Origin of the sequence: Gordonia sp. Swx-4 (genome assembly GCF_030316175.1) — a bacterium.
In the GTDB taxonomy this organism is placed as follows: domain Bacteria; phylum Actinomycetota; class Actinomycetes; order Mycobacteriales; family Mycobacteriaceae; genus Gordonia; species Gordonia alkanivorans.
Genome location: NZ_CP128197.1, coordinates 4,654,467 through 4,711,034, shown reverse-complemented (window position 1 = coordinate 4,711,034; position 56,568 = coordinate 4,654,467). Strand labels below are relative to the sequence as shown.

53 protein-coding genes and 2 pseudogenes (1 of these 55 cut by a window edge) are annotated in these 56,568 nt (G+C 67.6%); 37 read left to right on the top strand and 18 right to left on the bottom strand.

The features are described from left to right. Positions 1 to 142: 142 nt before the first annotated feature. A complete protein-coding gene (locus PWF70_RS21370; RefSeq protein WP_006359899.1) occupies positions 143 to 1,516 on the bottom strand; it encodes a WS/DGAT/MGAT family O-acyltransferase in 1,374 nt (457 codons plus the stop codon). 167 nt (positions 1,517 to 1,683) lie between these two features. Between PWF70_RS21370 and PWF70_RS21365 the strand changes: the two genes are divergently transcribed. The 4 genes from PWF70_RS21365 to PWF70_RS21350 all read left to right on the top strand — a co-directional run bounded on the left by PWF70_RS21365 (position 1,684) and on the right by PWF70_RS21350 (position 6,050). Then, the gene (locus PWF70_RS21365) at positions 1,684 to 2,253 is read left to right on the top strand and encodes a SanA/YdcF family protein (RefSeq protein WP_279939646.1); all 570 of its coding nucleotides are present in this window, start codon (positions 1,684 to 1,686) and stop codon (positions 2,251 to 2,253) included. A 131-nt stretch (positions 2,254 to 2,384) separates the two neighbouring features. Continuing rightward, a complete protein-coding gene (locus PWF70_RS21360) occupies positions 2,385 to 3,410 on the top strand; it encodes an extracellular solute-binding protein (protein ID WP_286352772.1) in 1,026 nt (341 codons plus the stop codon). 16 nt (positions 3,411 to 3,426) lie between these two features. Next, positions 3,427 to 4,965 (top strand): ABC transporter permease, encoded by a 1,539-nt coding sequence (locus PWF70_RS21355; RefSeq protein ID WP_279958113.1) that lies wholly within the window; start codon positions 3,427 to 3,429, stop codon positions 4,963 to 4,965. Continuing rightward, on the top strand, positions 4,962 to 6,050 hold the full coding sequence (locus PWF70_RS21350) for an ABC transporter ATP-binding protein (protein WP_286352771.1): 1,089 nt from the start codon (positions 4,962 to 4,964) through the stop codon (positions 6,048 to 6,050). Before PWF70_RS21355 ends, PWF70_RS21350 begins: the two co-directional genes overlap by 4 nt. Before the next feature lie 21 nt (positions 6,051 to 6,071). On the opposite strand, the gene PWF70_RS21345 is transcribed toward PWF70_RS21350, so the two are convergent. Beyond that, on the bottom strand, positions 6,072 to 8,300 hold the full coding sequence (locus PWF70_RS21345) for an acyltransferase family protein (protein ID WP_006359894.1): 2,229 nt from the start codon (positions 8,298 to 8,300) through the stop codon (positions 6,072 to 6,074). Positions 8,301 to 8,456: 156 nt separating this feature from the next. Between PWF70_RS21345 and PWF70_RS21340 the strand changes: the two genes are divergently transcribed. The 3 genes from PWF70_RS21340 to PWF70_RS21330 all read left to right on the top strand — a co-directional run bounded on the left by PWF70_RS21340 (position 8,457) and on the right by PWF70_RS21330 (position 11,578). Next, positions 8,457 to 9,008, top strand: a complete 552-nt coding sequence (locus PWF70_RS21340) for a dihydrofolate reductase family protein (protein WP_279939610.1) — start codon at positions 8,457 to 8,459, stop codon at positions 9,006 to 9,008. A 122-nt stretch (positions 9,009 to 9,130) separates the two neighbouring features. Beyond that, the gene (locus tag PWF70_RS21335; protein ID WP_279939612.1) at positions 9,131 to 10,489 is read left to right on the top strand and encodes a styrene monooxygenase/indole monooxygenase family protein; all 1,359 of its coding nucleotides are present in this window, start codon (positions 9,131 to 9,133) and stop codon (positions 10,487 to 10,489) included. Positions 10,490 to 10,645: 156 nt separating this feature from the next. Then, positions 10,646 to 11,578 (top strand): oxidoreductase, encoded by a 933-nt coding sequence (locus PWF70_RS21330; RefSeq protein ID WP_035752931.1) that lies wholly within the window; start codon positions 10,646 to 10,648, stop codon positions 11,576 to 11,578. Positions 11,579 to 11,657: 79 nt separating this feature from the next. Here the strand turns inward: PWF70_RS21330 and PWF70_RS21325 are convergent, their stop codons facing one another. Further along, positions 11,658 to 12,743, bottom strand: coding sequence for an NAD(P)H-dependent amine dehydrogenase family protein (locus PWF70_RS21325; protein ID WP_006359890.1), 1,086 nt, complete (start codon positions 12,741 to 12,743; stop codon positions 11,658 to 11,660). Positions 12,744 to 12,773: 30 nt separating this feature from the next. Next, positions 12,774 to 13,838, bottom strand: coding sequence for a Rieske 2Fe-2S domain-containing protein (locus tag PWF70_RS21320; RefSeq protein WP_035752929.1), 1,065 nt, complete (start codon positions 13,836 to 13,838; stop codon positions 12,774 to 12,776). Between the two features lie 211 nt (positions 13,839 to 14,049). On the opposite strand from PWF70_RS21320, the gene PWF70_RS21315 reads away from it, so the two are divergent. Both PWF70_RS21315 and PWF70_RS21310 read left to right on the top strand, forming a co-directional pair. Beyond that, a complete protein-coding gene (locus PWF70_RS21315) occupies positions 14,050 to 15,078 on the top strand; it encodes an alpha/beta fold hydrolase (protein ID WP_006359888.1) in 1,029 nt (342 codons plus the stop codon). A 64-nt stretch (positions 15,079 to 15,142) separates the two neighbouring features. Further along, positions 15,143 to 15,799 (top strand): TetR/AcrR family transcriptional regulator, encoded by a 657-nt coding sequence (locus PWF70_RS21310; RefSeq protein WP_006359887.1) that lies wholly within the window; start codon positions 15,143 to 15,145, stop codon positions 15,797 to 15,799. Here PWF70_RS21310 and PWF70_RS21305 read toward each other — a convergent pair. Beyond that, positions 15,796 to 15,921 (bottom strand): hypothetical protein, encoded by a 126-nt coding sequence (locus PWF70_RS21305; protein WP_262338850.1) that lies wholly within the window; start codon positions 15,919 to 15,921, stop codon positions 15,796 to 15,798. The genes PWF70_RS21310 and PWF70_RS21305 overlap by 4 nt on opposite strands. 228 nt (positions 15,922 to 16,149) lie before the next feature. On the opposite strand from PWF70_RS21305, the gene PWF70_RS21300 reads away from it, so the two are divergent. The 4 genes from PWF70_RS21300 (at position 16,150) to PWF70_RS21285 (ending at position 19,912) form a co-directional block, all read left to right on the top strand. Next, positions 16,150 to 16,794 (top strand): hydroxyethylthiazole kinase, encoded by a 645-nt coding sequence (locus PWF70_RS21300; RefSeq protein WP_286352770.1) that lies wholly within the window; start codon positions 16,150 to 16,152, stop codon positions 16,792 to 16,794. A gap of 64 nt (positions 16,795 to 16,858) precedes the next feature. Further along, the gene (locus tag PWF70_RS21295) at positions 16,859 to 18,235 is read left to right on the top strand and encodes an LLM class flavin-dependent oxidoreductase (RefSeq protein ID WP_042375182.1); all 1,377 of its coding nucleotides are present in this window, start codon (positions 16,859 to 16,861) and stop codon (positions 18,233 to 18,235) included. After that, positions 18,232 to 19,113 carry a sulfurtransferase gene (locus PWF70_RS21290; protein WP_241548593.1) on the top strand — a complete coding sequence of 294 codons (882 nt, stop codon included), beginning with the start codon at positions 18,232 to 18,234 and terminating at the stop codon, positions 19,111 to 19,113. The genes PWF70_RS21295 and PWF70_RS21290 overlap by 4 nt, the downstream gene beginning before the upstream one ends. Before the next feature lie 133 nt (positions 19,114 to 19,246). Next, positions 19,247 to 19,912, top strand: a complete 666-nt coding sequence (locus tag PWF70_RS21285) for a GntR family transcriptional regulator (protein WP_042375186.1) — start codon at positions 19,247 to 19,249, stop codon at positions 19,910 to 19,912. A gap of 7 nt (positions 19,913 to 19,919) precedes the next feature. On the opposite strand, the gene PWF70_RS21280 is transcribed toward PWF70_RS21285, so the two are convergent. Beyond that, positions 19,920 to 20,633, bottom strand: a complete 714-nt coding sequence (locus PWF70_RS21280; RefSeq protein WP_127962264.1) for a cutinase family protein — start codon at positions 20,631 to 20,633, stop codon at positions 19,920 to 19,922. A 161-nt stretch (positions 20,634 to 20,794) separates the two neighbouring features. On the opposite strand from PWF70_RS21280, the gene PWF70_RS21275 reads away from it, so the two are divergent. The 5 genes from PWF70_RS21275 to PWF70_RS21255 all read left to right on the top strand — a co-directional run bounded on the left by PWF70_RS21275 (position 20,795) and on the right by PWF70_RS21255 (position 26,288). Further along, on the top strand, positions 20,795 to 21,178 hold the full coding sequence (locus PWF70_RS21275; RefSeq protein ID WP_187346458.1) for an SRPBCC family protein: 384 nt from the start codon (positions 20,795 to 20,797) through the stop codon (positions 21,176 to 21,178). 160 nt (positions 21,179 to 21,338) lie between these two features. Next, positions 21,339 to 22,589, top strand: a complete 1,251-nt coding sequence (locus tag PWF70_RS21270; RefSeq protein WP_419773380.1) for a hypothetical protein — start codon at positions 21,339 to 21,341, stop codon at positions 22,587 to 22,589. Continuing rightward, positions 22,586 to 23,941: a lipase family protein gene (locus PWF70_RS21265; protein WP_279939620.1), complete on the top strand. Its 1,356-nt coding sequence runs from the start codon at positions 22,586 to 22,588 to the stop codon at positions 23,939 to 23,941. The genes PWF70_RS21270 and PWF70_RS21265 overlap by 4 nt, the downstream gene beginning before the upstream one ends. 196 nt (positions 23,942 to 24,137) lie before the next feature. After that, positions 24,138 to 24,650 (top strand): alpha/beta hydrolase, encoded by a 513-nt coding sequence (locus tag PWF70_RS21260; protein WP_042375198.1) that lies wholly within the window; start codon positions 24,138 to 24,140, stop codon positions 24,648 to 24,650. Between the two features lie 153 nt (positions 24,651 to 24,803). Then, positions 24,804 to 26,288, top strand: a complete 1,485-nt coding sequence (locus PWF70_RS21255; RefSeq protein WP_075862676.1) for a DHA2 family efflux MFS transporter permease subunit — start codon at positions 24,804 to 24,806, stop codon at positions 26,286 to 26,288. Between the two features lie 40 nt (positions 26,289 to 26,328). Here the strand turns inward: PWF70_RS21255 and PWF70_RS21250 are convergent, their stop codons facing one another. Then, the gene (locus PWF70_RS21250) at positions 26,329 to 26,748 is read right to left on the bottom strand and encodes a DoxX family protein (RefSeq protein ID WP_286352769.1); all 420 of its coding nucleotides are present in this window, start codon (positions 26,746 to 26,748) and stop codon (positions 26,329 to 26,331) included. 285 nt (positions 26,749 to 27,033) lie between these two features. Here PWF70_RS21250 and PWF70_RS21245 point away from each other — a divergent pair, with 285 nt between their 5' ends. The 3 genes from PWF70_RS21245 to lon all read left to right on the top strand — a co-directional run bounded on the left by PWF70_RS21245 (position 27,034) and on the right by lon (position 30,310). After that, positions 27,034 to 27,177, top strand: coding sequence for a hypothetical protein (locus tag PWF70_RS21245; protein ID WP_006359874.1), 144 nt, complete (start codon positions 27,034 to 27,036; stop codon positions 27,175 to 27,177). 68 nt (positions 27,178 to 27,245) lie between these two features. Beyond that, positions 27,246 to 27,851, top strand: a complete 606-nt coding sequence (locus PWF70_RS21240; protein WP_075862677.1) for a VOC family protein — start codon at positions 27,246 to 27,248, stop codon at positions 27,849 to 27,851. Positions 27,852 to 27,982: 131 nt separating this feature from the next. Continuing rightward, the gene (gene lon, locus PWF70_RS21235; RefSeq protein WP_006359872.1) at positions 27,983 to 30,310 is read left to right on the top strand and encodes an endopeptidase La; all 2,328 of its coding nucleotides are present in this window, start codon (positions 27,983 to 27,985) and stop codon (positions 30,308 to 30,310) included. 57 nt (positions 30,311 to 30,367) lie between these two features. Here the strand turns inward: lon and PWF70_RS21230 are convergent, their stop codons facing one another. The 3 genes and pseudogenes from PWF70_RS21230 to PWF70_RS21220 all read right to left on the bottom strand — a co-directional run bounded on the left by PWF70_RS21230 (position 30,368) and on the right by PWF70_RS21220 (position 33,650). Further along, positions 30,368 to 31,186, bottom strand: a complete 819-nt coding sequence (locus PWF70_RS21230) for a DUF1353 domain-containing protein (RefSeq protein WP_006359871.1) — start codon at positions 31,184 to 31,186, stop codon at positions 30,368 to 30,370. A 117-nt stretch (positions 31,187 to 31,303) separates the two neighbouring features. Then, positions 31,304 to 32,568, bottom strand: a pseudogene (locus tag PWF70_RS21225) (sulfotransferase). Beyond that, positions 32,568 to 33,650: a DUF1214 domain-containing protein gene (locus PWF70_RS21220; RefSeq protein ID WP_042375205.1), complete on the bottom strand. Its 1,083-nt coding sequence runs from the start codon at positions 33,648 to 33,650 to the stop codon at positions 32,568 to 32,570. The pseudogene PWF70_RS21225 and the gene PWF70_RS21220 overlap by 1 nt, the downstream one beginning before the upstream one ends. A gap of 500 nt (positions 33,651 to 34,150) precedes the next feature. Here PWF70_RS21220 and dnaK point away from each other — a divergent pair, with 500 nt between their 5' ends. The 8 genes from dnaK to PWF70_RS21180 all read left to right on the top strand — a co-directional run bounded on the left by dnaK (position 34,151) and on the right by PWF70_RS21180 (position 41,699). Next, positions 34,151 to 35,998, top strand: coding sequence for a molecular chaperone DnaK (gene dnaK, locus PWF70_RS21215; RefSeq protein WP_040004264.1), 1,848 nt, complete (start codon positions 34,151 to 34,153; stop codon positions 35,996 to 35,998). Next, complete coding sequence (gene grpE, locus PWF70_RS21210) at positions 35,995 to 36,618, top strand: nucleotide exchange factor GrpE (RefSeq protein ID WP_006359867.1); 624 nt, start codon at positions 35,995 to 35,997, stop codon at positions 36,616 to 36,618. Before dnaK ends, grpE begins: the two co-directional genes overlap by 4 nt. 249 nt (positions 36,619 to 36,867) lie before the next feature. Continuing rightward, positions 36,868 to 38,064 (top strand): molecular chaperone DnaJ, encoded by a 1,197-nt coding sequence (gene dnaJ, locus PWF70_RS21205; protein WP_241548598.1) that lies wholly within the window; start codon positions 36,868 to 36,870, stop codon positions 38,062 to 38,064. Between the two features lie 3 nt (positions 38,065 to 38,067). Then, complete coding sequence (locus PWF70_RS21200; protein ID WP_241548599.1) at positions 38,068 to 38,466, top strand: heat shock protein transcriptional repressor HspR; 399 nt, start codon at positions 38,068 to 38,070, stop codon at positions 38,464 to 38,466. Positions 38,467 to 38,558: 92 nt separating this feature from the next. Next, positions 38,559 to 39,026 carry an SRPBCC family protein gene (locus PWF70_RS21195; protein ID WP_241548600.1) on the top strand — a complete coding sequence of 156 codons (468 nt, stop codon included), beginning with the start codon at positions 38,559 to 38,561 and terminating at the stop codon, positions 39,024 to 39,026. Positions 39,027 to 39,222: 196 nt separating this feature from the next. Beyond that, positions 39,223 to 39,405, top strand: coding sequence for an antibiotic biosynthesis monooxygenase family protein (locus PWF70_RS21190; protein ID WP_241548601.1), 183 nt, complete (start codon positions 39,223 to 39,225; stop codon positions 39,403 to 39,405). 39 nt (positions 39,406 to 39,444) lie between these two features. Next, a complete protein-coding gene (locus PWF70_RS21185) occupies positions 39,445 to 40,539 on the top strand; it encodes a hypothetical protein (protein WP_241548602.1) in 1,095 nt (364 codons plus the stop codon). A gap of 83 nt (positions 40,540 to 40,622) precedes the next feature. Next, positions 40,623 to 41,699, top strand: a complete 1,077-nt coding sequence (locus tag PWF70_RS21180) for a hypothetical protein (RefSeq protein ID WP_035752998.1) — start codon at positions 40,623 to 40,625, stop codon at positions 41,697 to 41,699. A gap of 16 nt (positions 41,700 to 41,715) precedes the next feature. Here PWF70_RS21180 and PWF70_RS21175 read toward each other — a convergent pair whose 3' ends face one another. Further along, positions 41,716 to 42,867 (bottom strand): FAD-binding oxidoreductase, encoded by a 1,152-nt coding sequence (locus PWF70_RS21175; RefSeq protein ID WP_035752894.1) that lies wholly within the window; start codon positions 42,865 to 42,867, stop codon positions 41,716 to 41,718. Between the two features lie 131 nt (positions 42,868 to 42,998). Between PWF70_RS21175 and PWF70_RS21170 the strand changes: the two genes are divergently transcribed. Further along, on the top strand, positions 42,999 to 44,126 hold the full coding sequence (locus PWF70_RS21170; RefSeq protein ID WP_035752995.1) for an amidohydrolase family protein: 1,128 nt from the start codon (positions 42,999 to 43,001) through the stop codon (positions 44,124 to 44,126). A gap of 15 nt (positions 44,127 to 44,141) precedes the next feature. On the opposite strand, the gene PWF70_RS21165 is transcribed toward PWF70_RS21170, so the two are convergent. Both PWF70_RS21165 and PWF70_RS21160 read right to left on the bottom strand, forming a co-directional pair. Beyond that, the gene (locus PWF70_RS21165) at positions 44,142 to 45,086 is read right to left on the bottom strand and encodes a serine/threonine-protein kinase (RefSeq protein WP_035752892.1); all 945 of its coding nucleotides are present in this window, start codon (positions 45,084 to 45,086) and stop codon (positions 44,142 to 44,144) included. Between the two features lie 86 nt (positions 45,087 to 45,172). After that, positions 45,173 to 45,598 (bottom strand): nitroreductase/quinone reductase family protein, encoded by a 426-nt coding sequence (locus tag PWF70_RS21160; RefSeq protein ID WP_035752890.1) that lies wholly within the window; start codon positions 45,596 to 45,598, stop codon positions 45,173 to 45,175. 87 nt (positions 45,599 to 45,685) lie between these two features. Here PWF70_RS21160 and PWF70_RS21155 point away from each other — a divergent pair, with 87 nt between their 5' ends. After that, complete coding sequence (locus PWF70_RS21155) at positions 45,686 to 47,050, top strand: FAD-binding oxidoreductase (RefSeq protein ID WP_035752887.1); 1,365 nt, start codon at positions 45,686 to 45,688, stop codon at positions 47,048 to 47,050. On the opposite strand, the gene PWF70_RS21150 is transcribed toward PWF70_RS21155, so the two are convergent. Continuing rightward, positions 47,028 to 48,236: a GGDEF domain-containing protein gene (locus PWF70_RS21150; RefSeq protein ID WP_006359855.1), complete on the bottom strand. Its 1,209-nt coding sequence runs from the start codon at positions 48,234 to 48,236 to the stop codon at positions 47,028 to 47,030. The genes PWF70_RS21155 and PWF70_RS21150 overlap by 23 nt on opposite strands. A 293-nt stretch (positions 48,237 to 48,529) precedes the next feature. On the opposite strand from PWF70_RS21150, the gene PWF70_RS21145 reads away from it, so the two are divergent. Beyond that, positions 48,530 to 49,441, top strand: a complete 912-nt coding sequence (locus tag PWF70_RS21145) for a LysR family transcriptional regulator (protein ID WP_035752884.1) — start codon at positions 48,530 to 48,532, stop codon at positions 49,439 to 49,441. A 19-nt stretch (positions 49,442 to 49,460) separates the two neighbouring features. On the opposite strand, the gene PWF70_RS21140 is transcribed toward PWF70_RS21145, so the two are convergent. The 3 genes from PWF70_RS21140 to PWF70_RS21130 form a co-directional block, all read right to left on the bottom strand. Beyond that, positions 49,461 to 51,143 (bottom strand): acyl-CoA dehydrogenase family protein, encoded by a 1,683-nt coding sequence (locus tag PWF70_RS21140; RefSeq protein WP_006359853.1) that lies wholly within the window; start codon positions 51,141 to 51,143, stop codon positions 49,461 to 49,463. After that, on the bottom strand, positions 51,143 to 51,784 hold the full coding sequence (locus PWF70_RS21135; protein WP_006359852.1) for a TetR/AcrR family transcriptional regulator C-terminal domain-containing protein: 642 nt from the start codon (positions 51,782 to 51,784) through the stop codon (positions 51,143 to 51,145). Before PWF70_RS21135 ends, PWF70_RS21140 begins: the two co-directional genes overlap by 1 nt. A 77-nt stretch (positions 51,785 to 51,861) precedes the next feature. After that, on the bottom strand, positions 51,862 to 52,695 hold the full coding sequence (locus PWF70_RS21130; RefSeq protein ID WP_006359851.1) for an alpha/beta fold hydrolase: 834 nt from the start codon (positions 52,693 to 52,695) through the stop codon (positions 51,862 to 51,864). 76 nt (positions 52,696 to 52,771) lie between these two features. Here PWF70_RS21130 and PWF70_RS21125 point away from each other — a divergent pair, with 76 nt between their 5' ends. From PWF70_RS21125 to PWF70_RS21110, 4 genes are all read left to right on the top strand, one after another. After that, complete coding sequence (locus PWF70_RS21125) at positions 52,772 to 53,227, top strand: MarR family winged helix-turn-helix transcriptional regulator (RefSeq protein WP_081474357.1); 456 nt, start codon at positions 52,772 to 52,774, stop codon at positions 53,225 to 53,227. A gap of 302 nt (positions 53,228 to 53,529) precedes the next feature. Next, positions 53,530 to 54,003 (top strand): peptide-methionine (R)-S-oxide reductase MsrB, encoded by a 474-nt coding sequence (gene msrB, locus PWF70_RS21120; RefSeq protein WP_006359849.1) that lies wholly within the window; start codon positions 53,530 to 53,532, stop codon positions 54,001 to 54,003. Further along, the gene (gene msrA, locus PWF70_RS21115; RefSeq protein WP_006359848.1) at positions 54,000 to 54,548 is read left to right on the top strand and encodes a peptide-methionine (S)-S-oxide reductase MsrA; all 549 of its coding nucleotides are present in this window, start codon (positions 54,000 to 54,002) and stop codon (positions 54,546 to 54,548) included. The genes msrB and msrA overlap by 4 nt, the downstream gene beginning before the upstream one ends. Before the next feature lie 147 nt (positions 54,549 to 54,695). Continuing rightward, positions 54,696 to 55,646, top strand: a complete 951-nt coding sequence (locus tag PWF70_RS21110) for a PfkB family carbohydrate kinase (RefSeq protein ID WP_006359847.1) — start codon at positions 54,696 to 54,698, stop codon at positions 55,644 to 55,646. Here PWF70_RS21110 and PWF70_RS21105 read toward each other — a convergent pair. Then, a pseudogene (locus PWF70_RS21105) lies at positions 55,643 to 56,274 on the bottom strand (flavin reductase family protein). The gene PWF70_RS21110 and the pseudogene PWF70_RS21105 sit on opposite strands and share 4 nt — an antisense overlap. A gap of 55 nt (positions 56,275 to 56,329) precedes the next feature. Here PWF70_RS21105 and PWF70_RS21100 point away from each other — a divergent pair. Beyond that, positions 56,330 to 56,568, top strand: the start of a protein-coding gene (locus PWF70_RS21100) for a tyrosine-protein phosphatase (RefSeq protein WP_006359845.1). It continues 511 nt past the right edge of the window; 239 of the gene's 750 nt are visible here — the first part of the coding sequence; the start codon lies at positions 56,330 to 56,332; the stop codon falls past the right edge of the window.

The window sequence follows — 56,568 nt, the reverse complement described above, 5'->3', positions numbered from 1 at the left end:
GTAATTCTTCGCGCCGGTGGCGCGCTGCCAAGGTTGGCCTAATTCTTGCTGGTCTAAACTCACACCGAATGATACTCGCCAGTAACTTACTGTCGAGTCAGGGTGGGGAGGATCCCAATTCGCTTCTCGGGCTGCTCCGGGGTCAGCGGACGTGGGCCACTTTCTCGAGCTCTTCGAGAGCGGTGTCCAGGTGTGTCAGCAGTCGCTGCAGGCTCGGGACCTGCGCGCGAGCGCCGATCAGCCCGAAGTTGATGTGTTCGGCGGTGCTGGTCACGGTGATGTTCAACGCCAGGCCCTCCATCGCGATGGAGACCGGGTAGAGGCCGTCGAGTCGAGCGCCATTCCAGTACAGGTGCTCCGACGGTCCCGGCACGTTGCTGATGATGATGTTGAACTGTGGCGGCACGTACTGGACGAAGCCGGGGATGGTCGCGAAGGCGAGCGGCGCGAAATTGGCCGCGCCGAGCGCGAGCGCCTGCAAGGGTCTCAGGCCGCGGACGACGTTCTTGGCCTGGCGGGCGGATGCGACGACCGAGTTCAGCCGGCGTTCGGGGTCGGGCTGGTCGGTGGCCAGGTCGACCATGATCGCGGTGACGGCGTTTCCGTCTTTCTCCTCGTCGGTGTGCATCGACACCGGCACCGCGGCGACCAGCGGGGAGTCGGGCAGAGCGTCCTGATCGACGAGGTATGACCGAAGTGCGCCCGAACACATCCCCACGACGACGTCGTTGAGTGTGATGTCCAGGGCGTCGGCGACCGCGCGCAGCCGACCGAGTTCCCATTGCTGGGCGGCGAACCGCCGCGCACTGCCGATCGCCACGTCGAGTATGGTTCGCGGCGCGCGGGACACCGGCGGCACGAAGTCCGGTTCCCGCACGCCGGCGAGTGCCACCTTGACGGCCGCCGGGCCGAGGCCGGCGATCTGTAGCCCGGTATCTGCGAGCCCGGACAGCCGTTCGCGCAACGACGTAGCCGGTCGGGGACGCTTCTGGCCGACGAGGGCCGGATCCCACGGCGCGGATCCGGATCTGTCGTCAGGGTCAGGCGAGAGCATGCGCTGCAGGAGGCGAAGTGCTGACACGCCGTCCACGATCGAGTGATGGATTTTGGTGTAGATCGCGACCCGGCCGTCCTCGAGCCCCTCGATGATGTGCAGCTCCCACATCGGGCGGTAACGGTCGAGAAGCGCGCCGTGACTGAGTGAGACGTATCGCAACAGTTCCCGGATGCGCCCCGGCCTGGGGAGAACCGTGCGCCGGACGTGATAGTCGTAGTCGATCTCGGCGTCGTAGGCCCAGGCGAAGTTGCCCAGCATGGTGACCGGCGGGGCTGGGCGCTTGCGGAACAGCGGATGGACCTCGGCGCACGAGGAGAACGCCTCGATGACCTCTTCGACGAGTTCGGTCGCCGACTGGCCCTCGCGCGGCACGAACAGTTGAAGCCCGCCGACGTGCATCGGCTGCTCACGTGTCTCGGCGAGGAGGAACATCGACGAGGTCACCGGCATGTACTGCATGCACACTCTCTTCCACGGTTGTCGGATACGCGTCGGGGCTGAGCGCGGCAGATGGTCTCAGTATCGGCCCGGGGGTCAGGGAGCGGCAGCGAATTGTCATCTTGGGTGAGATGTATTCCTACACCTAGGTTGTACAGGTGAGGTCAGCAGCACGTCTCGTCGCGCCGGTGGTGCTTGCGGTGCTGGTGGTCGTCGAACTATGGGTCACCGTGGCGGCTACCTGGATGTACGTCGTGGCCGGTGACCGGGTCCTCGACGCAGAGCAGGTGCCGGACGGGTCGACGCTACTGGTGCTCGGTTCACTGGTGGAGGACGGCGTTCCCGGTGACTATGTCCGCGGCCGGCTGGACGTTGCGGCCGAGCTGTACCGGGATGGGCGAGTCGTACGAATCATCAATTCCGGCAACGGTTCTCCCGCAGCGGGCGACGAACCGGCGGTGATGCGGAGCTACCTCGAAGCCGCGGGGGTCCCGGCGCAGGTCATGGTCGACGACCCGCAGGGACTCGACACCGCGGCCAGCTGTCGCCGGGCGCGGGGGGTGTTCGGCGTCGACCGACTGGTCGTCGTGACCCAGGACTTCCACCTGCGGCGCGCCATCGCGCTGTGCCGTGGCGAGGGGGTCGACGCCAGCGGCGTCGAAGCCGGATGTGACTGCCCGGCATGGACATTGGTGCGTAATCACATTCGCGAGACGGTGTTCGCGGGCCCGAAGGCGGTGCTGAGTCGCGTCGGCTGAGGTCTCTGGGAGTGTGCGCCGCGTGCGGAACCGTCGAGTCCCGTCCTATGCGGGATCCGGGTTCGGTTAGGCTAGCCAAGTCCAGAGGGCGGTCGTTTCGACGGGGAGCGGCCGAAGGAAAGTGAGAGCGCATGAGGACCACCGGCCTGATCCGACGAGCGGTTGCGACGGCGGGGGCCGCGCTCATCGCCACGAGCGTCCTCGCGGCCTGCTCGGGGGGAGACTCGGCGGGAGACGACGAGACTCTCGTTCTGTACTCGGGCCGCTCGGAATCGCTGGTCGGACCCCTCGTCGAGCGCATCAACGGAACCATTCCGGTGACGGCGGCCTACGACAAGAAGGCTGCGCAGATCCTCGAGGAGGGCGAACGCTCACCCGCGAACCTCTTCTTCGCTCAGGACGCTGGTGAGCTGGGCGCACTGGCCGACGCCTCGCTGCTCGAACCGCTACCAGCGGATATCGCCGAGAGTGTCCCCGAGGCCTACCGCTCGGAAACCGGTGCCTGGGTGTCGACATCGGCGCGCTCGCGAGTCCTGATCTACGACCCGCGACAGCTGCCCCAGAACGAACTGCCCACCGGTATCGACGGCCTGCTCGCACCCGAGTTCCGTGGCAAGGTCGGATACGCGCCCACCAATGCGTCTTTCAAGTCCTTCGTGACCGCGCTGAGGTTGACCCGGGGCGAGGACGGGGCCCGTGAATGGCTCACCGCGTTCCTGGCGAACGACCCCCAGGCGTTCGAAGGCAACGGGCAGATCGTGGAGTCGGTCAACAACGGGCAGCTCGCCGCAGGTCTGACCAACCACTACTACTGGGTTCAGGAAGTACAGGAGAAGGGTATCGAGAACGTCCCCGGCCGGTTGCACTTCTTCTCGGACGGAGATCCGGGTGCGCTGGTCAACGTGGGTGCCATCGGTGTCCTGAAGACCGCCGGGGACAAGGAAGCGGCCTTCGACTTCGTCCGGCAGTTCCTCACACCCGAAACCCAGACCTACTTCGCCACCGAGGTCGGGGAGTATCCGGTGATCGGCAACGAACCGCTCCCGGTCGACGGGCTGCCGACGCTGAACCAGCTGTCGCCGCCGAAGATCACGCTCGACCAACTCGCCGATGTGGCCGGTACCGACAAACTGCTCAACGAGGTCGGCGCTGTCTGATCGTCTGAAACGCGCGGTGTTTCGTCGTCCCGGCCGGACCATCCGGTCGGGACGACTGCTGTTGGGATTCGTCAGCGTCATCATCGCCCTGTTGCTCGTCACTCCGGTGGTGTACCTGGTCGTCCGGGTGATGGAGATCGGGGCGGACGACGCCCTCGCCTACCTCTTCCGGCCGAGAACCGGCCAATTGCTCTGGCGGACAGCGCAACTCGCCGTCCTGGTGACGTCCGCCTCGATCGTGATCGGTGTGGGCGCGGCGTGGTGCGTGACCCGCGGCGTCCGTCGTGGACGCGCGGTCGTGGTCGCCCTGCTCACCGCACCACTCGCGATTCCGTCGTATGTCTCCGGCTTCGTGTGGACACGGTTGTTCCCCGGATTCGAAGGTCTGTGGGCCGCGGTGCTCGTGCTGACCCTGGCCTGTTACCCGCTGGTCATGCTGCCGGCGATGGCAGCTCTCGCGGGGACCGGGGGGAGAGAGGAAGACGCCGCTCGCACTCTTGGATGTAGCGCGCCGACCGCGTTCCTGCGGGTGACCCTGCCGAGAATTCGTACTGCGGTCCTCGCCGGCGGACTGCTTGTCGCGCTGTACTCGATCAGCGACTTCGGCGGCCCCGCGATCGTGAGGTTCGAGCCGTTCACGGTCGGTATCTACAACGCCTACAACGGGACTCTGGACCGATCGGTCGCCGCGTTGTACGGGCTCGTGCTCGCCACGATCGCCGTCTTTCTCGCGCTGGCCGAACGACGCGTACGTCGTGATGTCGATTCCGGTGCCACCCCGCCCCGGAGTCGCGACGCCCGTGACCGGCCCGTCGCCTGGACCCTCGTGACGCTGACCGTTTCGGTCGGCGTCTGCGTCCCGATCGTCGGCCTGCTGACCGAGATCCGTGAATCCCGCAGACTCGGCTTCGACGACTTCGGTGAGCTGCTCGCGTGGGTCGCCCCGTACACCCGCACCACGCTGGAACTGTCGGCACAGGCGGCCGTCGTGATCGCGATCCTGGCACTTCCGCTGGCGTTCTTCATATCCCGTCCGCGTACTCGCACCGGGGACTCCGTGGAGCTCGTGTCCTACCTCGGTTACACACTGCCGGGTGTGACGGTCGCGCTGTCGATGGTGTTCCTGGGGACGAGGGTCCTGCCGTCCTACTACCTCACCGCGGGAATGCTGATCGCGACGTACGTGGTCTTGTTCCTGCCGGTGTGCCTCGGTCCCGTCCGATCCGGTGTCGACGCCATCCCGCTGCACGTGGCCGATGTGTCGCGAACCCTGGGCGCCGGACCGCTGGCCACTGCCGTCCGCGTGCAGTTGCCGCTGCTGATGCCGGCGGTGCTGGCCGGGTCCGCGCTGGCGTTCCTGTCGGTGGCCAAGGAACTCCCGGCCACCCTCATGCTGGCACCGATCGGCACCCGGACGCTGGCCACCGACATGTGGAGTCTCAGCAACGACCTGAACCACGGGCGGGCGGCTGTCCTCGGCCTTGTCCTGATCATCGTCGCGTCGATACCGACCGCGGCTCTGTCCACGCTGTTCGGAAAGGGCGTTGACCGATGAATGACGCTGTGCGGGTCGAGAACATCTCGGTCGTCCTCGGTGATGCGACCATCCTCGACGGGGTCTCCCTGCGGGTGCCCGCCGGGTCGATCACCGCGGTCATCGGACCCTCCGGGTGCGGGAAGACGACGCTGCTGCGCACGATCGCGGGCCTGGAACCGCTTCGGTCCGGACGAATCGAGATCGGCGGCATCGAGGTCGCGTCGGTACGCGGTGACGGAAGTCGTGACGTCGACATCCCCACCGAGCGCCGGAGTTTCGGGCTGGTCCCGCAGGAGGGCGCCCTGTTCGGCAATCTGAGTGTCGCCGGGAACGTGGGGTTCGGTCTGGGCCCGTGGTGGCGTCGGACCCCCGGACGCGCGGCGCGCACCACCGAGTTGCTGGAAGTCGTGGGGCTCAGCGATTTTCGCGGTCGCCACCCCAGCGCATTGTCCGGCGGTCAGCGGCAACGGGTGGCGCTGGCCCGGGCGTTGGCCCCCCGGCCCGCGGTGATCGGCCTCGACGAGCCGTTCTCCGCACTCGACGCCCAGTTGCGCACCCGACTGCGCGACCATGTGCGCGACACGATCCTGGCCGAGGGCTCGAGTGGTCTGCTCGTGACGCACGACCGTGAGGAGGCCATGGCGATGGCCGACGAGATCGTGGTGTTGATGGCCGGACAGGTGCGTCAGGTCGGGTCGCCCGAAGAGGTGTATCTGGCGCCGGCGGACGCCGAGGTCGCGCGGATGTTCGGCGAGGTCTCGGAGCTTCCCGGCGACGCGGACGGGGATGTCGTCCGGTGTTCGGCCGGACTGTTGCGATTGCGGAGGCCGGCTCGGGGTCCGGGGACGGTCATGCTCCGTCCCGGCGACCTCGACGTCGCGACGTCCCCGGACGGGTCGGAGCTCGGTCGTGCGACAGTTCTCTCGGTCAGGCCGTGCGGGGAGCACATCGAGGTCAGGGTGTCGCTGACGGCTGCCGATCCGGCCCGACACGACGACGGCGTCGAACTGTTCGTGCGGGCGGAACCGGAGTGGGCCGGTTCGCCGGGGGATCAGATCGCGTTCCGGCAGCGCCGTCCGGCGCACTTCTGCCCGGCCTGCTGACACCGACCCTCGTCCCGGGTCTCACCACCAGCCGGTGGCCTTCTGCAGGTCCGCCTCGATTGCCGGGATGAGGCTGCGCACGAACGTGGCAGACAGATGGTGGTAGTCGTGCCACATCAGGATGTTGCCGACCACCGCCGGGCAGTAGGTGTCGTCGCACATGGCGTCGGTGTAGTCCAGGAAGGTCATGTTCGGGAACTCGTCGGCGAGCGCGGCGGCCGGGTCGGTGGGCGCCATGGCCTGTGCGCGCGAGACCCCGCACACCTCGGGCTTGCGGCCGCTGGCGAGGCACTCCGGCGGCTTCAGCTTGCCGGTCGACCACGGGTTGTCGCGGATGCCGATCACCTTCTGCCCGCGGTCGCGGAACCGGGCGAAGATCTCCTTGTAGTCCTTGGGCACGTTGTCGCCCTTCTCGGACCCCTGCGGAGGACGCGTGGATGTGGTGAACACGTAGTCCGGCTTGTCCACGGCCAGGCGTTCCATCACACGATTCGACCAGTCGTTGCACTGGTAGTACTTCTGCCCGAACCAGGTGAAGACATGCTCGGTGGTGAGCGCGCAGCCCACCTTCAGATAGGTCGTCACGCGGAAGTTGTGCCGCTTGCCGATGTCGTTCAGCGCGGTGATCCACTGCTCGGCATGCGAGCCGCCGACCAGGGCGATGGTGCGGGTGGCGTCGACGTCGCCGTAGTACCCGACCTTGATCGACGGGTCCTTCCAGCCGCTGATGATCGAGTCGTAGGAGGTGATCGGCCAGTCCATGCCGACGACGTCGGGACTCGGCTGGGCGGTCACCTTCGGGACCGGCGCACCGTTGAGGAAGGCCCGTCCGCCGGGGTAGAGGCGGGGGTCGAGGTTCTCGGTGTCGAGGGTCGCGTTGGCGGCGTCGCGCTGCCAGGTCACCGCGGCGCTGCCGGCGGCCACGCTGATGACCAGCAGGATCGCGAGAAGGGCGCCGCGGTAGCCTCGCGAGTTCTGGAAGCCGGGCTTGTCCGTCTGCGTGGGCTTGATCGTCGTGTCCGGCGCGGCGTCGCCGTCGGTCGTTCTTGCGACGGTCTTCTTACGCCTGAGCGATCCAGACCGTAGCGGGGCCTCCACGTACTTGGTGGTGAGCCACGCGATCAGGACCGAGACGCCCAGGATTCCGGTGCCCTCGAGCCAGGACACCTCGTCCTGATAGCGCCACGCCATGTAGAAGATCAGCAGCGGCCAGTGCCACAGGTAGAGCGCGTAGGCGATGGAACCGAGCCACACGAGTTGCGGATGGGCGAGACCGCGACTCACCCGGGCCTGTCCCTCGGCCGGTCGGGCGGTGGCCGGGGAGCCCGCCCAGATCAGGATGAGCGTCGCGCCGACGGGCACGAGCGCCCACGCCGCGGGGTACTCCTGGACACCGGCGATCCACCAGCCGCAGGTGATGATCAGGCCGAGGGCGACGAGGCTCAGCAGGTTGCGCAGGCGCGCGGACAGCGCGAGCTTCGGCATCCACACCGCGAGCAGGCCACCGGCGAGCGGCTCCCACAGTCGGGCGACGGTGTCGTAGTAGGTGAACGGCTGGTTGATGCCGTGGCGGTAGTTCGCCCAGGCGAAGGAGACGAGCGCGACGCCGAGGAGCGCGAACCCCACGATGCCGCGCACGACCCGCGGGCGTCGGAAGAACTCGACCTTGAGTGACAGCGCGCGCAGCAAGCCACCGAGAGCGAGCGCGCACAGCAGCGTCAGCACGAAGAACTGGCCCTGCATCGACATCGACCACAGGTGCTGCATCGGGCTGTTCGCGGAGTCGGCGGCCGCATAGTCCTGCGACTCGAACGCGAGATGCCAGTTCTGGTAGTACAGCGCGCTGGCCTGCAGCTCGGCACCGAGCGGACCCCACCGGGTCGTCGGCATCACGAGGGCGATCAGCGCGGCGGTGAACGCCAGCACCAGGAGCAGCGCGGGGAGCAGTCGTCGGACCAGGCGCCAGAACCGCGGCCACGGGTTGATCGCCCGGCCCCACGACGCGGAGGCGGGCTGGGTGGCGAGCACGTGCTTGAGTAGCGAGGCGACGAAGAAGTAGCCCGAGAGCGTCAGGAAGACGTCGACGCCACCGGAGACCCGGCCGAACCAGACGTGGAAGACGGCGACGAGCGCGATCGCGATACCGCGCAGGCCGTCGAGGTCGAGCCGATAGCCCGAGGTGTTACCGGTCGCGGCGTCCTCGTTGGGCGTCGCGACGACCGGGGTCACTTCGGGAACGGGCGTGCGCACAGAGGGCGATGGTACTTGTCCAGGACGGGGCCACGCCGCCGCCGCGGCGGGTGTCGGCGGACCCACAGGAGGTTCGAAGGTTCGCTTTGTCGGGCCTACCTCGGAAAACAGCCGTAGCCTCGGACAATCCCCTCGAAACCGACTGTGAGGAGTTGCATGCTGATCTACACGATGGGTGTCTCGGTGGACGGTTTCATCCACGATCGCGACGACGACTTCGACTGGCCGGGACACAGCGACGAACTCTTCGCGTTCCACACCGACCGCGTCGGCAGCCTCGGTGGCACGATCCTGGGCCGCCGGTTGTACGAGACGATGCGGGTCTGGGAGACCGACCCGGCCATGCGCGACACCGAAGCAGGAGCCGTCTTCGCCGACATCTGGACCGCGCTGCCCAAGGTCGTCTTCAGTCGCACCCTCGACGCGGTCGAGGGCAACGCCAGGCTCGCCCGCGCGGCTGTCGCCGACGAGGTCGCGGAGGTCGTCGCCGCGACGGACAGGGACGTCGAGATCGGGGGTGCGGACCTCGCGTTGCAGGCCTTCGAACTCGGGCTGGTCGACGAGCTGCGAATCTTCCGGTATCCGGTCGTCGTCGGTGGCGGCGCCCCGTTCCTGCCACCGGTCACCGATCGCGTCGACCTCGATCTGGTGGAGACCCGACTGTTCGGTGTCGTCGCATACGAGCGCTACCGGGTGCACCGCGACTGACGCCGCCCGGCGACCACCCATTTGTTCGTGCTGCGTCTAAACCTTCAGCGACGACGATCGCCCCGGCACCCTGTCTCCCAGTCATCACACGCAGTGCATGCAACCGATCTCAGGAGACACACATGACCACACGACGATCCGTCGCGATCATCGGGGCCGGACTCGCCGGGACCACTGCCGGTCTCGGATTTCTCGACGCCGGCTTCGACGTCACGATCTACAGCGACCGCGACCGTGACTCGCTGCGCAACAAGGTGCCGCCGACCGGCGTCGGCGTGCTCTTCGGCAAGTCCCAGGATTGGGATGCCGAGATCATCGAGGATCTCTACGAGGTCGGCAAGACCACCGGCATGAGCGTCCGCCTGTACGGCGGCGCGGGGGAGGATCGCGCCCCCGTTCTCGAATACGACCCCGACTACGGTTACATCTCCGCTGCCGTCGACCTCCGCCTGCGTGCCGACGACCGCCTCGGCCGGTTCCTGGACCGCGGCGGACGATTCGAGGTCACCACCGTCGACCTCGACAACCTCGACGAGATCGCCGGGGCGGCCGACCTCACCCTCGTCGCCACCGGCAAGGGCGGGTTGTCGACGCTGTTCCCGGTCGACGAGTCGCGCACCAAGTACCGCGAGCCGCAGCGTCGACTGCTGCAGGTCACGTTGACGGGCGTCGACCACGGACCGGACGTGTTCGCCTACCGCTCGCAGGCGGGCGGAGGTCACTCGCTGTACAACCTCGACAGCGAGAACGGTGAGCTGTTCGTCGGTCCGTTCCTGCACAAGGACGAGGGTGCGACCTGGTCGTTCATCGTCTTCGCGAAGCCTTCGGGCGCCTGGGCGGCGCGCATCGACGACGTCCACGACGCGGTGGGTGCCCGTCGTACCATCGCCGGCATCTTCGCCGAGTTCTTCCCGGAGGACGCGCCGGTCATCGAGCAGCTCGAGGTCATCGAGTCCGACCCGGTGTCGTGGCTCAAGGGTGCGGTCACCCCGACCGTGCGCCGGGCCGTCGCGACCACCAGCGGCGGTCACGCGGTCGCGGCCATCGGCGACACCGCGATCTCGTTCGACCCGGTCGCCGGTCAGGGTGCACAGAACGCGCTCATCCAGGTCGCCGAGCTGGTGAAGGCCGCGCGCGCCCACGACGGTGAGTTCACCGCGGACTGGCTGACCGAGGAGTTCGAGCAGCATTGGGAGCGTCGTGGTCACGCGGCCACCGAGGTCACCCGCCTGTTCCTCGGCGACCCCGACTTCGCGACCCACCTGGAGCTGTCGTTTCCGGCTGCCGCCGTCGATCCGAACGTCGCGCAGGCACTGCTCGGCCTGCTGTCCGACCCGAATCCGCTCCTCGGTCTGCGGACCCGTGAGGATGTCGAGAACTTCATCACAGCTGTGGCGGGAGAGCCGTACGACCAGGTCCTCGCCAGGTTCGCGCCGGCCGGTCAGTTCAGCGGCGCCGCCCCAGCGCCCGTGACGGTCTGACCCTTTCGTCGCACGACCACCGGGTGCACCGCACCCCGACTGCGTTCTCCAGAACGCGGCCGGGGTGCGGTCGCGTGTGACACCCGAACCGGAACTGTCACATGAGATGTGATACGAACAACAGCGTCCGTTGTGCCGGAATCAGAGGGGGAGCGCGTGAAGACGGGTTGGACATTGGCCGACGCGCCTCCACAGACCGGGCGGGTCGCCGTGGTCACCGGAGCCAACGGGGGCATCGGCCGTGAAGCCGCCCGCGGGCTCGCCACTCTGGGCGCCACCGTGGTGCTGGCGTGCCGCAACGCCGAGACCGCCGCCGCCGCACGCGACGACATCGTCGCCGAGGTACCCGGCGCGGAGGTGGAGATCCTCGACCTCGATCTCGCCAGTCTCGACTCCGTCCGCGCAGCCGCCGAGGAGATCCGGCGATGCCATCCCCGCATCGACGTGCTGGTGAACAACGCCGGCGTCATGCGCGCTCAGCGCGACCTGACTCCCGACGGTTTCGAGATGGACTTCGGTACCAACTATCTCGGTCATTACGCGCTCACCGGGTTGCTGATGGACCGGTTGCTCGCCGCCGACGCCGCGCGGATCGTCACCGTCGGCAGTCACGCCCACCGCGCGGGCAACATCGATTTCTCAGACCTGCCCATGGACCGCACGTTCACCAGTGCCGGGGCGTACTCACGAGCCAAGCTCGCTCAGATGCTGTTCTCGCTGGAGCTCGATCGCCGGCTGAAAGCGGCTGGGGCCACGGCGATCTCGCTCGCCGCCCACCCCGGTGGCACGCGGACCGGGGTGATGCGCGAGCAGAACAAATTCCTGCAGTGGGCGTATCACGCGCCGTCGCTGCGGTGGCTCACCGATCGGTTCATCATGGATCCGCCCGAAGGGGCCCTGCCGATCCTTCGGGCAGCCACCGATCCGAAGGTCTCGGGCGGCCAGTATTACGGTCCGACAGGGAGTTTCGGCCTCGCCGGCCCGCCGATGCTCGTCGAGCCGTCGCCGAAGGCCAAGGATCGCGCGGTCGCCGAACGGCTGTGGGATATCGGCGCCGAGCTCACCGGCATCAGTATCGATCTCGGCTGAAGGGGATTCCCGAAGAGGCTTCTCGAGGGAGGGAACCCGAGGGTGGATTCACCCAGGTCGATACCGACACCGCGCCGGCTCAGCGCTTGAAGCGGCCGGCGAAGCTTCGTAGCGGGAGATCGGCACTGGTCACGATCCCGGGCGGGGCCGCGACCACCGATCGGATCGAGTTGAGTGCGGGCAGGCCCGTGACGGTCATGCCGATCGACGCGAAGTTCTCCGGGTTGGAGAGGTCGAATCCCTTGCGCGGGAAGATCATGTGCTTGGAGTAGATGTTGGGGTCGCCGGTCACCTGGGTGATGTAGCAGGCCTGAATGTTCCACGACGGGTCGGTGTGCGGTGTCATCTGCCATTCCAGATGCGATTCGACGCGCGGCACACCGTCGACCATTCCCTGGTACTTGATGTAACTACCGCCCAGCGACCCGGCGGGGAGCTGGTACCAACCGAGGTCGACGTCCTTGGTGCACGCACCCAGTTCGTAGGAGAACGCCACCTCGTCGAGTTCGAGATCGAAGGCGTCGGCCATGAGGTACACCGAGTCGGCGAAGACGGCGGTGTACTTGTAGAGCGAGTCCGGGATGGACGGGTCGTCGACCGGCAGGCCGTAGCCGACGGCCTTCCAGGTGTCGACCGAGTGGTGGCAGGAGACGTCCACCGACTCGGTGACCGTGACGTTCTCGATCTCGGCGACGTCGGCGGTGTGCACGATGCCGAGGATCTGTGCCAGACCGGGATTCATGCCGGTTCCGTAGAAGGTGGCACCGCCCTTCGTGCAGGCATCGGCGATGATCTCGCTGACCTTGCGGCCGGAGTGGTGCGGATGGTTGGTGTCCCGGTGGAAACCGGTGATCCAGTCGGCGGTGGTCACGATGTTGATCCCGGCTTCGAGGACCTGGACGTAGAGGTCCTCGTCGGGGAACACGCCGTGGAAGGTGAGCACGTCGGGTCGTGCGGCGATGATCTCCTCGACGGTGCCGGTCGCGATCACACCGACCGGTCCGATGCCGACGATCTCGCCGGCATCACGGCCGACCTTGTCCGGTGAATAGCAGTGCAGACCAACCAGTTCCAGGTCCGGATGATTGCGGATGCGGTCGATCATCTCGGTGCCGAGGTTGCCGGTGGCCACCTGGAAGACCCGGATCGGTTCGGGTGTGGTCATCGTTTGGTCCTTTCGGGACGGGCGTGGAGGTCAGGATTGCGCTGCCGCGCGAAGTGCGTCGAGCTCTGAGCGACGGATACGGACGAACTCGTCGGCTGACGCGCCGCCGTCGGGATAGAACTGTCGGGCCCATTGCCGCAGCGCGGTGAATCCGGCGTACTCCTTGCGGGACAGGGCGGGTGGATCGGAGTAGCGCTGGTGCGCCCAGATGTCGATGTCGGCGGCGAACTGTTCGATGACCAGGTCGGCCATGGTCTTTCCGTATCGGGTGATGTCGCCGGTCTCCTCGCCGGGCTTGCGGCCGATCCAGACGGTGAAGCGCACGTCCGAGGTGTGCTCGTCGACCGGTGTCACCGCGGGCATCGTCCGGTTGTCGACCATGCCCCAGCTCCGGGTGACCGAGCAGCCGAGGCCGGCGTTGATGGATTCGACACCGCTGGTGGCGTTTTCGAGGGTGGCGCCCTCGTCGAAGGCGATGGTGAAGTCGACGTAGGACACCGGACCGGAGAAGTCGTGCCGGGTAAAGTCCGGCATGAACGGTGTCTTGTGGACGAACTTGAAATGTGCGAAGTCGACGCCGTTCTCCATGATGTACTGCGGATGGATCTCCAGGCCCGGTCGGAAGAGCGTCGCGGCGGGCACCGGCGGGTAGTAGTCGTCGGCGGTGGCCTGCCCGTTGTCGCTGCCGAAGTCGGCGAAGATGTCCGGGACGTCGAAATGCGGTGACCGCCCGTCGACGTCGTGCCAGATCCAGACGGCTTCGTTGCGTTCGACCACGGGGTAGCTGCGGATGCGCCGACCCTTGTTGGGGTGGTTCTCGTAGGGGATGCAGACGTTGCGTCCCTCCTGGTTCCACTCCCAGCCGTGGAAGGGGCAGACCAGGTTCTCGCCCTCCACGTGACCTCCGTGGCCGAGGTGGGCGCCGAGATGTTCGCAGTAGGCGTCGAATACGGAGATCCGGCCGGACCGGGATCTCCAAGCGACCATGTCGCGACCGAAGTACTTCATCGTGTGCACGGTCCCGACGGCGATCTCGGTCGACCATGCGACCTGAAACCATCCGGTGGGTGTCATCGACAGCGGCGTTCGCGCCATGCGGTCACGGTAGGACGCGCCGGGCAGGAATACAAGAGGGTTCTGTGAAAAGGTTCAAACCCGCGTTCAAATGGAGGTTTGAGGGGTGCCTCGACCGGTTACTCGGGTGTCCAACAATTTCCCTTCGAAACTGTTGGAACATTGAACGCCGGTTTGTATCATTGGACCGGTGCTGTGACGTGGCTTACAGCAATGACGCCGGGAGGCCGAGATGAACGCAGGTGGAGGGATCGGCGCTGCACGATTGGCGCTGACCGGACTGGTACGACCGGCTGAGGCCCGTCGCCGGCTGCGTAATCAGCAGTTCGAGAACGCGCTGTACAACTCGCGTGCGCCCGAACGCGCCTCCTGGGCCCTCACCGACGACGGTGCCCGGCTTCGGGTCCACCACTACGGTCCGGCCGATGCCCCGGTCCTGGTCCTGATCCACGGCTGGTCGTGCTGCATCGAGTACTGGAACCCGCAGATCAACGCCCTCGCCGAGCGTTACCACGTCATCGCCTATGACCAGCGGGGCCACGGGGAGAGCACGTGGGGCGGCCGCACGTTCGACGCCGACGTGCTGGCCGACGACCTCCAGTCGGTGGTCGACCAGTCCGTGCCGGTCGGGTCGAAGGCCGTGTTCGTCGGCCACAGCATGGGCGGCATCACCGTGCAGTCCTGGGCGTACCGTCACCGCGACCGGGTCGAGGAACACGCCTCCGCGCTGGTTCTCGCGAACACGACGTGGGGCGGGATCGTGGACGAGACGCGCGTCCTGCCGCTGCTCAACAACCTGTGGAAGGCGCCGGCATGGCTCCCGCAGGCAGCCCTCTCGGTGCCGTTCCCGCTGCCCGGCGGCCGGTTCGCCCGCAGCCTTGTCCGGACCCGCATCCTCAACGGCCGGTCCGCGACCGTCGACCACGCCGCCTTCGTCCTCGCGATGACACGCTCCTGCGACCCGGCCGCCCGCGCGAAGGCCGCGGTCGGGCTCACCCGGCTGGCTCTCGGACCCGTGGGTGCCGAGGCGATCACGGTGCCCACCACGGTCATCGGTGGACGCCATGACCTGTTGCTGCCGCACGCGATGACCCAGCGCATCGCCCACACGCTCTCGATCCGGGGCTACCTCGACCAGCTCGTCGTGCTCGACACCGGTCACGCCTCCAACGTCGAGGCGGCAGACGACTTCACCGCGGAGATCCATCGGGTCATGTACTCGGCATCGACACCTCCCCGGTTGGAGGGTGCCGCGAGCTGAGCGGCCGGGTCTCCGCGGAGCGGCAGGGTCGAGGGTGGGTTCGCAACGGATACCATCAGCGTCCATGCCACCCGTCGAAGCCGGTCGGCCGTCGGTTACTCCGGCGGCTGCCGCCCGCCGCGTGAACCGTCGCGGCCAGGCCACCCGCGACGCGATGCTCGACGCCGCGATCAGTTCGCTGGCCTCGGGTGACCCCGCGTCGGTGTCGGGCAACCGGATCGCCAAGGACATCGGCGCCACCTGGGGTGTGATCAAGTATCAGTTCGACGACATCGACGGCCTCTGGGCGGCGGTGCTGCACCGGACCGCCGAACAGCGTGGCGACCTACCTGTCAGTGTGAAACCCGAAGCGCCACTGGGCGAACGGGTGGAGGCGATCATCGAGCTCATGTACGAGGGACTGACCGCGCCGGAATCCCGCGCGATCGAGACCCTGCGGGCCGCCTTGCCGCGCGATCCCGACGAACTCCGGCGACTGTTCCCCAAGACCGCCGCAGAGTTCGCCTCGTGGGGGCCGTCCTGGACCGAATCCTGTCAGCGCGCCTTCGCCGACCTCGACGTCGACCCGGAACGTGTCCGGGAGGTCGCGGCGTTCCTGCCCGGCGCCATGCGAGGTCTGGTGTCGGAGAAGCAACTGGGCAGTTTTCAGGATCAGGTGCTGGCCCGCCGCGGTCTCGCGCGGGCGATCGTCGCACTCCTCGCCCCTGCCCGGTTCGGCTAGCCTCGCCAGGCGTCCGAGGTCCGCGAGACGACGGTCTCGACGGTGAGGATCACGACGCACAGCATGGCGACCGTGCCCGGGATGAAGACCAGCAGGAGGACGGCGAACACCGACAGGAGCACTCCGGGTCGTCGGGTGTGAGGTCACGCATGGCATCCATCGTCGCCCAGGTCGGGGCGGATCGGAGTGAGGCCGCGTGGCTCGTTTCAACCCGGCGTGAATTTAAGTACGACCTCGCTGGCGAACTCCGCATCCAACTGTATACAACTAAATGCAGTTGTCGCCGTGCGATCACCTGGCGTCGTGAAGCGGACATCCCAGACTGGATCAACCAAGGAGTGAAGGTGGAGATGGAGACGACGACCATCGAGTCGTCCGAGGTGAAGACAGCCATCGCACGCCTTCGGGAGAAGGCGCCGTTCGTCTACGGCCTCACCAACTACGTCGCGGCGAACCTCAGTGCCAACGTGCTCCTCGCGCTGGGTGCCGGCCCCGCCATCGGGTCAGCGCCCGGGTGGGCCGCTGCGTTCCCCGCCGGTGCCGGCGCCGTCTGGATCAACGGTGCGGCCCTGATGTCGTCGGTGACACCCGACGAGCTCGACGAGGCGGCCGCGACGGCGCACAAGGCCGGTACTCTATGGGTGCTCGATCCGGTGGCGATCGGTGCCGGTGCGAGCGAGTACGACGCGATCCTCGCGTCGCTCGCCCGGCGTCTCGACGCGGTCATCGCGGTGTCCGGTGAGGTCGACTATCTCTGCGACCCGGCGGGTCGCGCGACCGCCGTCCCCGGTGGCGACGCGAAGATGCCGCAGGTCACCGGGACCGGATGCAGTCTGGGTGCACTCAGTGCGGCATTCTGCGCGGTCGTCGATCCGTTCACTGCCGCGGCCGCCGCACATGTGGCGTTCGCAACCGCCGGCGAGCGGGCCGGTGAGCGTGCGACCGGCACCGCGTCCTTCGCCATCGCCTTCGTCGACGAACTCTCCCTCCTCTGACGCCGACCGCCTCCGACGTCTGCCGAACCGCCCATCGCCGATCACTCGCAAAGGAGCGAATGAGATGCCCAGCAGGAAGATTCATCTGGCCGCGTTCATGAACGCCGGCCCGCAGGGGACGGTCGGTTGGCGGCACCCGGACGCCGGTGACGGTTTCCTCACCGCCGAGCACTACCAGCACATCGCGCGGGTTCTCGAGGCGGCGCGCTTCGACATGGCGTTCGTGCCCGATGCGCTCGCCGTACCGCGCAGCCTGGGCGGCTCCTTCGCTCCGGCCGTCAGATTCGGTTCGGGCACACCGCGTCTGGACCCGATGACGGTTATCACGCTGATGAGTTCGGTGACCACGAAACTCGGGGTGGCCGCGACGATGTCGACCGGCTACCAGGAGCCCTACAACCTCGCTCGCAGCATGGGCACCCTCGATCACCTGAGTGGCGGTCGCGCCGGGTGGAATGTCGTGACCAGCTTCCAGGATGCGGAGGCGCAGAACTTCAACCAGGACAAGCTTCCCGACCGTGAGGAGCGCTACGCGCGAGCAGAGGAGTTCCTCGAGGTCACCACCCGATTGTGGGACTCCTGGTCCGACGACGCGTTGATCCGAGACAAGGCGTCGGGCCGCTTCGGTCATCCCGATCAGGTGGAGGCCATCGATCACAAGGGTCGGTTCTTCCGGGTTCAGGGACCGCTCGGCGTCCCGCGCCCGCCGCAGGGCTATCCGGTCATCGTCCAGGCCGGCGCGTCGCCGACGGGCCGTGACTTCGCCTCTCGCTGGGCCGATGTCGTGTTCTGCAGTCACGAGTCGCTCGACAGTGCGGTCGCCTTCTACCAGGACATGAAGCAGCGCGCGGCAGCCCACGGTCGAGATCCCGAGCAGCTCAAGATCCTGCCCGCCGCGACCACCGTCGTCGGCACCGACTACCGCGATGCGAAGGCCAAGCACGAGGCGTTCTTCGATCTCGTCGACCACGAGGCGGGCCTGTCGCGGCTGGCCTATCACGTCAACGTCGACCTCACGAAGTACGACCTCGACGGTCCGCTGCCTTCGCTCGAAGTGGTTGGTGTGGAAGGCCATTACCGCGAGGTCGTGGAGTTCGCCGAGCGGGAGAACCTGTCCGTCCGCGAGATCGGGCGCTGGTACGGCGCCCGCACCGAGGGCAACATGATCGGCTCGGCCACCGACATCGTCGACACGATGGAACAGTGGCTCGACGCCGGTGCGGCCGACGGTTTCATGATCCAGGCGACGCACGTCCCGGCAGCCTTCGAGGACTTCGCCACCCTCGTGGTGCCGGAACTGCAGCGGCGCGGGCTGTTTCGCACCGAGTACGAGGGCGACACCCTGCGCGAGAATCTCGGTCTCGCGCGCCCCGAACGCGGTGAATGGCGCAACCGCGCCAAGAGCGTCGCCGACGCCGCAACTGGTGGGGCAGGTGCGTGACCGGTACCGAGACCGCCCTCGTGTCCGCCGGATGGCTTCATCGCCGGCTGGATTCGACGATCGTCCTCGACGCGAGTGTCGAACGCTCGGTCGACGACAACGGGCAGACCGTGTTCGCCCCCGGTGGTGAGGTGTTCCGCACCGCCCACATCCCGGGAGCGCGGTTCGCCGACCTTTTCGCGGTCTTCTCCGATCCCGCGGCGGCGGTCCCCTTCACGCGGCCGACTGTGGCGCAGATGGCCTCGGCGGCACAGCAACTGGGCATCACGCCGTCGGACGAGATCGTGGTCTACGACCAGCTCAGCGGTGCGTATGCGGCGCGGGTGTGGCTGGTGCTGCGGTCCTTCGGGTTCGACCGGGCCAGGGTGCTCGACGGCGGTTTCGCCCAGTGGGTGGACCAGGGGTACCCGGTGGCCGATGGCGATGCATCGGGTGAGACCACCGAACCGCGCATCGACGTCCACCTGCGCGATCTCACCGGCCGGGCATTCGCCGACCTGGACGAGGTCCGGGCGGTGGCCGTCGACGAACAATCGTCCACGACGCTCGTGTGTGCGCTCCGCACCCCCGACTACACCGGTGAGTCCGGCGGCGCGCGTCCCGGCCACATCCCCGGCAGCGTGAGCGTGCCCTACCCCGACCTGCTGAACGACGACGGCACGTTCTCGACCGACCGAACCCGAAAGGCACTGCGGGCATCCGGGATCGACGCCGGTTCCGAGGTGATCCTCTATTGCGGCGGCGGGATCAACGCGGCCGGAGCCGCCTTGGCGTTTGACGAGGCCGGATACCCGCTACCTCGTGTCTACGACGGATCGATGAGTGAATGGCGCGCTCATCCCGAACTCCCGCTGGTGACGGGTCCGCATCCACGATGAGCCCTGTCGCGCCCGGACACGGCCACCGGCTGGGAGGCCCACCGCAACACGTGCGGTGTCACGGCCGGTCTGTCTGCGAGGATCGAGGGGTTCGTCTGCCCGCCCCGCACGACCCCACGGAAGGTGACCGCCGATGAAGAGCGCCCGCGACGCGGTCTACGAAGCGCTGCACGAGCGGCTGACGCACGGCCACTACCCGGCCGAAGCGACACTGATCCCGCAGGCGTTGAGCGAGGAGTTCGGGGTGTCGCGGACTCCTGTTCGGGAGGCGTTGGGGCTGCTCGAACGCAAGGGACTGCTGGTCGCGGCGTCTCGGGGTTTTGTCCTGCGCATCCGCGGCGACGAGGAGATGCTCGAGATCTTCGAGGTGCGGGCCATTCTCGAGTCGAGTGCGGCCGCGGCGGCCGCCGAGCGTCACACGCCGGTCGACATCGCACGACTCAAGGAAGCGTTGGCGCTGAGTTCGAACTACACCGAACCCGCCGATATTCGGCAGGCGCTCAACGTCTTCCACGACTGTGTGCTCCGCGCCGCACACAACCAGACGATCTACGACATGGAACGAGACCTGCGCGACCAGATCAAGGTCAGTGCACCGTGGTTCACCCCGACCGGCCGCGAGAGCTTCGAGAGTTCGGTCAGCGAACACGAGCAGATCCTGTCGGCGATCATCGGCGGATCGGCTGAAAAGGCTCGGTTGCTGATGCTCGAGCACCTGAATCACGACAGGGACGTGCGTATCTCGCAGCTGGTCTCCCGGACGATGGGCGGCGTCGCGGGGGAGAGCTCCGCTCCCTGAGCGGCAGTCAGGCGCGTCGGGCGACGAAGCGCGCGGCGTCGAGCGTCATGCCGTTGACCGAGTAGAGCGTGTGCAGGGCGTTCGGGCCGCCGACCGGCGAGCCGTCGCAGATGGTGTCACCGGCGACGCAGTAGCGCACCGTCTTGCCGCGGTAGGGGGTCGACACCCGCACCGGGGGCGCTCCGATGTCGGTGATGAAGCGATCCGACGGGGCTCCGAAGAAGACGATCGCCGCAACGTTGCGCGAGAGGGACGCCGGCAGCGGCGGCGGGACGAAACGGTCGTAGGCGGCGTACCGCGCCGGCAGGTCCAGGCCGGCGTGGACCGCATACCCCGCGACGACGGCGCCCTGGGAGTAGCCGCCGAGAACGACCTTGGTGCCCGGGCACTTGGCGGACAAGTACTTCACGCGGTTCTGCGTGGTGCGGACCCCGTCGGCGACGGTTTGGGCGAACTTCAGGCGGTTGCCGAACTGGTCACTCGCCGGGTACGGGACGCCGTAGGCGGCCACCGACTTGCCCGGCAGCTGGCTCCGAACGGCCTCGACGAACGACAGACCGGTCAGTCCCAGCGGTGGCGCGGGCTCGATGGTCCCGCGTGCGAACACGACCTCGACGTCGGGGCAGCCCGGCCTGGCCTCGGCCGCCGGGCTCCCGGCGATCACCGACCCGGCGACGGCCGCGATCAGGGAGGCGGCGACGATGCCCAGTCTGGTGATCATGCCTGTCGGCCGGGTCGTTCGTGGGTTCGCGTCGTGGTTCATTCTGATCCCGTCGGTGGTGGAGTCGCTCGTCGTCACGGTTCGCATGGGGTGACCCCCGTAGTCGTGACCATTCCAGGTTCCCCGTCATGTGTGCCACCAAACGCGGAATACTGTTCGCCATGCGGAGTCGTCATGTGAGCACGGTGATCGGTGCGTCCGCCGACCTGGTGTACGACTTCGTCTCCGATCCCGGCAATCTCCCGAAGTGGGCGGCCGGACTCGCGAGTTCCGAGGTCGTCCGACGCGGCGACGACCTCCTGGCCGAGTCGCCGATGGGCACCGTGACGGTCCGGTTCGTTCCGCGGAACACTCTCGGGGTCGTCGACCACGACGTGATCCTCCCGAACGGCGACACCGTGCACAATCCGCTTCGCGTGCTGCCCCATCCGGAGGGGGCCGAGGTGGTGTTCACTCTGCGGCAGCTGGCGATGTCCGACGCGGAGTTCGACCAGGACACCCGCATGGTGGAGGAAGACCTGGAGCGCCTCAGGGCGCTGTTCTGAGAGCTTCCTGCCAGAATCTTGGTCCGGCCGAACGTATTTCGGGGGATTCCTCCCGATTTACCGATGTCGAATTGCCGTCTGACTACATCAACGACTAGATTCCCTCCAGTTATACGAATGTGATTCGGCCGTGATGGTCGGGGGCCTGAACGGGAGCGTCGTGAACAGGGTCGTACGGGTGTCGGTCTGCGCGGCGGTGACAGTTGTCGTCGCGCTCGGTTCGCTGGTCGGTGGGGGTGCGGCAACCGCCGACTCCCTCTCGCGGTATCTGAACCTGCCGCTGGTCAATCGTGATGCGTCGCAGGGGCCGGGCGGTGTGCACCCGGCGCTGCCGACGGATCCCAGCACTCTGCAGCGGTTGGTCGACCAGGCCCGCGATCGCGGACTCGACCCGTCGTCGTATGAGGCGTTGCTGTTCCAGTACTGGCTCGTCGAGACCACGACTCGCGCCGGCATCGACCTCGCATCGTGGAACCCGCGCGACGGCGTCGGCGCCAATCATCAGAATCTGCTGAAGTCCTACCGCTACTACGAGGATCTGCAGCTCGCGCATCGCGAGCTGCAGTGGGCCGGGATGGGCGGCCTGGTCGGCGGCGACTTCGGCGGTGGCCTGCTCGACTACAAGGACGCCACCGAGATCTTCGAGTTCAGCCGGCTGCAGCCCGTCGCACACGCGATCGTGGCCCGCGCCAACGAACTCGCGGGACCGCAAGCGGTCAACAGTCTGCCGGACGGACTGCGCGCGCTGGCTCGCGTGGGCGCACAGATCACCGCCGACGATCTGCGCCAGGTCCAGGGCCAGATCCTGGTGATGCAGAAGAACATCTTCTCCGACCTGATGCCGATGCATCGCGCATACGTCGTGGGCGGCCTGCCCGCGCTCCGGGAGATGAACGCCGCGGGCCTCTTCGACGACGAGATCATGCGCGCCTGGGAGGGCATCGCCTCCAAGGAACCCGCCGCGGTCGCGGCGGGCAATGCCCGACTGCTGCAGCGCGAACAGGGCGAGGTCATCGCGAAGCAGTGGGACGCCACCCGCAACTACAAGGGCGACGTCGGTGAGGCGATGACCTACGGCAGCACCGTGGCGGCCGCGCCGTCGGTTGCCGGTGTGGTCCCGCCGCGCGACATCCGTCAGCTGACGGTGCCGGGCCGTGCGCCCGACGGTCGTAAGGTGATCGTGAGTCTGCCACTGCCGGAATGGAACTGGTCGGTCTACGAGGACCGCTGGGTCTACATCTCCACCGAGCTTCTGCCGAAGTACCGCAAGCAGGTCGAGTACAACTGGCCGGCGCTGAGCGCAGCCATGAGGGCTCCGTACTTCGAGCAGATGGAAACGCACCGACCCACCCGTAACCTGCTGCCGCTGATGCAGTCGGTCCTGACCTCGATCAAGGTGACCTACCAGTGATCTCATCCTTCTCGCGCATCTCCCGACGCGCCTCGCTCGTGGCCGTGCTGGTTCTGGTCCTGTCGGGTCTCGGATTGGTCGCACCGGCCACCGCCGCACCCAACCGGACGCCGGGCCTCGACGAGGTGTTGAACGGCTTCGTCGTCGGCGCGCTGCGCGACGGTCGTCTCGCCAGCCCTCAGGAGGTCATCGATCCGCTCGTCTCCGGCGACCCCTTCTACGCCGAGCCGCGTCTGACCGGCCGCGAAAAGCCCGGTGACGTACTGAAAGCCAAGAAGGTCGCCGTCCAGTTCATGGGTGTGCGTCCCGGCAAGCTCGACGCCTACAAGCTGATGTACGTGACCCGCGGGCTGCACGACGAGCCGGAGATCTCCACCGGCCTGCTGATGGTCCCGCGCGACGGACGCTCCGACGCCACCCGGCCGCTGATCGGATACCAGCTGGCCAACGACAGCGTCGGCGCCTACTGCCATCCCTCCACGATGTGGACCGGCGGCGATCCGATGGACGGCGCGTCGTGGTCGGCGCTGGGCCCGCTGGCGCAATTCTTCGGCAAGGGTTACGCGGTCGTGATGAGCGACGTCGGCAACGACGGCGATCCCAAGCCGCACGGCGTCTTCGCCGGCAAGTTCGCGGGTAAGGCGCTTCTCGACGGTCTGCGAGCTGCGCTGCGGCACAAGGACAACGGCCTCTCGGCCGAGTCGCCGCTCGGTGTGTTCGGCATCGCCGGCGGTGGCGTCGGTGCGGCCTTCGCTGCGGAGAAGGCGAAACAATATGCGCCCGAACTGGACATCAAGGGCGTCGTCCTCGAGGGAATGGTCGTCGACCAGAAGAACTTCATCGCGACCGCCGACGGCTCGGTCGGTTCGGCCTTCGTCCTCGCGACGCTGCTCGGTCTCGAACCGCGTTACCCGGCAATGAAGCTCGACGAGAAGTTCACCCCGGCAGGCAAGGCCATCGCCGATGTCTTCCGCACCCAGTGCCAGACCCCGGCCTACTTCACCATGCCGTTCGTGCCGATGAACACGCTGTTCAAGAGTGGGGAGAACCCCGCCGACATCGCCGACTTCCAGCCGGTCTACGAGGACAACAAGCTGGGTCGCAAGTCGCCCACCGCACCGGTGCTGATCGCCTCGTGCGCGAAGGACGACTCACCGATGTCGCTGGTGCCCGCGAAGGACTCCCGGAAGCTCGCCGCCGACTATCGCCGCGGCGGCACCGAGGTCGACTACCAGCCCACCGACTGCAGCATGGTCCGGTTCCTCACCAACCTCTACGGCTGGGGCACCGACCTGTTCGGCATGCAGACCGTGGACTGGCTGGCCGAGAAGCTGGCGGTCCCGGCTCCCTGAGCTGCGAGCGCTACCCCTGCTCCCTGAGGTGCGGACCCACCCCTGCTCCCTGAGCTGCGAGCGCTACCCCTGCTCCCTGAGGTGCGAGGAGCGTTAGCGACGAGCCACGAAGGGCTCGCAACCGGTGAACCCGGCGCGATGATTTCGTGTCCCCGCTTGAGTCGATCTCTCTGAGAGCATCGTTCGAGGAGGTCCGATGAGTCAGACACGGCTGCTGTTCATCCACGGCGCAGGTGGTTTCACCGACGACCGCCGGATCGCCGACGGTCTCGGGGACGCCCTTGGCCTGCCGGTCGACATGCCGGAGTTCTCCAGTGGCGACATGTCCTTGCAGGCCTGGGCGGATCCGCTGCGCACCCGGTTGTCGACGTTGGGCGCCGACGACCTGCTGGTCGCGCACTCGTTCGGCGCGACGATCCTGCTCCATGTGCTGGCCGAGCCGGAGTACGCCGGACCGAGACGCGCCGTCCTCCTGGCGATGCCGAACTGGGGGCCGGACGGATGGGACGTCGACGAGTACGACTTCGACGGACAACCGCCGCGCGGCGTCGCGCTGTCCCTGCACCACTGCGTCGACGACGAGGAGGTCCCGATCGGGCACCTGGACCTCAACGCGGCACTGCTCCCGGACGTGCAGCTGCACCGCCACGAGACCGGCGGTCACCAGTTCGTCGGGCAGGTGGACGCCGTCGCTGCCAACGTGCGATGACTTGCCGCCACCGGTCGACCTCACGTCGACTGCCAGACCTCGATCGAAGTCTGCCCGTCGAGCTGACGTCTGCCCGCGCCGGCGGTGGTTGCGCGTACGCGTTCCGGCCCCGACCCTGGGTAGACAGCGACCCGAGGCGTCGGGAAGGCAAGCATGACCGCGAACCGTCCAGCGGATGCAGTCCCAGGCGGGATACCGGCTGCGTCGACGGGGGGCCGATGGCTGATCGTCGCGGCGGTCCTGGGGTCCGGCGTCGCATTCCTCGACGGCACGGTCGTGAACGTCGCACTGCCGGCCATCGCACGTGACCTCGACACCGGACTCCGGGGACAACAGTGGGTGCTCGACGGCTATCTGCTGACCCTGAGCTCACTCCTGCTGCTGGGCGGCGTCGCCGGCGACCGCTATGGCCGTCGGCTGATCTTCACCGGCGGCCTGGCGATGTTCGCGGTGGCGACGATCGGCTGCGGAATGGCCCCGACCGTCGAATGGCTGGTGGTCGCCCGGCTCGTCCAGGGTGTCGCCGCGGCGGCCGTCGTGCCCGGCAGCCTGGCACTGATCAACGCGGAGATCGCGCCCTCGGATCGTGGTGCGGCGGTGGGGTTGTGGGCCGGGATGTCTGGTGCGACCAGTGCACTGGGGCCGTTCGTCGGCGGCTGGCTCGTCGACGCGGCGTCGTGGCGCTGGGCGTTCTTCCTGAGTGTGCCTCTGGCGTTGGGTGCGCTGGTCATCGCGATCAGACATGTGCCGGAGTCGCGCGATCCGTCTGCGCCGAGGCGGCTCGACGTCGCGGGAGCCGTGACGATGACCCTCGGTCTCGCAGGCGTCATCTACGCGCTGATCGAGGGCCCGTCGCGCGGGTGGTCGACCGGAACGATCGTCGCGGGCCTTGCGGGTGTGGCGGTGCTTCTCGCGTTCGCGGTCATCGAGACGCACGTGCGGTCACCGTTGTTGCCGCTGAGACTGTTCCGCTCGTCGCAGTTCACCGGCGCCAACCTGACGACGCTGCTGGTGTACGCAGCGCTGGGCGGAGCGCTGTTCCTGCTCGCTCTGCAACTGCAGCAGAGTCTGGGCTACTCGGCCTTCGAAGCGGGCGCGGCGATGTTCCCGAGTACGTTCATCATGCTGTTCGGGTCTCCACTCGTGGGAAGGCTCGCCCAGACCACCGGGCCGCGGCTGCCGATGACCGTCGGCCCGCTCATCGCCGCCGGCGGCTTCGCGTTGATGGCGCGCGTGCAACCGGGCACGGACTACCTGGCCCAGGTGCTGCCGGGCGTCCTGCTGTTCGGGCTCGGCATGACGGTGACCGTCGCGCCGCTGACCGCGGCCGCGCTGGGAGCGGTCGACGACGCCCTCGCCGGCACCGCGTCGGGCGTGAACAATGCGGTGGCTCGCGTCGCCGGGCTGCTGGCCGTGGCGGTGTTGCCCGCGGTGGCCGGGATCGACGCCGGGCCCGGCGAGCCGCTCGGCGACGGATTCCGGACAGCGATGTACATCTGCGCGGCCTTCTGTGCCGTTGGCGGGCTCGTCGCCGCGCTGACGATCAGCTCCGGTGCGGGCTTCCGGCCGCAGGTCCGGTCCGGGGTGGACACCGCCTGCCAGGACGCCTGCACCCGTGAACGCGCAGCCAACTCATAGCTCGAAACCGCGGTGACCGCGGCTTCGAGCTACAAGACGGTTAGTCAGAACGCTTCCCGGTTCCAGCCGCGATCGCCCACAGCACCAGTACGGGTTGGAAGAACAGACGCGTCAGGCGCTTCTGGTCGGAGTCGAGACCGAAGGCGTCGATGTGCTCGACGTACTGATGGATGTTGCCGGGGAACACCGCGACGAAGAACGCCGCCACGATCCACGAGACGATCTTGCGGTGCCGCGGCAGGGCGATGAGCGCCGCACCCAGCGCGATCTCCACCCCAACCGACGCCAGCACCACGAAGTCCTTGCTGAAGGGAACCCAGTCGGGGACCTGCGCCTGGAACTCCTCGCGCTGCGCGGTCAGATGACCGATGCCGGCGATCGCCAGGATCGCTCCGAGCGCGATCCGGGCGATCGCGCGCCCCAACGGCTGACGGGCGGTGGTGGGGGACAGGATCGACATGCAGGCTCCTCGGATGGTGACGTGTGCGTTGCGTTCCCGGTGGTTCGTGGCCGTTGCGGTCAAGGACTGGCCGGGAGGGCGATTTGTCTGACTCATCCTTGGGCGGCGACAGTCGAAATTTAGTCGCGGTACCTAGTAAATGTGTGATACATATGTGATCCCGGACACTGTCGTCCGGGATATTTGTCCGCACGGAGGTCAGCCCATGCCCCTCGACTCGATGTCGGTCCGCCGACACCCGTCCATCGTCCACTCGTTCGCCACGACGCGCCTCGGAGAACGGTCATGACGCTGAAGTCGGTGTGGGATGCGCTGAAGGCTTCCGCGGGAGTGGTCATCACGGCGGCGGCGTTCGCCGTCGCGCTGGCGGTACTGGTCGTCGCTCAGGTCGTCGTACTCGCGACCCGCCTCGTCGACCTTCCCGGCTGAGCGGCCCGCCTGCTGATCGGTCAGGAATCGAGAAGCGGAGGCAGTTCGACGCGCCATAGCGTCGAAGCATGACGAACATCAACGCACTCACCCTCGAAGTTCCCGACCTCAGCGCGGCGGAGGTCTTCTACGACAAGGCTTTCGGACTCGGCGACCGACTTCGGTTCCGAGTAGCCGAATCACCCAGCCAAGGCTTCCGCGGCTTCGTGATCTCGCTCGTGGTTGCCGACCCGACGGTCGTCGACTCCTTCCTCGAACCCGTGGTCGACGCCGGCGCCACCGTGCTCAAACCCGCCAGAAGGTCCTTCTGGGGCTACGGCGGCGTGGTCCAGGCGCCCGACGGCACGATCTGGAAGGTCGCCGGCTCGTCGAAGAAGCCGACCGGTGCACCCGCGCGCAGGGCCGACGACCTGGTCCTACTCCTCGGCGTGGACGACGTTGCCGCCACCAAGCAGTTCTACGTCGAGCGTGGATTCACGGTCGGGAAGAGTTACGGCCGCAAGTATGTCGAGTTCGAGAGCGACCCGAACTCGGTGAAGCTCGCGCTGTACGGCCGCAAGGCCGCGGCGAAGGACGCCGGCGTCGACCCTGCGGGGGCCGGGTCGCATCGGCTGGTGATCGGCGGCGACGCCGGGCAGTTCAGCGACCCGGACGGATTCACCTGGGAGTGTTGAGCCCTCGGTGGCATCACCACTGGGCGGCGCTCGCTCGTTGACCTCACCCCGTTCGCCCCTGGCATAAATCAGTCGGGAACAAACTTCCAGCCATCTCAGTTGAGCCGATCAGACTTAACTCTGGAGGTTTCATGTCGCAGACATATTCACTGCCGGTCCTCTTCGTCCCGGACGTCGTCGTCCTGCCCGGCATGGTCGTGCCGATCCCGCTCGACGATGCAGCTCAGGCCACCGTCGACGCCGCCCGGGCGAGTGAGAGCGGAAGACTGCTGGTCGCCCCACGCCTGGACGACCGCTACCCCACGTACGGGGTGATCGCCTCGATCGTGCAGGTCGGGCGCATCCCGGGCGGCGGTCTGGCAGCCGTCGTCAAGGGTGAGAAGCGCGCGCAGATCGGGGCGGGAACCCCCGGCCACGGCGCCGCGCTGTGGGTCGAGGCCACCGAGGTCACCGACCCCGAGGTCACCGATGAGGTGCGGACCCTGGCCGGCGAGTACAAGAAACTCGTGCTGGCCATGCTGCAGCGCCGCGAGGCGTGGCAGCTGATCGACGCCGTCAACAAGATGTCCGACCCGTCGAATCTCGCCGACACCTCGGGCTACGCGTCCTGGCTCACCGACGAGCAGAAGCGCGAACTCCTCGAGACGCCGGACACCGCCGCGCGGCTGCGGCTGTTGATCGAGTGGACCGGCGACCATCTCGCCGAGTCCGAGGTCAGCGAGAAGATCGCCGAAGACGTCCGCGCGGGGATGGACAAGCAGCAGAAGGAGTTCCTGCTCCGTCAGCAGCTCGCCGCCATCCGCAAGGAACTCGGTGAGGACGAGCCCGAGGGGGCGGACGACTACCGGTCGCGCGTCGACGAGGCCGACCTGCCCGAGAAGGTGCGCGAAGCCGCACTGCGCGAGGTGGGCAAGCTCGAGCGCGCCAGCGACCAGTCGCCCGAGACCGGGTGGATTCGCACCTGGCTCGACACCGTCCTCGACCTGCCGTGGAACACGCGCACCGAGGACTCCACGGACATCAAGGGTGCCCGCGAGATCCTCGACGCCGACCACCACGGCCTCGACGACGTGAAGGACCGGATCGTCGAATACCTGGCGGTGCGTGCTCGACGCGCCGAACGCGGCCTGCAGGTCGTCGGCGGACGCGGATCGGGTGCCGTCATGGTGCTCGCCGGCCCGCCCGGCGTCGGCAAGACGTCGCTCGGTGAGAGCGTCGCCCGGGCGTTGGGTCGCAAGTTCGTGCGCGTCGCCCTCGGCGGTGTGCGCGACGAGTCGGAGATCCGCGGTCACCGACGTACCTACGTCGGCGCACTGCCCGGCCGCATCGTGCGTGCCATCGGCGAGGCGGGATCGATGAATCCCGTTGTGCTGCTGGACGAGATCGACAAGGTGGGCTCGGACTACCGGGGCGACCCGGCCGCGGCGCTGCTCGAGGTCCTCGACCCCGCGCAGAACCACACCTTCCGCGACCACTATCTCGATCTCGACCTCGACCTGTCCGACGTCCTGTTCCTCGCGACCGCCAATGTCATCGAGAACATCCCGTCGGCCCTGCTCGACCGCATGGAGCTCGTCACCCTCGACGGTTACACCGAGGACGACAAGGTGGCCATCGCCCGCGACTACCTGCTGCCCAGGCAGGCCGAGCGTGCGGCACTCACCACCGACGAGGTGACCGTGACCGACGCGGCGCTCCGCGAGATCGCGGCGAACTACACCCGGGAACCCGGTGTGCGACAGTTCGAACGGTTACTCGCCAAGGCTTTGCGCAAGGCAGCCACCAACCTCGCTCAGGAGAGTGCCACGGCACCGATCACCATCGACGAGCCCGACCTGCGCGACTACCTCGGCCGGCCCCGGTTCACCCCGGAATCGGCCGAGCGGACCGCAGTGCCCGGTGTCGCAACGGGTCTCGCCGTCACGGGAATGGGTGGCGACGTCCTCTTCATCGAGGTCAACGCCACCGACGGCGAGCCCGGACTCAAGTTGACCGGCCAGCTCGGCGACGTGATGAAGGAGTCGGCGCAGATCGCGCTGTCGTACGTGCGGGCGCACGCCGAACAGCTCGGCGTCGACCCCGAGTCGCTCAACAAGACCGTCCACGTGCACGTTCCGGCCGGAGCGGTGCCCAAGGACGGTCCGAGTGCGGGCGTCACCATGGTCACCGCGCTGGTGTCGATGGCGACGGGTCGACGGGTGCGCGCCGAGGTCGGCATGACCGGAGAGGTCACGCTGAACGGTCGCGTCCTGCCGATCGGCGGGGTCAAGCAGAAATTGCTTGCCGCGCAACGCAACGGGCTGAAGACCGTCTTCATCCCGCAGCGGAACGAGCCCGACCTCGACGACGTGCCGGCCGAGGTCCTCGACGCCCTCGACGTGCGTCCGATGACCGACGTCGCCGAGATCGTCGCGCAGGCTCTGGAACCCGCAGCAGGAGAACAGGTCAACGCGGCCTGAGGCAGATACAGGAGCGGGGCATCGTTCGGAACAAGCCGGACGGTGCCTCGCTTCTCGTCATCGAAGCCCCACCGTGCGGGCGGTCCACTCCAGCACGCGATACACCACCCAGGCGAGACTCGTCACGGCAGCGGCAGGCACCAGCCATAACGCGCCGACGGCCGCGATGAGACTGGCGGCCCACTGCCGTCCCCACAGTGGCGCGGCGACGAAGATCATCAACAGCGCCACCACGAACGACCAGCCCGGCGACGACACCGGCCACGGCCGATCGAACAGAAGCGCGCCCGCAGAGCCGACGGTCGCGGCGATCCCCACCACGCTCAACAACAACCACAACACGATGCTCCAGCGACGGTAACCACCTGCAACCCAACGGGTCCGGAGTGCCACGGCCGACCACATGATCCAGCGCTTCAACCACGGGACCCCAGAGGTTCGCATCATCTCCCGGAAGAACCGGTCGGACAGGGTGTCGCTGCCGAGCGCGCCCGAATTGACGGTGTCGGTGATGAGTTCGTCGTGGATCAACGCAGCGAGGGAGTGCCTTCCGTACGAGTCCTCGAACCAGCGCATGAAACGCGGCACCGATGCCAGGTCTGTCGGATTGTCCTCGCGCGGAACGAACGTCCGGGCTTTGTCGATCGCCGCACGGGCCTCCGGTTCCTCCATGCCACCGCGAACCAGCTTGGTGAGCAGGTCGTTCTCGACGACCTCGTCCGAATATCGAAAGGTGTTGAGGACGACGAATTGTCGCTCGTTGATCTGGACGACACCGACGCTGCCTCTACCGGTCGGGTCGTCGACCTCGAATCCCGAGGCCGGTGCCACGCGCCAGGGCGCCCACCGTGTGACACTCGATGTGGTCTCACCCATCTCGACCTCCCGACATCGGAATATCCGACGGTAGCGCCGCATGAGACAGCTCTACCGGGAACCCGACGGACGGAGACCCAAGTGCAACCCGACGTTGCGGGATCCGCGACCCGGCGATCACCGTGGGGTGGGGCTCGACGTCCATTCGGCGACGGCATCGGTGTAGAACGCCATCCGTTCCCTGAGCGCGTCGGGCTCGATCCCGAACTCCTCGGGGCTGTACCGATGTCTGCCCTTCCCGTGACGCGGTTGTTCCGCGTTGTGCTCGGCGAGCATCGTCACCACGTCTGGAGCATCGAGATCGGCTGCTGCATAAACCCGTTCGATGGTCTCTGCGGGCCGGGACACCAGGTCCTGGTAGTCGATGTCGACGACTGTCGCCGATCCGGCCGCGCGGGAGTCGCGGAACTCGAGCGCACGCCGGAACCACAACTCCGACTGCTCGATCTGGAATCGACCGACGTCATGGCCGTCGACCTCGTCGCTGTAGGTCGAGCGGTAGGTCGCGAACAGGCTCGCGCCCGACGCCACGGTCTCCACGACGTCGCGATGCAGATGGACGATGCAGACGCCGGGATATGTCTGGGCAAGGTCGACCAGCTCGGGCGTGTGCGCCGGCGCCTTGAGCAGCCAGCGTCGGCGAGAGCCGTCGTCGAGTATCTGCAGCATCGTCCGATGCGCGGCGTACTCACCGGCGAAGTCCTCGTCGGCCAGCCACCGGGAGTAACCGTCGAGTCGCATCGTCGAGCTGAATCCCCAGTTGCGCAGGGTCGTCCCATGCCGAGGACACATTCCTCGGGGAGCGCAGGTCCGGAATCGTGGACGGCGGCCATCGCCGGATTCAGTCTGTGTAGCGGGTTGGGCTCGGCTGCCTGGGTTTCGATGAGCCGTTCGCGTTCCTCTTCGGACAGCTTCGCGATCCGCCACGGCGCGTACAGCTCCACCGGCCGTGGCGCACGGAGCCGGGCGTCGCGTGCCATGAGCCGGTACAGGAACGTGGTCCCGGTGCGCCAGCCGCCGATGATCACGATCGGCGGGAGCACCTCGCGTTCGGCCACGTCGGGGTTGTTCCGCAGGGTTTTGTCGAAGATGGACCGCGTCCGCAGTTTTCCGATCGCCGTATCGTGCGCATTACGGATGCCCACAGCGTTCAGACGCCCGTCCTCGGCCGCCGACGCCAAGTACCGCTCCAGGCCGGGCCGCCACCGCGCGGGATCGCCCAACCCCTCGACACCGTGCTCGGCAGTGGCCCGTTCGACGATCGCGTCGGCTTCCTCGATCCCCAGCCGGTACCGCTCGGGGCGTGCAGCGCGATCCGCTTCCGCAGCTGCGTAGATGCTCTCGGCGGCCTCGCTCCGTTTCGGCGGCATCCACGTCACCATCACTCACCTCGCAGTTCGTCGAGCCGCACCACCCGAGCGGATGGCAGGGGAAGGGGCTCGGCCGGCTGGAGGAAGCGCATCACGATGAGCCCGAAGTCGCGTCCCTCCGAATCGATCCAGTCCGAACCGCCCGGGTTCTCTGCGGCGACCACGAACCGATACTGTCCGTCGACGATCGTTGCGGTCGCGCCCGTGTACGACACCGGTCGATACCGGAAGTCCAGGGAGTTCAGAAAGCGGCTGTACGCCAGAATGTTCCAGTACCGGCACTCGACGACGTCCCCTTCGATGAGCCGCGCCTCCCGGGGTCCGAGGTGCCAGCCGCCGCGGACGTAGTGGATCCCGGGTTCGGTGAACACTGCGCCACCGGCCATCTCCGACCAGTGCCGCAGGACGTTTGGCGGATCGAGATCGTCCTTGGTCGACATCTCGAAGATCGTCGGCAGCATCGAGGTCGTGGCCGCCAGTGTGCCCAGCGACGACACGAACCTCCCCGGGTCGATCGCCGGTGGCACCGGCGGTTCGACGATCGGTTCGATACCGCACCACCCCATTTCGTCCCGATGCACGTCGTCGTGGAAGACCCGGACCCAGATGACGCCGGACTTCTCCGGCAACTCCAGCCAGTCGCCGGCCCCCGGTGCGGTACCACCGAGGACGATCTCGAAGCCGCCGTCGTCGTCGAATCCGATGGCGTCGTTGTCGATGCGGGCGGTTGCCTCGGCGCCGAGGCCGCCCGTCCGCTGGTAGACGGTCACCGAGACGTACGACGCATCGCCGCGGTTACCGCGGATGCGGTAGGCGCGGTCACCACGAACCTCGCCGACCCAGTAGCGGAAATCGGGGTTGTCCATCAGGAACTTGTGTCGCCACCCGTTGAACGGCACGAGCTCCGGGCGTTCTCGATCGACCTCGAAGCGCGACAACTGATTCGACAACCCGCGCACCAGGGCGCGGAATCCGTCGGCCTGCTCGGCCGGGTCCAGGTCCGCGGTGTCGGCGGCGACCTTGTCGCCCGCGGAACGGAGTGCGTCGACCAGACCGTTCCACGCGGCGACCTCCGGCCGAGCGTCGTCGGTCACGAGCGCCGGACCCGGGCGTCTCGCCGGGCGCACACCACCCCGAAGGTGGGGTCGCCCACCTCTCCGGGAACCCAAACAGCGACGCGATGCGGACGCCGGTGTGGGGAGTGCGTGGTGCCCTTCGTCCGGGTGGGGCTGGTCTGCGGCATGGGCAGTCCTCGGGAACGGTGGAAGAGGAATCGCTTGTTTCCTGTTGGAGGAAATCTGCCCGGTGCGTACAGGTGTGTCAAGAGTTACGCCGGCTGGGGCCTCTTGAGTGAAATTCGCTCAACTTTTTCCCGCGATCCGGGAACAAAGGCCACCGGGGCCCCGTTACACACTTCGAGAAACCTGAGCGATCCAGACTCAAGTAGGTTTGACTCATCGCCCTGAATTCAGTAGGACATGAGTCGGACGCACTGAAGTTCGGTCCCGCTGGGTTTCGGACATCATCCCCGCGTCATCGAACCGCGGGGCCAAAGGACTTGGGTGCACACCCACAAACTAGGAGGAAGCCAAACATGTCTCGTGCTGTTGGAATCGACCTCGGCACCACCAACTCCGTGGTTTCGGTGCTCGAGGGTGGCGAAGCATCGGTCATCGCCAATGCCGAAGGGTCGCGGACCACGCCGTCCGTCGTCGCCTTCGCGCGTAACGGAGAGGTGCTCGTCGGTCAGCCGGCCAAGAACCAGGCGGTCACCAACGTCGACCGCACCATCCGCTCGGTCAAGCGCCACATGGGTGAAGGCAACTGGACGATCGAGATCGACGACAAGAAGTACACCCCGCAGGAGATCAGCGCGCGCACGCTCATGAAGCTCAAGCGCGACGCCGAGGCCTACCTCGGTGAAGACGTCACCGACGCCGTGATCACCGTCCCCGCATACTTCAACGACGCCCAGCGTCAGGCCACCAAGGAAGCCGGCCAGATCGCCGGCCTCAACGTGCTGCGCATCGTCAACGAACCGACCGCGGCCGCGCTGGCCTACGGACTCGACAAGGGCGAGAAGGAACAGACCATCCTGGTCTTCGACCTCGGTGGCGGTACCTTCGACGTCTCGCTGCTCGAGATCGGCGACGGTGTGGTCGAGGTCCGCGCGACCTCCGGTGACAACCACCTCGGTGGTGACGACTGGGATCAGCGTGTCGTCGACTGGCTCGTCGAGAAGTTCAAGGCGCAGAACGGCATCGATCTGACCAAGGACAAGATGGCTCTGCAGCGTCTGCGTGAGGCTGCCGAGAAGGCCAAGATCGAACTGTCGAGCTCGCAGAGCACCTCGATCAATCTGCCGTACATCACCGTCGACGCCGACAAGAACCCGCTGTTCCTCGACGAGCAGCTGTCGCGCAGCGAGTTCCAGCGGATCACCTCTGATCTGCTCGAGCGCACCCGCGCACCGTTCCAGGCCGTCATCAAAGATGCGGGCATCTCCGTCGGCGACATCGACCATGTCGTGCTCGTCGGTGGTTCGACCCGTATGCCGGCCGTCACCGACCTGGTGAAGGAACTGACCGGTGGCCGCGAGCCCAACAAGGGCGTCAACCCGGACGAGGTCGTCGCCGTCGGCGCTGCCCTGCAGGCCGGCGTCCTGCGCGGCGAGGTCAAGGACGTGCTGCTGCTCGACGTCACCCCGCTGTCCCTCGGCATCGAGACCAAGGGTGGCGTGATGCACAAGCTGATCGAGCGCAACACCACGATCCCGACCAAGCGCTCGGAGACCTACACCACGGCCGAGGACAACCAGCCGTCGGTGCAGATCCAGGTGTACCAGGGTGAGCGTGAGATCGCCTCGCACAACAAGCTGCTCGGCAGCTTCGAGCTGGGCGGCATCGCGCCTGCGCCGCAGGGTGTCCCGCAGATCGAGGTGACCTTCGACATCGACGCCAACGGCATCGTGCACGTCACCGCGAAGGACAAGGGCACCGGCAAGGAGAACTCGATCCGCATCCAGGACGGTTCCGGCCTGAGCAAGGACGAGATCGACCGCATGATCAAGGACGCCGAGGCACACGCCGACGAGGACCGCAAGCGTCGCGAGGAGGCGGAGACCCGCAACCAGGCGGAGTCCCTGGTCCACCAGACCGAGAAGTTCCTCAAGGACAACGAGGACAAGGTCCCGGCCGACGTGAAGGACAAGGTCGAGGCCGCGGTCAACGACGCCAAGGAAGCGCTCAAGGGCACCGACTCGGCTGCGATCAAGACCGCGATCGAGAAGCTCTCGGAGGAGTCGCAGGCTCTCGGCCAGGCGATCTACGCCAACGCCGCTGCGGAGTCCGCCGATGGCGAGGCCGGCGCTGCCGCCGACAGTGATCCCGATGTCGTCGACGCCGAGGTCGTGGACGACGCCGACACCAAGGAGAACAAGTGACCGCAGGATCCCATTCGACGAATGGGTCCGGCGAGGAGCCGGTGACGGTGACCGACCGTCGTCGCATCGACCCGGAAACGGGTGAGGTGCGCGACGAGCCGGCCGCCGGACCCGGCCCGGCCGACGCCGAACCCGTCGTGAACGAGTCCGAGAACGGGCAGCCGGCCGACGACGCGTCGTCGGATGCCCGGCTCGCCGAGCTGACGGCCGACCTGCAGCGGGAACGCGCCCAGTTCGCCAACTTCCGTCGGCGAGCTGCCGAGGAGAAGCAGGGATCGGTTGCCTACGGCAAGCAGATCCTGATCGACAAGCTCCTCCCGGTCCTCGACGACCTCGACCGTGCCCGTGAGCACGGCGATCTCGAGACCGGCCCGCTCCGGGCAGTCGCCGACAAACTGACCGCAGTGCTCAACGCGGAGGGCCTCGAGGCCTTCGGCGCCGCGGGTGAGGAGTTCAACCCCGAACTCCACGAAGCGGTTCAGCACGACGGCACCGGCGACCACCCGGTCATCGGCGCGGTGTACCGCTGCGGTTACCGACTGGGCGAGAAGGTGATCCGCACCGCCATGGTGACGGTCACCGATCCCGAGCCCGCCGGCGACCAGACCGGTGCACAATAAGGCAACAGTCGCCCGTGCATGACGGGCGATCCGACCACCGATCCCTGAGGTGCGAGGAGCGCAAGCGACGAGCCACGAAGGGCGACGAACCCTTCGTGGCTCGCTCCGCTCGCACCTCAGGGAGCGGGTGGGCTCGCTCCGCTCGCACCTCAGGGAGCGGGTGGGCTCGCTCCGCTCGCACCTCAGGGAGCGGGGGAACAACTGAAACATCCATCCAGACAATAGAAGAATTGAAGGAGGTGACGTCTGGTGGCTCCACAACGTGAGTGGTTGGAACACGACTTCTACAAGGACCTGGGCGTTGCTTCTGACGCTTCGGCTGAAGAGATCAAGAAGGCCTATCGCAAGCTCGCACGCGAGCTGCACCCGGATGCCAATCCCGGCGATTCCGCGGCCGAAGAGCGCTTCAAGCGGGTGTCCGAAGCCCATAGCGTCCTGAGCGATCCGGAGAAGCGCAAGGAGTACGACGAAACCCGTGCCATGTTCGCCGGCGGACGATTCCGCGGTGGCGGCAACGGCTTCCCGGGCGGTGGTTTCCCCGGCGGCGGGACGACGTACACGACCGGCGGCGACTTCGACCTCGGCGACCTGTTCGGCGGAGGTCAGGCCGGCGGTGCCGGCGGGTTCGGCGACATCTTCGACGGACTCTTCAACCGTGGCGGCGGATCCCAGCGCACGTCGACGGCCAGCCGTCCCCGTCGCGGCAAGGACCTCGAGACCGAGACCACGCTGTCCTTCAAGGACGCGGCGCTCGGCACGACGGTCCCGCTGCGGGTGACCAGCCCGTCCCCGTGCACCACCTGTCACGGGTCGGGTGCCAAGCCGGGCACCAGTCCGCGAGTGTGCCCGAACTGCAACGGCTCCGGCTTCGTCAGCCGCAACCAGGGCGCCTTCGGGTTCAGCGAACCCTGCCAGGACTGCCAGGGCACCGGCTCGCGGATCGACGATCCGTGCAGCGACTGCTCCGGCAGCGGAGTGAAGAACCGGACGCGCACGATCAACGTGCGGATCCCGGCCGGAGTCGAAGACGGACAGCGGATTCGGCTCGCCGGGCAGGGTGAGGCCGGACGACGCGGAGCGCCGTCGGGCGATCTCTACGTCGTTGTCCACGTCACCCCGCACAAGCAGTTCACGCGCAGCGGCAACGACCTTCGGGTACAGCTGCCGGTGCGGATCTCCGAACTCGTTCTCGGCGCGACGGTCTCGGTACCGACGCTCGAGGGCTCGGTCGGAGTCAAGATCCCGCCGAACACCACCGACGGCCGGACGCTGCGCGTGCGCGGCCGCGGCGTTCCCAAGCGGTCCGGCGGCGCCGGCGACCTGCTCGTCACCGTGAAGGTGGCGGTGCCGGACAAGCTCGACGACGCCGCGATCGAGGCGATGCGCGCCTACGATCAGGCCGAACGGGCAAGCGGTTTCGATCCACGGGCGAACTGGGGGAAGTGAGTCATGGCCGGTCAGAGGAACTTCGACGCCGATGGCGCGACCTTCATGATCTCGGTGGCCGCCGAGCTCGCCGGCATGCACGCCCAGACCCTGCGGACCTATGACCGCCTCGGTCTGGTCACCCCGCAACGAACGAGTGGCGGCGGTCGCCGCTATTCCTCCCGCGACGTCGAACTCCTGCGAGAGATCCAACGTCTCTCGCAGGAGGAGGGCGTCAACCTCGCGGGGATCAAACGGATCATCGACCTGAGCAATCAGGTCGAGGCCCTGCAGCAGCGCGTCCGCGAGCTCTCCGACGAGGTGGCCGCGTCGCGTAACCGCCGCGGTGGCGAGCTCGTCCCGGTCCCCCGGACCAACGCCCTCGTCGTGTGGCAGCCGCGGCGCAAGCGTGCTGTCGATTGAGTGAACCGGCTCGTTCCGCGGAGGACTTGTTCCCCGAGGGGCGAGCCGTCGCATCTCGCGAGAGCGGCCCGCCGTCCGCGTACGTTGGATGCATGGCTTCCGACACCGTCACCTACGTCGACACGGGCCCGCACCGCGTTTCACGGCGCATCGTCGTCGACGCGCCGGCCGCCGACGTCTTCGCCCTGATCGTCAATCCCCATCGCCACCCCGAACTCGACGGTTCGGGAACCGTGCGCGACACGGCGGTCAAAGGACCGGAAAAGCTCACGCCCGGTGCGAGATTCAGTGTCGGGATGAAGCAGTTCGGCGTCCCGTATACCATCACCTCCACCGCGACCGAGGTCGACACCGACCGGGTCGTCGAGTGGAAGCACCCCATGGGTCATCGCTGGCGCTGGGACCTCGTAGCCGCGTCCCCGACGACCACGCAGGTGACCGAGACCTTCGACTACTCGACGCTCAAGTTCCCGAGGATCATGGAACTGATCGGCTACGACAAGAAGAACGGGCAGGGCATCGAGGGGACACTCCGTGCGCTCGCGAACCGGTTCGGCTGATACCACCCGCCATCTTCCCGACAGCATGTCGGTAAGATGGCGGAGGCCCATTCAGACCCGAACCAGGAGTCGACGAAATGTTCGTGATCACCAATCGCATCGACGTCACCGAGAACGTCGAGGCCTTCGAGAAGGCATTCTCGGACTCCATGCGCACCACGCTGAAGGGTGTTCCCGGCCTGCATCGCGCCCCCTGATGCGTCCGGAGGCAGAGGGCCTGCCCTACGTCTCCACGATGGAGTTCGACGCCAAGGAGGACTTCCTGGCGTGGCTGAAGTCGGATTCGTTCCGCGCATCGCACTCCGACGACCAGGCCCCGGGCATGCAGGCTCCGTCGGCCGTCGAGCAGCACACCCTGATCGAGACCTTCAACGCCTGATCAGGCCGTCCAGGGGCGGCCGCGAAAGGAAGCCTCTCCATGGAATTCGAGGACAATACGCCGTCATCCGGCGAGGAGGCGGTGGTCGTCCTCGGAGTCGTGGCCGCTCCCGGGCAACCGATCGGCCTCGCGCGCAAACTCGTCGACGCGGACCTGATCGAGCACGTACAGACCAGTTTCCCCGGCGCCCGATGGCAGATCGAGATCGTCGAGGCATCCCTGGTGCAGCCGCCCGCGACCGACGCCCAGATCGTCGACGCCGCGAGAGGCGTTCTCCTCGAACGTGAATGGGACCTGGCGGTCTGTCTGACCGACCTCCCCCTCCACGTGGGCAGACGCCCCGTCGTCGCGCATGCGAACGCGGTGCACGGCGTCGCGGTCCTGTCGGTGCCCGCCCTTGGTCCGACCGGACTACGACAGCGGGCGCGGACCACGGTCATCGGTCTCGTCGGCCGACTCCTCGGTGCCGACGCCGACGACCTCCGAGACCACGAGAAGTCGCCGTCGAAGTCGCCGCTGCGGCACCGCGTCCGCCAGTTGGGCACCGACGTCGACGACGAGGGCACCGCCTTCACCGCCCGGGTGCTGACCGGCAATCTCCGCCTCCTCTCCGGGATGGTGCGCGCCAACCGGCCGTGGCGCCTCGCCCTCGGGCTGACGCGGGCACTGACCGGCGCCATCGCCGCCGGTGTCTTCGCGCTGGTCACCGCCGACATCTGGCTGCTGGCCGACACCTTCGGCTGGGTCCGCCTCACCGGCGTCGCCGTCGGCTCGATCGTGGCCATCACCGCCACCCTGATCATCGGCGCCAACCTCTGGGAACGGGGATCGTCGCGGCAGTCGCGCGAACAGATCGTCCTGTTCAACACCGTCACCGTCATCACCGTCGCGCTGGGGGTCGCGGCGTTCTATGCCGCGCTCTTCGTCCTCGCGACCGTCGGCGCCTTGTGCCTCGTGGTCCCGCAGGTCTTCGGCGACGCCCTCGGCCACGACCCCGGGATCACCGACTACCTGGAGGTCGCGTGGCTGACGTGCTCGCTTGCCACCGTCGGCGGGGCGCTCGGCGCCGGGTTGGAGACCGACGAGGCGGTGCGCGACGCCGCCTACACCCAGCATCCCGCCGAGCCGGTCTGACGGGGTACCACCGACGGTCCGGCTGCCACGGATTCGATCCCAGCCGATAGGCTTCATGGGCAAACGTCGATGTGGAGGTGACGATGACCCAAGATCCGGCGAGCGGGGGACTGCCCGGATCCGTGGTTCTCGGGATATCCGTCGTGGACGATCAGATCGCGTCCGTGGTGCGCGACGCCGATGGCCACATCCTGGCCAGCAACCTCGTCGACCTGCCAGATCCGTCGGCTCCCGCGGTCCAGGCCGCGATCGTCGAGCTGGTCGATTCGGTGCCGGTGGTGGTCGATCTGATCGGTGTCTCCGTGTCCCGCGAGGACGTCCGCAAGCACCTCGCGCAGTTCTTCGGGTCGGGTGGCGCCACCGAGTCCTGGTACGACCGTGTCGTCGTCACCGGTTACGCCTCGGCACTCGCCGAGATCGCGTGCACCCACGCCACCCGTGGCGGCGTCGTCGCCGTCGTGGACCTCGATCGTGATGCCGCTCCGGCCTCCGGTACGACGGTGGCCACGGTCGACACGACCTCGGGGGCGGTCCTCGGAACCGCCGATTTCACCACTCACCGGCTCGCGCCCGTCACCGATCCGGACGGGGCGTCGGCGCTGGCGGCCGCGGTCGCCAAGCTGCCGCGCGGTCGCGACCTCACCTCGATCATCGTGGTCGGGCCCGGTGCGGAGCTGCCGGGCATAGCCCCCGCCTTCGAGTACGCCGCGCAGCGACCCGTCACCGTCGCGGACAACCCGCCGCTCGCGTCCGCGATCGGAGCGGCCGACGCCGCCCTGGTGGCCCTCTCCGCCCCGTCACCGGCCCCGCGGGTGTCGACCGGACGACGCTGGTGGTTCGTCGGCGCCGCGATCGGCGCCGCGGTGTTCCTCGGCGCGGTAGCGCTCACCCTGCTCCTGGCCGCCGAGGGCGAGACCCCCGAACCGACTCAGGTGACGGTCACCGAGACACCAGCGGCCGTCACGATCACCGCCGACGCGAAGACGGTCACCCAGACCGAGACCGAGACCGGACGGGCCCGCACGACCACGATCACCAGCACGCCGCGCCCGGTCACCCGCACGACCACGGTGACCGAGGAGATCCCGGGACCGTTCACGATCACCGAGACCGAGACGACCACGGTCGAGGTCCCCGCAGCCGGGTCGCCGGCGCCCTGACGCCCTGACCGGCGCGTCAGTACACGGGGTCGTGCTGGATGCGGCTCGCGCGGACCCCGGCGATGATGAGTTTGCGTCTGGTCGCCTCGATCATCTGAGCCGATCCGGCGATGAGCACCTGGTGGTCCGCCCAGTTCCCGGCGTCGGCGACGACGTCGGCGAGTGTGCCGATCTTGTGGTCGATCCCCAGTTCGGCCGGCGTCGCCACCGCGGTGATCCACCACGGGTCGCGCTCCTCCTCCGACACCGCGGTCACCTGCAACCAGGGATTGGTGGAGGCGATCCGCCGCAGGACACTCAGGTCGTAGAGCTCGCCGGGGTAGCGCATCCCGTAGAAGATGTGCGTCGGGGGCGAATCTGCGCGCTTGGACATCTCGATGAGCAGTGCGCGCAGCGGGGCGAGGCCGGTGCCGCCGGCCACCATCAGGACGGGCCGATCCCGGTCGACGTGCAGCGTGCCATGGCTCTGCGACAGGGTCCAGACGTCGCCGACGCTGGTCTCGCTGACGATGGCCGAGCTGACCGTCCCACCCTGAATCGCCCGGACGTGGAACTCCAGCTCGCCGGCCGGGTTCGGCGGGATCGACGGCGAGAAGTTGCGCCACTGCTTGGGCCATTGCGGGACGTGCACCTCGAGGTACTGGCCGACGTGGAACGTCAGCGGCGCATGCGAGATGAGACGCACGACGGCGAGGTCGCGGCTGATGCGGTACTTCTCCACGACTTCCGCCGTCCAGCGGGCGGGATGGGTGGCGGTCTCGGCGGCCCCGCGCATCACGCCGGTGACGAGCATCATCGCCTGCGAGACGGTCTGCTGTGCCTCCTCGTCCCAGTACCCCTCCATCAGACTGGCGAACTCGCCCATGAGGGCCGCATACATCACGTGATAGTGCTCGGGTTCGACCCCGAACTTGCGATGGTCGCGGCCGAGCTGGGCGAGGAACTCGACGAGGTCGGCGTGGCCGGACTCCGCGGGAATGGCCTCGAGAACGTGGTCGATCACGCGATGGAAGGCGATCTGCTGTGCGGCCATCGAGACGCCGAACAGATCCCGGAGGTCAGGATCGATCGCGAACATCCGGGTGTAGACGTTGGTCACGAACCGGTCGGGCTGTCGGTTCACCGCTGTTCGCAGCTGATGCAACGTGTGGCGTGAGTGGCTCGCCATTCTCTGTGGACAACCTCCGTCGGCGTTCGTCCCCCGCCTGTTCCGAGAGCTCAACCCTAGCGCCCGACGGTACAGAATTCAGGATCCGTCATCGTATGTCGGACTGTGATCCGGTGTGGCAAGGTACCAGCATGACGTCCCTCGACGGTGTCCTCCCGGCCATCGTCGACGCGCATGTGCAGCACTGGGATCCGCGGCGCACCCCATGGGCGGTGACACGCTCGTCGCGCCTATACGGGCTCGTCCCCCGATTGGGGGACCGGGCATTCCCGTTCATCGCCTCGCGCGCCGACCGGGAGTTCGTGCTGACACCGCGAACGGTCGCGCGCCCGTACGAGCCACGGCAGTACGCCACCGACGCGGCTCTCGTCTCGACGGTCGTCGGGGTGCCCATCGACACCGTGGTGCACGTCGAGTCGCACTGGCGCAAGGCCCTACCCGCAGGGGAGCAGGCGTCGGCACACAGCACTGCCGTGGAGGAGACGCGCTACCTGGAGCGACTTCCGTTCGGCCACTCCGGGGCCCCGCGTCTGGGGGCGATCGTGGCCCACGGTGACCCGCGCGACCATGACTTCGCCGAGACGCTGAATCAGCAGTTCGCGGTCTCGCCGCGCGTTCGAGGCGTCCGCCTGGTGGCGACGCGCCATCCCGATCCGCGTGTCCGCGACGGCGGCGACGCCGACAACATCCTGGCGTCGCCTGCGTTCCTCGACGGTTTCGCCGAACTGGCTGGGCGCAAGCTCGTCTTCGAGGCGGCGGTCTACTCCCACCAGCTCTACGACGTCGTCGTGCTGGCGCGGGAGTATCCCGAAACGACCATCGTGCTGAATCACTTCGGGATGCCGGCCGGGGTGTTCGGTCCGATCGGGACGCGCACCGGTGCGACGGCCGCGGCGCGCGCGGACATCTGGCGGTTGTGGCGGGAACGGATGACCACCCTGGCGTCGTATCGCAATGTGGTGGTGAAGCTTTCCGGGCTGGCCATGCCGGTTCTCGGTTACGGCCGCGAACGGTGGGGCAACATCGGGGGGCAGGCGACGCTGTGCGAGATGATCGGCCCGTTCGTCGAACACGTCGTCACCCACTTCGGTTCGGACCGCATCATGTTCGGCTCGAATTACCCGATCGACCGCCCCAACGCGGCGATCGACGTCCTCGTCGGTGCCCTCGTCGATTGTGTGTCCCAGTGGGGAGACGAGGCGTTGCGACGTATCTTCCGCGACAACGCGGTTCGCGTCTACCGACTCGACAAGACCTGACCGGCAGGCGGTCCGTCACGGATGACGCGGTCGCCCCCACCAGCGCGATCGGCCCGGTTCGGGGACGGGCACGTCACGCATGAGGCGGACCAGGATATCCACGAATTCCGTACACGTCGGATAGCGGTCCTGTGGTGCTTTGGCGAGCGCCTTGGCGAAGATCGAATCCATTGCCGACGGGAGCCACGGCCGGCGCCGGGTGAGCCGCGGCGGGTCGTCGTTGATGTGTGCGTAGGTGATCGCGAAGGCCGTGTGCCGCGGATACGGCGGTGTGCCGGTGAACAGTTCGACGAGGCTGCACGCGAACGAGTAGTTGTCGCTGGCCGGGGAAAGGCGATGTGCATGAAGTAGTTCCGGCGAGGCATACCCGATGGAACCCTGTACCCGGCCGTTGCGCGCGAGCGGCTTTGTGTCGTCGAGGAATTGGGCGATCCCGAAATCGGAGAGATAGGCGTCCACCGGGGTGGGGTCGTCCGCGTCGGAGCCGAGCGGCCGGGAGAGCAGGATGTTCGCGGGCTTGACGTCGCGGTGAAGAATGTCCTGTCCGTGCGCGTGGTCGAGGGCGTCGGCGATCTGTCCGGCCACTCTCAGGATCGTGTCCACGTCGGGTTCGGCGTTGTCGCCGGGGACGAGTGCGGTGGCCGCCGGGCCGGCGGCGTACTGCATCGCCAGCCACATCGACGGTTGGTGGCGAGGGCCGAGAGAGCCGGGCGGCGCGGCGATCTCGCCGTGAGCCCGCATCCGGACGATGTGCGGGTGGTCGAGGAGCGAGGCGATTCCGAACTCGCGCTCGAACCGTTCGCGGACCCGGGCGTGATCGGCGGCGTTCGGGTGCAACACCTTCAGCGCGACCGGTCCGTCGCCGTCCTCGCGATGGGCACGGAAGACGTCCGCGCTCGCACCACCGCCGACGAACTCGTCGATGGTGAAGCCGTCTACCCGGTCGCCAGCCTCGAACACCCTGCCCAGGGTAGAGCGACGACGATGCGCGGGTGCGGTGCCGGACTCGGGTGTCGAGGCCCGGGTGCCGGAATCGGTCTCGACCGTCAGGATTTCGGTGTCAGCCGGAAGATCGGGAACTTCCGTCCCTGGGCGGTCTCGGTGTACTTGACGAACTGATCGGTGAACGCCGTGAACTTCGCCCAGGCGGCCTCCCAGTCGGCGTCGGTGATCTCGGTGACCTGGGTCTCGTGGCGTTCGATGCCCTCGGCCGCGGGGGCTTCGACGGCAACCGAGTCCGGGTGCGCCCGGAGGTTGTGTACCCAGGCCGGAGTCGTCGGCGAACCAGCAAAGGAGCCGATGACGAGCCACGACCCGTCATCGGCGAGGCCGAACAGCGGGCTGATGCGCGGCTCGCCGGACTTGGCGCCGAGGGTGTGCAGCAGGACGAGGTTCTTCCCGAACCCCGCGGTCTCGACATGTCCGTTGTTGGCGCGGAACTCGTTGATGATGGTCGAATTGAAGTCGTTCACGATCTCCTTGATACGCCTACAGAGCTCTGACCGGCAGGTGTCTCGAAGTGAAACCGCGTTCCGGGCGTCGAAGAATACGCTGAACGCATGAGTGCCGAAACGAGTTCGTTGGCCGCCGCCCTTCCCGACGGAATGGTGATCACCGACCCCGACATACTCGCCGGGTATCGCCAGGACCGCGCTTTCGACCCGGCCGCCGGTACCCCACTCGCACTGATCCGCCCGACTTCGACCGATCAGGTCCAGACGACGGTTCGGTGGTGTGCCGAGAACCGGATTCCGATCATCACCCGCGGTGCCGGCACCAGCCTGTCCGGCGGCTCGACCGCGGTGGACGGCGCCGTCATGATCTCCACCGAGAAGATGCGCGAGATCGCCGTTGACCCCGCGACGCGCTCCGCCGTCGTCCAGCCCGGGCTGTTCAACTCCGAGGTCAAGGCCGCGGCGGCGGCGGAGGGTCTCTGGTACCCGCCGGACCCGTCGTCGTTCGAGATCTGTTCGATCGGCGGCAACGTCGCCACCAATGCGGGTGGGCTGTGCTGCGTGAAGTACGGGGTCACCACCGATTACGTGCTCGGGCTGCAGGTGGTGCTCGCCGACGGTCGAGCGGTTCGGGTGGGCGGCAAGCAGCTGAAGGACTCCGCCGGGCTGCCGTTGACCAAGCTGTTCGTCGGCAGTGAGGGACTCCTCGGCATCATCACCGAGGTGACCTTGCGGCTGCTGCCGCCGCAGGGGCCGGCGAGCACGGTCGTCGGGGTCTTCGACTCGGTACACGACGCCAGCCGTGCCGTCCTCGCCGTCACCGGCGAGATCCGCCCGGCGATGCTGGAATTCATGGATTCGGTGGCGATCAACGCGGTCGAGGACATGCTGCGCATGGGACTCGACCGCGACGCGGGCGCACTGCTCGTCGCCCAGTCCGACGCACCCGGGGCCGCCGGTGCCCAGGAGGTCGAACTCATCCGGAACGCCTTCGAGTCGAACGGTGCCGGCGAGGTCTTCACCACCGACGACCCCGCCGAGGGCGAGGCGTTCACCGCTGCCCGGCGAGCAGCGATCCCGGCGGTGGAGAAGCTGGGTTCGCTGCTGCTGGAGGACGTCGGGGTCCCGTTGCCCTCGCTGCCCGACCTCATCGACGGCGTCGCCAAGATCGCCGCGGACAACCAGGTGATGATCTCGGTGATCGCACATGCCGGCGACGGCAACACGCACCCGCTGATCGTCTTCGATCCGGCCGACACGGCCGAGGCCGACCGTGCGCAGACGGCATTCGGCCAGATCATGGACCTCGCCATCGAACTCGGCGGCACCATCACCGGCGAGCACGGCGTGGGCCGGCTCAAGAAGGGCTGGCTGCCTGACCAGGTGGGTCCGGACGTGATGGAGCTGACCGCGCTCATCAAGAACGCTCTCGACCCGGACGGGCTCCTCAACCCGGGCGTGATCCTGTAGGCGTGGTCGGCACCACGGCATAGGTGCCGCGCCTCTTCGCCTTCGCCTCGAACAGGGCGTCGTCGGCGAGGGCGAAGTCGCGTCGAATGCGCTCGGTCGCATCCTCGTCGGTCATGTGCTCGCTGTGCAGGGGACCCACCGCGATGCCGAGACTGACGGTCGCCCACTCGCCGTCGCCGGCGTCGACCGGTTGGCCGCGGATGTCTTCGGCGACGGCACGCACCGCCTGTTCGTCGAGCCGCGCCGCGATCGCGAACTCATCGCCGCCGAGCCGGGCGACGACCGCAGGCTCGGGCACGGCGCCCTGGAGGATGTCGGCGACCTGCTGCAGGACGGCATCGCCCACGGCGTGCCCGTGGTCGTCGTTGATCCGTTTGAAGCGGTCGACGTCGGCGATGACCAGTGCGAACCGGTCACCGGGACCCCGACGCAACAGTGTGGTCGTGGCGAGGATGAATCCGCGGCGGTTCAGCAGTCCGGTGAGTGGATCGGTATTGGCCATCCGCAGTTGGTGTTTCAGGGATCGCTGGAGGTCGGAGGTGTAGCCCTGGTGCAGGGTGACCGTCCCGCTCACGGCGACGAGCAGAGCAAGGGTGGCGGCGAACGCGGGCACGGGCGGAGCGCCGTCCAGCCAGGCGAGAACTCCGAGTGTGCAGGTCACTGCGCTCGACAGGGCCAGGTGCAGGTACACGACGCGGGCACGTACGAAATGTGCGCTGTAGGAGCCGATCACGGCGAACAGTGCCGAGAAGTACAGCGCCAGGCGTGGATCGGCGACGGCGAACAGGCACACCGCCACACCGATGTCGGCGTAGGCGACGAAAGCGTCGTTGAACCCTCGGACGTGTGACTTCTTGGTCCACCACATCACGCCCAGATGGACCCGGCTCACCGCGATCGCGGTGGGGATGGTGGTGGCGGCAGCGGTACCGAGGATCAGCGACCGCCACAGCGAACCCTGCGCGCCGCTCGGCGTGAACAATCCGAGCGCGCCCACGACGCCGAAGATCAGCACCAGCCCGGCGATGGTGTACCGGATATGGCGTTCGCGCAGACGCAGCTGCCGGAGAACGTCGAGTGTTTCGTCGTAGAGCCCGCTGCGCCGTGCGATCTCCGCGGTGATCGAGTCGCGACCGAGCCCGCCGAACGGAGTAGATCTCGGCGAACGGCCGACCGTTTCTTCCACCTGATCGAGCTCCGGAAATGGGGGTTGGGGCGAACAATGCGAAGTCCAGATGAGCATTAGCGATGCTTCATCAGAGCAATTGATAGCCGCCGACGCCCGGTTGCGGCAGCGAAAACACCGAAATGTGAGAAAGAAGCACCTGCCGAGGTCCTCCCGTCCCCTCCGCGGGGGACCTCAGCAGGTAGCCCAAAACGCGAATGACATCTGAACACGATGCCATGCAGAAATGAGCATATTGGGTTGAAGGTCAACCTACAATCACATCAATCCGGATAACTGACAGGAGATGGTTGATGAATGGTTCTGGGGACGCCGGACTCCGCGATATAGACCTGCGCCGACTCCGAATGTTCGTCGTCGTCATGGAGGCTCCGAGCCTCCGCGTCGCCGCCGACAACCTGTTCATCAGCCAGCAGGCGTTGTCCTCGGCGATCCGTGAACTCGAGCGACAGCTGGGAGTCGAGCTCTTCTCCCGTTCGCGGCGCAGCCTGACGCCGACGCCGGCCGGGGAGGCGCTCTACCGCGGCGCGGTGCCGCTGCTGGCCGGCGGGGAACAGCTCGCCACGCAGGTCAGACGGGTCAACGCAGGGGCACCCGCACCGTTCGTCATCGGCCATGCACCCGACCTCGCGTCGTCGGAGGTCTTCCGGATCATCGAACCCGTGGTCCTCGCCGACCCCTCGGTGCCGATCACGGTGCGCCCGGTGTTCGCCGACTTCATGCGTGAGGAATTGCTGTCGGGCTCGATCGACCTGGCGCTGGGCCGTGGTGTGTCGGCGCCACCGGACATGGCGACCACGATCGCGACCGAACACGAGCTCCGCCTCGCGGTGCGCAGCGATCACCCGCTCGCCGCGCATGCCCGTGTCGACATGGCCGCCCTCGCCGGTTACGAGATCGTCGTGTGGGGGCCCGAGCACGAATACGAGTACACCGACATCCTCGTCGGGTTGTGCCGGCGTGCGGGATTCGAACCGCGCATCATCCTGTCGACGCTCCTCGGTACACCGCCGCACACGGCGGTCATCGCCCACCCCAAAGCCTGTGCGTTCGTCACCAACGAGCCCGGCTGGATCTACGCGAACTCCATCCGCATCGTCGAGTTCACCGATCCGCCGTTCGCCCCCGTCCGGGCGATGTGGCTGCCCAACACCGCCTCGACGCTGCGCCGGCAGATCCTGGCGGCGGCGGAAGGGGTGGTGTGAGAACGGAAGGCGGGGTGTCTCAGTGACGTTCGAGGATGGCGGCGAGATCGGCGCCGTCGGGGAGCGCGCCGTACTCGAAGCTGCGGTCGGGTCCGAGGCGGCTGGCGATGAACGCGTCGGCGACCGCCGACGGGCTGTGCCGCACCAGCAGTGACGCCTCGAGCGCCAGGGCCATCGACTCGACGGTCGACCGGGCTCGGCGCTGGGCGTCGGCCGGGGCGAGTCGCGACAGCTCGCCGAGTTGCTCCCGGAGTCGGTCGAGGTGCGTGTCGAGAGTCCGGTCGGCGCCGCGGGCGAGGCTGACCTCGGCGTCGAAGGCGGCGACCGATTCGGGTTCTCGGGTCATCGCGCGCAGGACGTCGAGGGCGATGACGTTGCCCGAGCCCTCCCATACGGCCATCACCGGCTGCTCGCGGTAGCGCATGGCGAGGGGGAAGTCCTCGGTGTATCCGTTGCCGCCGAGGCATTCCAGCGCCTCGTAGGCGTGGTGGGGGCCGCGCTTGCAGATCCAGTACTTGGCGACCGCGGTGGCGAGTCGGCGGAAGGCGCGCTCCTGCGGATCGGCATCCTCGTCGTGGGCGCGGGCGAGGCGGATCGCGGTGGTGGTCGCGGCCTCGGATTCCAGTGCGAGATCGGCCAATACGGCGGTCATCGCGGGTTGGTCGGCCAGCGTCGCGCCGAAGGCGGCACGATGCCGGGCGTGCCACACGGCCTCGGCGACGGCCTGGCGCATGCCCGCCGCGGAACCGAGAACGCAGTCGAGGCGGGTCTGCGCGACCATCTCTATGATCGTGCGCACGCCGCGTCCCGGCTCGCCGACCATGACGGCGACGGTGCCGTCGAGTTCGATCTCGCTGGAGGCGTTGGACTTGTTGCCGAGCTTGTCCTTGAGACGCTGGATGCGGAAGACGTTACGGGTGCCGTCGGGCAGGATGCGGGGGAGCAGGAAGCACGAAAGTCCTTCGCCGCCGGCGCCGTGCGCCTGCGCGAGAACGAGGAATGCGTCCGACATGGGCGCCGAGCAGAACCACTTGTGACCGGTGAGGAGGTACTCGGCACCCGGTCCGCCGGTTCCGGCGGGGACTGCGACGGTGGTGTTGGCGCGGACGTCGGAGCCGCCTTGCTTCTCGGTCATCGACATCCCGAAGATGGCCGACTCCTTGGTGGCGCTCAGATCAGGGGAATAGCTGCGGGACAACGCCTTCGGCACCCAGTTCGCGGCGACGTCGGGCTGGAGTTCGAGTGAGGGGATGACCGCGTGGGTCATCGACACCGGGCAGGCGTGGCCCGGTTCGATCTGGCCGAACAGCATGAACGCGGCCGCACGCACGACGTGCGACCCGGGTTGAGGATCGGACCAGCAGCGCGTGTGGGCGCCGTGGGCGATGGATTCGGAGATGATCCGGTGGTATGCCGGGTGGTATTCGACCTCGTCGATGCGGTGACCCCAGCGGTCGAACGTCCGCAACACCGGCGTGATGGTGTTCGCGAGATGGGCGTCGTGCTTGAAGGATTCGCTGCCGACGAGCGCCCCGATCTCGCGGAGTTCGGCGTCGCCCCAGGCGCCGTCGTGCCGCGCGACCGCCTCGGTGAGGACGACGTCGAGCTCGTACTCGTTGACGTCCAGTCGCGGAGCGGACTGGTTGAACACCTCGTGGGTGAGGTGCGGCTGCGGATGGATGTGCGTCGCGGACTGGGTCATCATGCCTCCTGAGGCGTGGGTACGAGTGGCCGGTCCAGAACCCGGTCCGGGATCTGCAGATTCGTGAAGATCACCGCGACCGCGTCCTCGAGTCGATAGCCGAAGTCGGCTCCGGTGGCGGCCTTCTGAACCGCGAGACCGAAGATCGCCGACCAGAACGCCTTCGCCTCGACATCGATCCCGGCACGCAGTTGCCAGCCGGTGCGCACCAGCGTCGACATCAGCGCCTGCTCGCCGCGTTCGTGAAGTGTGCGCAGGGTGTCGGTGATGTGCTCCCGCAGGTCGGTGCGGCGCGACGTCAGCAGCATGGCGGTGGTGAACAGTTCGACGTCCCGCGCGCAGGGACCGAGGAGGGTTCCGACGAGCGTGTTCGTGTAGTCACGGACGGTCGTGGTCTCGGCGGCGGCCTCTTCGGCTCGACGTCCGGCCCGCAGTACACCGGCGCACGCGACCTCGACGAAGAGTTGTTCCTTGGAGCCGAAGTAGTAGGTGACCTGGTTGGGGTAGGCGTCGGCGCGCTGGCAGATCTGAGCGACCGACGCCGCGTCACCGTGCTCGGCGAACACCTCGCCGGCGGCACGCAGCAGCGCCTGGCGGGTTGCCCTGCCGGCTTCCCGGCTCGCGCGTCCGGTGGTTGCCACAGTGGGTTCCGATCGTCGACGTCAGTGTTTGTATGGCAAACAATAAACGCCGGGTGGCGCGCGGGCAAGGGTTGATTTCAGAAACGTGAGTCGGCGTAGTTGTCGGACCAGTGCCCGACGAGCTGCCGGTAGATGTTGTCCTGGTCGACGATGAGGGGCGTCAGGTGTCCATCGCCGACGAGGCCGCCGACGTGCACATGGGACATCGCGGAGGTGGCCGAGTGGATGTCGTCGGGTCCGGCTCCCATGGAGTCGGAATCGGCCACCATCATCAGGGTCGGCACGGCGATCGATGCGAGATCGGCCGTCACATCGGGGCGATGCAACATCATCGATCGCATGGCGTGGAACATCGGTCGGCGATCTGCGTCGACGAATGCCCGCATGATCTCGCACGCCCGATCAGGATGTGCAACAGCTGTTCTCGGTCCGATCAGGGCGTTCTGGAGCTGTGTACGCAACCATCGGTTGGGTCCGGTCACGCGATAGATCTGCACCAGTGGCCAGCACATCGTCCAACGCTCCCGCGGGTTGATGGGCCGGAGGGGCGTCCCGATCGTGGTCAGTGTGCGGAGTCGGCGAGGGTGTCGCGCCGCCACCTTGATGCCGATGTGGCCTCCCCAGGCGTTGCCCACCCAGTCCACGGGACCGTGGAGGGCCAGGGCGTCCATCACCGCGACCGCGCAGTCGGCGACCTCGTCGAAGGTGAAGTCGTGCGTCAGGCCCTCGCTCCGGCCGTGGCACGGGCCGTCGATGGCGATCGCCCGGTGGTCCTCGCGGACCCGGTCGAACAATGGCCCCCACGACGCCGAGTCGACGAAGAGGCTGTGCCACAGGACGACTGGTGGACCGGAGCCTTCGTGTCGGACGTGGATTCGGCCGAGCTGAGTGGGAATCGAATCGGTGCTCATGATCAGGCGCCTGCCTTTCGGCGAGGGAAATGCTTCGGAAACCGAAACTTCGGTATCCGTAGTATCCTCCGTTCCCATGGGCGGGTCAAGAGTGTCCGACGTGGAACGGCAAGCCATCGGTCAGCTGTTGGTGAGGCTCCTCGCGGAGTTCCGTTCCGACCTCGCCGGACCCCGCGCCGAGGCGGGGTTCGGTGACGTTCGCGATGCGCATCTGCAGATCTTCGGGAACATCCGGATGGGCGGAGTGCGGCTCACCGAGCTTGCGTCACGCGCGCAGTTGAGCCTGTCGGCCACGTCGGAACTGGTGAACGACCTCGAGAACCTCGGCTATTTGGCGCGTGAACCGGATCCGTCCGATCGTCGCGCCAAGTTGATCGTCCTGAGCAAGCGCGGACAGTCGCTGATGGCTGCGGCCGGGGTTCGGGTCGCCGACATCGAGCGGAGATGGGCGGCGGTGGTCGGCGACGACGACTTCGCCCACATGTGCGCGACGATGCAGCTGCTCCTGGATCGCCTGAACGCGGCCGACTGAAGGCCCGGGTTGTCAGACCTCGCGGACAGCCCGACGGAGATGAGGTTGGCGCCAGAACAGGACCATGAGCGCGACCAGCGCGGTCACCCATACGTTGACCGACGGCCCACCAGTAGTTGGAGGGTAGACCCGCGAAACAAAGCGAATTCACCAGCCTGAATTGGCTGATCTGTGCAGGTCAGTCGGCGATCTCGGACGCCGGAGAGGACGCGGGACCAAATCACGACCCCGCGTTGTTGTGCACGGTGCCGCCGGACGAGCTCCGCCAGACCGACGAGCGGCCGGCGTCGACAGGAGGAATCGTGAGCAACGAATACCGCAAGACCCCCGAGGCCTTGAACCGCCTCACCGACGCGCAGTTCCGCGTCACCCAGCGCGACGGCACCGAGCGCGCCTTCGACAACGAGTACTGGGACAACCACGAGCCCGGCATCTACGTCGACGTCGTCTCAGGACAGCCGCTGTTCTCATCGACCGACAAGTACGACAGCGGCACCGGATGGCCGAGTTTCACCAGGCCCATCGACGACGCCGCGGTGACCACCAAGACCGATCGGACCCTGTGGATGCGCCGCACCGAGGTGCGTTCGTCGGGCGCCGACAGCCACCTCGGCCACGTCTTCGACGACGGTCCACGAGATGCCGGCGGACAGCGTTACTGCATGAATTCGGCTGCGCTGCGCTTCATCCCGGTTCGTGACCTCGAGGCCGAGGGATACGGCGAGTACACCGAGCTGTTCCCCACCACAACCCACACCGAAGAGGAGACCGCATGACCATCGACACCGGTCAGATCACCGTCCGTCCCGGCACCGAGACCGCAGTCCTCGCCGGCGGATGTTTCTGGGGGATGGAGGACCTGATCCGCAAGCAGCCGGGAGTCCTCGACACCCGCGTCGGCTACACCGGCGGACAGAACGACCACGCCACCTACCGCAACCATCCCGGCCATGCGGAGGCCGTCGAGATCGTCTTCGACCCGAACGAGACGACCTACCGGGACATCCTGGCCTTCTTCTTCCAGATCCACGATCCGACGACCCGCGATCGTCAGGGCAACGACGTCGGGACGAGCTACCGCTCGGCGATCTTCCCGTTGGGTCCGGAGCAGGAGCAGGTGGCCCGGGACACGATCGCCGACGTGGATGCGTCGGGTCTGTGGCCGGGGCCGGCCGTCACGACCATCGAACCGGCGGGTCCGTTCTGGGAGGCCGAACCCGAGCACCAGGACTACCTGCTCAACTACCCGAACGGCTACACCTGCCATTTCCCGCGTGCGGGCTGGGTGCTGCCGAAGCGAGGTGCGTCGACCACGCCGTGATCCACCAGGGCCGGTCGAGGCCGGTGGATCGGTGGAGATGACATGGATTGACAGGTGACGCGATGAGATGCGGGATCGACAGCAGATAGGCGACGAGGCGAGGTGCCACAATCGGGCCAGACGACCGGGCTGACCGAAGGAGCCGACATGACCGATGCCGACGCGGCGAAGTTGCTCGTGATCGGGGCCGTGAACGTCGACCTGGTCGTCGCAGCCGAACGACTCCCGGGGCCCGGGGAGACCGTCGTCGGGCCGGACGTGAGCAGTCACGGAGGCGGCAAGGGTGCCAATGCCGCGGTGGCGGCGGCGCGCGCCGGAGCCGTCGTCCGGTACTGCGGTGCGGTCGGTGACGACGAGATGGGTGCGGGCGCACTCGGTGAGTTGGCGGAGGAGGGCATCGACGTCACCGAGGTTTCCCGCATCGACGGCGTCTCCACCGGCGCGGCGCTGATCGTGGTCGACCCGTCCGGTGAGAACCAGATTGCGGTGGGGGCCGGAGCAAACGCCCGGGTCGCTGCGGATGATGTGCGTGCAGCCGTGGCCCGCGCGGCGGACTGGGGTGTCGGATGCGTCCTGACCAGTACCGAGATAACCCCCGACGCCGCGGTTGCCGCAGTGAAAGCTGCTGCAGAGCACGGCATCACATGTGTGGTGAATCCGGCGCCGGTCCTCGACGAACTCGTCGGGGTGCTCTCGGTTCCGGACATCCTCACGCCGAACTCCTCGGAACTGCGCGACCTGTACGCGCGAACCCTGTCCGAAGGTCGGCACGACCCCACCGAAGCCGAGATGGCCACGGCGCTGGCCGAACACCTCGACGTCACCGTCGTGGTCACGCTGGGTGCCGATGGAGTACTGGTCGTCGACCGTTCCGGCGCGACGTCGGTGCCGGCGGGTGAGGTCGAGTCGGTGGTCGACACGACCGGCGCCGGCGACACGTTCAACGGTGTACTGGCCGCTTCGCTGGCGGCCGGGCACGACCTCGTCACGGCCGCGCGGCGCAGTGCAGCAGCGGCGTCCCTGACGGTGGCTCACGTCGGAGCCCGAACCGGGATGCCGACCGCCGAGGCTCTCGAGCGCGCCCCGTCGGGAAGCTAGCGCGACAGGGGTTTCGGACGTTCCATGTAGCGGTGGTGATCATTGCTCGGCAGGAAGTAGTCACCCCGGCCGCCGGCGCGCAGCAGCGGGCGTGCACGGGCGGTGTCGTAGACCAGGTCGTCGCCGAGCAGCTCCGTCGCGATGTGCACCTTCACGACCTCGCCGAGAACCATCCAGGAGTCCACGGACTCTCCTGCGGCCGAACGCAATTGGAAGGTATCGGTGACCAGGCATTCGAACGTGACGGGGCTCTCGGCGACCCGGGCCGGGCGCACGAGTTCGGAGTCGAGGGCCGTGAGTCCGGCGTGCTGGAACTCATCGGTGTCCGCGGGGAGTGCGGCCGAGGTGGCGTTCATCTTCTCGCCGATCGAATCGGTCGCGAGGTTCCACACGAACTCGCCGGTCGACTTCGCGTTGGCGACAGTGTCTTTCCATCCGACGCTGGCGAATCCGATGATCGGCGGGGTGTAGTTGAACAGGTTGAAGAAGCTGTAGGGGGCGAGGTTTCGCACCCCGGCGTCGGACACCGTGGAGTCCAGCCGATCGGACGCGGCGCGATGATCGCGTTGAGAGGGTCGTGAGCGAGACGATGCCCCTCGGCGGGGGCGTACGAGTGGAACTGGACCATCGCTTCACCGTACGTGACCGGGGTACGGTGATCCGGACATGGACCGGACGAGACGATGGGGGCCGGAGTGACCTTCTCCACTGCTGGTGAGCGCGATTCCGACCGGGTTCGGCGTTCTCTCGCGAACATCCGCGACCTCGGTGGGCTGCCGCTCGTCTCCGGCGGAACGACCTCGCCCGGGGTTCTGATCCGCAGCGACGCGCCGTATCCGGACGACGACGATCCCGTCGGTGTGCCGTGGCCGCCGTCGACCGTGGTCGACCTGCGCGATCCGTCCGAGTCGGGTGCGGTGCG

Coding starts and splice junctions, on each gene's coding strand:
- PWF70_RS21370 (WP_006359899.1), bottom strand. CDS start 1,516: ATGCAGTACATGCCGGTGACCTCGTCGATGTTCCTCCTCGCCGAGACA.
- PWF70_RS21360 (WP_286352772.1), top strand. CDS start 2,385: ATGAGGACCACCGGCCTGATCCGACGAGCGGTTGCGACGGCGGGGGCC.
- PWF70_RS21350 (WP_286352771.1), top strand. CDS start 4,962: ATGAATGACGCTGTGCGGGTCGAGAACATCTCGGTCGTCCTCGGTGAT.
- PWF70_RS21340 (WP_279939610.1), top strand. CDS start 8,457: ATGCTGATCTACACGATGGGTGTCTCGGTGGACGGTTTCATCCACGAT.
- PWF70_RS21335 (WP_279939612.1), top strand. CDS start 9,131: ATGACCACACGACGATCCGTCGCGATCATCGGGGCCGGACTCGCCGGG.
- PWF70_RS21325 (WP_006359890.1), bottom strand. CDS start 12,743: ATGACCACACCCGAACCGATCCGGGTCTTCCAGGTGGCCACCGGCAAC.
- PWF70_RS21320 (WP_035752929.1), bottom strand. CDS start 13,838: ATGGCGCGAACGCCGCTGTCGATGACACCCACCGGATGGTTTCAGGTC.
- PWF70_RS21315 (WP_006359888.1), top strand. CDS start 14,050: ATGAACGCAGGTGGAGGGATCGGCGCTGCACGATTGGCGCTGACCGGA.
- PWF70_RS21310 (WP_006359887.1), top strand. CDS start 15,143: ATGCCACCCGTCGAAGCCGGTCGGCCGTCGGTTACTCCGGCGGCTGCC.
- PWF70_RS21300 (WP_286352770.1), top strand. CDS start 16,150: ATGGAGACGACGACCATCGAGTCGTCCGAGGTGAAGACAGCCATCGCA.
- PWF70_RS21295 (WP_042375182.1), top strand. CDS start 16,859: ATGCCCAGCAGGAAGATTCATCTGGCCGCGTTCATGAACGCCGGCCCG.
- PWF70_RS21285 (WP_042375186.1), top strand. CDS start 19,247: ATGAAGAGCGCCCGCGACGCGGTCTACGAAGCGCTGCACGAGCGGCTG.
- PWF70_RS21280 (WP_127962264.1), bottom strand. CDS start 20,633: ATGATCACCAGACTGGGCATCGTCGCCGCCTCCCTGATCGCGGCCGTC.
- PWF70_RS21275 (WP_187346458.1), top strand. CDS start 20,795: ATGCGGAGTCGTCATGTGAGCACGGTGATCGGTGCGTCCGCCGACCTG.
- PWF70_RS21260 (WP_042375198.1), top strand. CDS start 24,138: ATGAGTCAGACACGGCTGCTGTTCATCCACGGCGCAGGTGGTTTCACC.
- PWF70_RS21255 (WP_075862676.1), top strand. CDS start 24,804: ATGACCGCGAACCGTCCAGCGGATGCAGTCCCAGGCGGGATACCGGCT.
- PWF70_RS21250 (WP_286352769.1), bottom strand. CDS start 26,748: ATGTCGATCCTGTCCCCCACCACCGCCCGTCAGCCGTTGGGGCGCGCG.
- PWF70_RS21245 (WP_006359874.1), top strand. CDS start 27,034: ATGACGCTGAAGTCGGTGTGGGATGCGCTGAAGGCTTCCGCGGGAGTG.
- PWF70_RS21240 (WP_075862677.1), top strand. CDS start 27,246: ATGACGAACATCAACGCACTCACCCTCGAAGTTCCCGACCTCAGCGCG.
- lon (WP_006359872.1), top strand. CDS start 27,983: ATGTCGCAGACATATTCACTGCCGGTCCTCTTCGTCCCGGACGTCGTC.
- PWF70_RS21230 (WP_006359871.1), bottom strand. CDS start 31,186: ATGGGTGAGACCACATCGAGTGTCACACGGTGGGCGCCCTGGCGCGTG.
- dnaK (WP_040004264.1), top strand. CDS start 34,151: ATGTCTCGTGCTGTTGGAATCGACCTCGGCACCACCAACTCCGTGGTT.
- PWF70_RS21200 (WP_241548599.1), top strand. CDS start 38,068: ATGGCCGGTCAGAGGAACTTCGACGCCGATGGCGCGACCTTCATGATC.
- PWF70_RS21195 (WP_241548600.1), top strand. CDS start 38,559: ATGGCTTCCGACACCGTCACCTACGTCGACACGGGCCCGCACCGCGTT.
- PWF70_RS21190 (WP_241548601.1), top strand. CDS start 39,223: ATGCGTCCGGAGGCAGAGGGCCTGCCCTACGTCTCCACGATGGAGTTC.
- PWF70_RS21185 (WP_241548602.1), top strand. CDS start 39,445: ATGGAATTCGAGGACAATACGCCGTCATCCGGCGAGGAGGCGGTGGTC.
- PWF70_RS21180 (WP_035752998.1), top strand. CDS start 40,623: ATGACCCAAGATCCGGCGAGCGGGGGACTGCCCGGATCCGTGGTTCTC.
- PWF70_RS21175 (WP_035752894.1), bottom strand. CDS start 42,867: ATGGCGAGCCACTCACGCCACACGTTGCATCAGCTGCGAACAGCGGTG.
- PWF70_RS21170 (WP_035752995.1), top strand. CDS start 42,999: ATGACGTCCCTCGACGGTGTCCTCCCGGCCATCGTCGACGCGCATGTG.
- PWF70_RS21155 (WP_035752887.1), top strand. CDS start 45,686: ATGAGTGCCGAAACGAGTTCGTTGGCCGCCGCCCTTCCCGACGGAATG.
- PWF70_RS21145 (WP_035752884.1), top strand. CDS start 48,530: ATGAATGGTTCTGGGGACGCCGGACTCCGCGATATAGACCTGCGCCGA.
- PWF70_RS21140 (WP_006359853.1), bottom strand. CDS start 51,143: ATGACCCAGTCCGCGACGCACATCCATCCGCAGCCGCACCTCACCCAC.
- PWF70_RS21130 (WP_006359851.1), bottom strand. CDS start 52,695: ATGAGCACCGATTCGATTCCCACTCAGCTCGGCCGAATCCACGTCCGA.
- PWF70_RS21125 (WP_081474357.1), top strand. CDS start 52,772: ATGGGCGGGTCAAGAGTGTCCGACGTGGAACGGCAAGCCATCGGTCAG.
- msrA (WP_006359848.1), top strand. CDS start 54,000: ATGACCATCGACACCGGTCAGATCACCGTCCGTCCCGGCACCGAGACC.
- PWF70_RS21110 (WP_006359847.1), top strand. CDS start 54,696: ATGACCGATGCCGACGCGGCGAAGTTGCTCGTGATCGGGGCCGTGAAC.